General features: G+C 36.9%; 40 protein-coding genes, 3 tRNA genes and 1 pseudogene. 23 read left to right on the top strand and 21 right to left on the bottom strand.

Features of this window, described 5'->3' with window-relative positions:
* Positions 1-1424 precede the first annotated feature (1424 nt).
* From ACFINX_RS04450 to ACFINX_RS04430, 5 genes are all read right to left on the bottom strand, one after another.
* Positions 1425-1501: transfer RNA gene (locus ACFINX_RS04450), tRNA-Arg, on the bottom strand.
* A 39-nt stretch (positions 1502-1540) separates the two neighbouring features.
* Complete coding sequence (locus tag ACFINX_RS04445) at positions 1541-1846, bottom strand: ETC complex I subunit (RefSeq protein WP_273791168.1); 306 nt, start codon at positions 1844-1846, stop codon at positions 1541-1543.
* 89 nt (positions 1847-1935) lie between these two features.
* A tRNA-Pro gene (locus tag ACFINX_RS04440) sits at positions 1936-2012 on the bottom strand.
* Between the two features lie 711 nt (positions 2013-2723).
* Positions 2724-3413: a DnaA regulatory inactivator HdaA gene (gene hdaA / locus ACFINX_RS04435; protein WP_375651267.1), complete on the bottom strand. Its 690-nt coding sequence runs from the start codon at positions 3411-3413 to the stop codon at positions 2724-2726.
* Entirely contained in the window at positions 3410-4621 is a 1212-nt protein-coding gene (locus tag ACFINX_RS04430; RefSeq protein ID WP_375668381.1) for an AI-2E family transporter, read from the bottom strand. Before ACFINX_RS04430 ends, hdaA begins: the two co-directional genes overlap by 4 nt.
* 158 nt (positions 4622-4779) lie before the next feature.
* Here ACFINX_RS04430 and purM point away from each other — a divergent pair, with 158 nt between their 5' ends.
* Both purM and purN read left to right on the top strand, forming a co-directional pair.
* Complete coding sequence (purM, locus tag ACFINX_RS04425) at positions 4780-5889, top strand: phosphoribosylformylglycinamidine cyclo-ligase (RefSeq protein WP_375613081.1); 1110 nt, start codon at positions 4780-4782, stop codon at positions 5887-5889.
* Positions 5886-6497: a phosphoribosylglycinamide formyltransferase gene (purN, locus tag ACFINX_RS04420; protein WP_375613082.1), complete on the top strand. Its 612-nt coding sequence runs from the start codon at positions 5886-5888 to the stop codon at positions 6495-6497. Before purM ends, purN begins: the two co-directional genes overlap by 4 nt.
* Positions 6498-6778: 281 nt before the next feature.
* Here the strand turns inward: purN and ACFINX_RS04415 are convergent, their stop codons facing one another.
* Positions 6779-9313, bottom strand: a complete 2535-nt coding sequence (locus tag ACFINX_RS04415; RefSeq protein ID WP_375668380.1) for a response regulator — start codon at positions 9311-9313, stop codon at positions 6779-6781.
* Between the two features lie 218 nt (positions 9314-9531).
* Between ACFINX_RS04415 and ACFINX_RS04410 the strand changes: the two genes are divergently transcribed.
* Positions 9532-10008, top strand: coding sequence for a hypothetical protein (locus ACFINX_RS04410; RefSeq protein ID WP_375611550.1), 477 nt, complete (start codon positions 9532-9534; stop codon positions 10006-10008).
* A 52-nt stretch (positions 10009-10060) separates the two neighbouring features.
* Here the strand turns inward: ACFINX_RS04410 and dksA are convergent, their stop codons facing one another.
* Together dksA and ACFINX_RS04400 are read right to left on the bottom strand one after the other, a co-directional pair.
* On the bottom strand, positions 10061-10477 hold the full coding sequence (gene dksA, locus ACFINX_RS04405) for an RNA polymerase-binding protein DksA (protein WP_015856486.1): 417 nt from the start codon (positions 10475-10477) through the stop codon (positions 10061-10063).
* Positions 10478-10794: 317 nt separating this feature from the next.
* The gene (locus ACFINX_RS04400) at positions 10795-11334 is read right to left on the bottom strand and encodes a flavin reductase (protein ID WP_273791175.1); all 540 of its coding nucleotides are present in this window, start codon (positions 11332-11334) and stop codon (positions 10795-10797) included.
* A 145-nt stretch (positions 11335-11479) separates the two neighbouring features.
* Here ACFINX_RS04400 and rpe point away from each other — a divergent pair, with 145 nt between their 5' ends.
* The 10 genes from rpe to ACFINX_RS04350 all read left to right on the top strand — a co-directional run bounded on the left by rpe (position 11480) and on the right by ACFINX_RS04350 (position 20584).
* Positions 11480-12166 (top strand): ribulose-phosphate 3-epimerase, encoded by a 687-nt coding sequence (rpe, locus tag ACFINX_RS04395; protein ID WP_273791176.1) that lies wholly within the window; start codon positions 11480-11482, stop codon positions 12164-12166.
* On the top strand, positions 12166-13473 hold the full coding sequence (gene purB, locus ACFINX_RS04390) for an adenylosuccinate lyase (RefSeq protein WP_375606722.1): 1308 nt from the start codon (positions 12166-12168) through the stop codon (positions 13471-13473). The genes rpe and purB overlap by 1 nt, the downstream gene beginning before the upstream one ends.
* Before the next feature lie 68 nt (positions 13474-13541).
* On the top strand, positions 13542-14090 hold the full coding sequence (locus ACFINX_RS04385; protein ID WP_375611547.1) for an RBBP9/YdeN family alpha/beta hydrolase: 549 nt from the start codon (positions 13542-13544) through the stop codon (positions 14088-14090).
* A gap of 173 nt (positions 14091-14263) precedes the next feature.
* A complete protein-coding gene (gene purC / locus ACFINX_RS04380; protein ID WP_375613149.1) occupies positions 14264-15028 on the top strand; it encodes a phosphoribosylaminoimidazolesuccinocarboxamide synthase in 765 nt (254 codons plus the stop codon).
* Positions 15029-15106: 78 nt separating this feature from the next.
* Positions 15107-15346 carry a phosphoribosylformylglycinamidine synthase subunit PurS gene (purS, locus tag ACFINX_RS04375; RefSeq protein ID WP_375613085.1) on the top strand — a complete coding sequence of 80 codons (240 nt, stop codon included), beginning with the start codon at positions 15107-15109 and terminating at the stop codon, positions 15344-15346.
* Positions 15347-15357: 11 nt separating this feature from the next.
* Positions 15358-16029, top strand: a complete 672-nt coding sequence (gene purQ / locus ACFINX_RS04370; protein ID WP_375613086.1) for a phosphoribosylformylglycinamidine synthase subunit PurQ — start codon at positions 15358-15360, stop codon at positions 16027-16029.
* 293 nt (positions 16030-16322) lie between these two features.
* Positions 16323-18533: a phosphoribosylformylglycinamidine synthase subunit PurL gene (gene purL / locus ACFINX_RS04365; protein ID WP_375668379.1), complete on the top strand. Its 2211-nt coding sequence runs from the start codon at positions 16323-16325 to the stop codon at positions 18531-18533.
* Positions 18534-18591: 58 nt separating this feature from the next.
* Entirely contained in the window at positions 18592-18825 is a 234-nt protein-coding gene (locus tag ACFINX_RS04360) for a BolA/IbaG family iron-sulfur metabolism protein (RefSeq protein WP_375651285.1), read from the top strand.
* 98 nt (positions 18826-18923) lie between these two features.
* On the top strand, positions 18924-19256 hold the full coding sequence (grxD, locus tag ACFINX_RS04355; protein WP_375606638.1) for a Grx4 family monothiol glutaredoxin: 333 nt from the start codon (positions 18924-18926) through the stop codon (positions 19254-19256).
* Between the two features lie 71 nt (positions 19257-19327).
* Entirely contained in the window at positions 19328-20584 is a 1257-nt protein-coding gene (locus tag ACFINX_RS04350) for a multidrug effflux MFS transporter (protein WP_375611542.1), read from the top strand.
* A 466-nt stretch (positions 20585-21050) separates the two neighbouring features.
* Here the strand turns inward: ACFINX_RS04350 and parC are convergent, their stop codons facing one another.
* Complete coding sequence (gene parC / locus ACFINX_RS04345; protein ID WP_375611541.1) at positions 21051-23300, bottom strand: DNA topoisomerase IV subunit A; 2250 nt, start codon at positions 23298-23300, stop codon at positions 21051-21053.
* A 776-nt stretch (positions 23301-24076) separates the two neighbouring features.
* Positions 24077-25870 (bottom strand): aspartate--tRNA ligase, encoded by a 1794-nt coding sequence (gene aspS, locus ACFINX_RS04340; RefSeq protein ID WP_375611540.1) that lies wholly within the window; start codon positions 25868-25870, stop codon positions 24077-24079.
* A gap of 132 nt (positions 25871-26002) precedes the next feature.
* On the opposite strand from aspS, the gene rnd reads away from it, so the two are divergent.
* Positions 26003-27157, top strand: coding sequence for a ribonuclease D (gene rnd / locus ACFINX_RS04335; protein WP_375611539.1), 1155 nt, complete (start codon positions 26003-26005; stop codon positions 27155-27157).
* A gap of 643 nt (positions 27158-27800) precedes the next feature.
* Positions 27801-27986: pseudogene (locus tag ACFINX_RS04330) on the top strand (helix-turn-helix transcriptional regulator).
* A 273-nt stretch (positions 27987-28259) separates the two neighbouring features.
* On the opposite strand, the gene ppx reads toward ACFINX_RS04330, so the two are convergent.
* Both ppx and ACFINX_RS04320 read right to left on the bottom strand, forming a co-directional pair.
* Positions 28260-29777, bottom strand: a complete 1518-nt coding sequence (gene ppx, locus ACFINX_RS04325; protein WP_375638213.1) for an exopolyphosphatase — start codon at positions 29775-29777, stop codon at positions 28260-28262.
* Between the two features lie 6 nt (positions 29778-29783).
* Entirely contained in the window at positions 29784-31964 is a 2181-nt protein-coding gene (locus ACFINX_RS04320) for an RNA degradosome polyphosphate kinase (protein ID WP_375668378.1), read from the bottom strand.
* Between the two features lie 325 nt (positions 31965-32289).
* Here ACFINX_RS04320 and ACFINX_RS04315 point away from each other — a divergent pair, with 325 nt between their 5' ends.
* Both ACFINX_RS04315 and ACFINX_RS04310 read left to right on the top strand, forming a co-directional pair.
* Positions 32290-32538 carry a zinc-finger domain-containing protein gene (locus ACFINX_RS04315; RefSeq protein ID WP_375611536.1) on the top strand — a complete coding sequence of 83 codons (249 nt, stop codon included), beginning with the start codon at positions 32290-32292 and terminating at the stop codon, positions 32536-32538.
* Positions 32539-32590: 52 nt separating this feature from the next.
* Positions 32591-33838, top strand: a complete 1248-nt coding sequence (locus tag ACFINX_RS04310; RefSeq protein ID WP_375668377.1) for an FAD-binding protein — start codon at positions 32591-32593, stop codon at positions 33836-33838.
* A gap of 191 nt (positions 33839-34029) precedes the next feature.
* On the opposite strand, the gene dnaE is transcribed toward ACFINX_RS04310, so the two are convergent.
* Positions 34030-37497 (bottom strand): DNA polymerase III subunit alpha, encoded by a 3468-nt coding sequence (gene dnaE, locus ACFINX_RS04305; RefSeq protein WP_375668388.1) that lies wholly within the window; start codon positions 37495-37497, stop codon positions 34030-34032.
* Positions 37498-37918: 421 nt separating this feature from the next.
* Between dnaE and recG the strand changes: the two genes are divergently transcribed.
* The gene (gene recG / locus ACFINX_RS04300; RefSeq protein ID WP_375613094.1) at positions 37919-40027 is read left to right on the top strand and encodes an ATP-dependent DNA helicase RecG; all 2109 of its coding nucleotides are present in this window, start codon (positions 37919-37921) and stop codon (positions 40025-40027) included.
* 356 nt (positions 40028-40383) lie between these two features.
* Here recG and glmS read toward each other — a convergent pair whose 3' ends face one another.
* From glmS to ACFINX_RS04275, 5 genes are all read right to left on the bottom strand, one after another.
* Positions 40384-42207 (bottom strand): glutamine--fructose-6-phosphate transaminase (isomerizing), encoded by a 1824-nt coding sequence (gene glmS / locus ACFINX_RS04295; protein WP_375611533.1) that lies wholly within the window; start codon positions 42205-42207, stop codon positions 40384-40386.
* A gap of 173 nt (positions 42208-42380) precedes the next feature.
* Positions 42381-43733 carry a bifunctional UDP-N-acetylglucosamine diphosphorylase/glucosamine-1-phosphate N-acetyltransferase GlmU gene (glmU, locus tag ACFINX_RS04290; RefSeq protein WP_375668376.1) on the bottom strand — a complete coding sequence of 451 codons (1353 nt, stop codon included), beginning with the start codon at positions 43731-43733 and terminating at the stop codon, positions 42381-42383.
* Positions 43734-43747: 14 nt separating this feature from the next.
* Positions 43748-44536 (bottom strand): cytochrome c biogenesis CcdA family protein, encoded by a 789-nt coding sequence (locus ACFINX_RS04285; RefSeq protein ID WP_375610470.1) that lies wholly within the window; start codon positions 44534-44536, stop codon positions 43748-43750.
* Between the two features lie 45 nt (positions 44537-44581).
* Positions 44582-45571, bottom strand: a complete 990-nt coding sequence (locus ACFINX_RS04280; protein WP_375627806.1) for a carboxypeptidase regulatory-like domain-containing protein — start codon at positions 45569-45571, stop codon at positions 44582-44584.
* A 39-nt stretch (positions 45572-45610) separates the two neighbouring features.
* On the bottom strand, positions 45611-45934 hold the full coding sequence (locus ACFINX_RS04275) for an iron-sulfur cluster assembly accessory protein (protein ID WP_273791197.1): 324 nt from the start codon (positions 45932-45934) through the stop codon (positions 45611-45613).
* Between the two features lie 108 nt (positions 45935-46042).
* Between ACFINX_RS04275 and ACFINX_RS04270 the strand changes: the two genes are divergently transcribed.
* The 3 genes from ACFINX_RS04270 to ACFINX_RS04260 all read left to right on the top strand — a co-directional run bounded on the left by ACFINX_RS04270 (position 46043) and on the right by ACFINX_RS04260 (position 51701).
* Complete coding sequence (locus ACFINX_RS04270) at positions 46043-47245, top strand: deoxyguanosinetriphosphate triphosphohydrolase (RefSeq protein ID WP_375638219.1); 1203 nt, start codon at positions 46043-46045, stop codon at positions 47243-47245.
* Between the two features lie 30 nt (positions 47246-47275).
* A complete protein-coding gene (gene argS, locus ACFINX_RS04265) occupies positions 47276-49033 on the top strand; it encodes an arginine--tRNA ligase (protein WP_375627798.1) in 1758 nt (585 codons plus the stop codon).
* Between the two features lie 151 nt (positions 49034-49184).
* A complete protein-coding gene (locus tag ACFINX_RS04260; RefSeq protein ID WP_375627799.1) occupies positions 49185-51701 on the top strand; it encodes an SPOR domain-containing protein in 2517 nt (838 codons plus the stop codon).
* A gap of 177 nt (positions 51702-51878) precedes the next feature.
* Here ACFINX_RS04260 and ACFINX_RS04255 read toward each other — a convergent pair whose 3' ends face one another.
* Positions 51879-52154, bottom strand: coding sequence for a hypothetical protein (locus ACFINX_RS04255; protein WP_375611528.1), 276 nt, complete (start codon positions 52152-52154; stop codon positions 51879-51881).
* 310 nt (positions 52155-52464) lie between these two features.
* Between ACFINX_RS04255 and ACFINX_RS04250 the strand changes: the two genes are divergently transcribed.
* On the top strand, positions 52465-53571 hold the full coding sequence (locus ACFINX_RS04250) for a branched-chain amino acid aminotransferase (RefSeq protein WP_375638220.1): 1107 nt from the start codon (positions 52465-52467) through the stop codon (positions 53569-53571).
* 105 nt (positions 53572-53676) lie between these two features.
* Here ACFINX_RS04250 and glpX read toward each other — a convergent pair whose 3' ends face one another.
* Complete coding sequence (gene glpX / locus ACFINX_RS04245) at positions 53677-54663, bottom strand: class II fructose-bisphosphatase (RefSeq protein WP_375617770.1); 987 nt, start codon at positions 54661-54663, stop codon at positions 53677-53679.
* Positions 54664-54804: 141 nt separating this feature from the next.
* Positions 54805-56121 (bottom strand): homoserine dehydrogenase, encoded by a 1317-nt coding sequence (locus ACFINX_RS04240; RefSeq protein WP_375627802.1) that lies wholly within the window; start codon positions 56119-56121, stop codon positions 54805-54807.
* Positions 56122-57454: 1333 nt separating this feature from the next.
* Between ACFINX_RS04240 and ACFINX_RS04235 the strand changes: the two genes are divergently transcribed.
* Positions 57455-57529 (top strand) — tRNA-Glu (locus ACFINX_RS04235).
* Positions 57530-57671 lie beyond the last annotated feature (142 nt).

Below are 57671 nucleotides of genomic sequence, written 5' to 3'. Positions count from 1 at the left end.
GAGTAAAAAACACGATAAAAGCAAATTTTTTCATTCTAAAAATACATTTGATTTATAATCATGTTTTATTGTTTGCCATGTTGAATGAGAAATCCGAATATCGCAATGTTTTCTCATTTCAAACCTATTTATATTGAATTAAACAAAGCCGTCTCTCTTACACGTCATAAGAGGAATTAGTATTAAGTAAAAATTGTATAAAAAAGCACAAAAATGCCGATAACTACCTCAAGTGCTAAGATCTATCGCAACATCGGGGGCTGGAAAATAGGCAAAGTGTATGATAATGTCAGTTTGTTTCTTCATAAATGTAAATATGATGGAGCTCAATGGATTTATCATTGTACCATTTATGAGCGCCAGCGTGAAGTGAGCTTTAAGAGATATCTCTTAAAACAAAGCCTGTAAAATGGCATTCTCCTCACACTGTATTCTTATTGAAATAATGATCACCTTGAACCGTATGAGTTTAGATCTTCAGAGCTCATCTGCATAACATTTTAATGTGATTGTTATCCAATATTAAAATACTTTTCACATGATGTACAAACTATAAAGAAATAAGAAAAAACATTTGAAAATGTAAATATGAAATCTAAAAATTTAACTCTAAGATACAATCTATCTTCATTCATATAAATATACAGTATACATTCTTAAACCTATAAGACTAAGAAAACCTAAACATTGATGAAACCTATAACCATACCTGAGAAACAGTGACAATCACGTTAAATCAAATTGTCCGCAAGTGTCTCTCATTGAAAAAACAATATCTTATCTGGACGGCACATATAACATCTTTTTATACGAAAAAACTATAAAGAAGTAATTCGTTATGAATCACAGCTTCCAAGACAAGAAGATATTTTCCACCTCTTGTGCCATCTGTAAATTCTCATCATAAACAGATATCGTTTTTATTCTTCAATGTTTCATAAACTGTTCTAAATCGAATCCATCATGCCTTGTATCTAATCAAAATCGATCTTACCAAAGATCATGCTAAAAAACGTAATAATATTATTCATAAAAAATAAAAAAATCACAATAGATGTTTTTTGGCAATTTCACCAGCACTAGCCGCAATGCTTAAATCTAATCTAAGAAATAAAATATTCATTTTCAGAAAGATGAAAAGAAGCTCATAAAAAAGAGTTTTTGTAATCTGTTTCCTAAAGCATGTGATATAGTAGCAACACGCGGCAAGAATATGCAATGCTAAAGTTTCAGCAATCAAAAGCAATTTTTACTGAAAAAAGAGAAAACAGCATCATTTTATACTAAAACAGTCAACAGAAAACGTTTAGCAACAAAATCAACCAAAAAACATTAAAAAGGTTCGGGAGTATACAGAAAAATAAGCTAATAGAATAAAAGGAAAACTCTCTAACTTTTTATAGCCTATTAATATCATTTAAACATGGTGATCCCGACAGGATTCGAACCTGTGACCCACGGCTTAGAAGGCCGTTGCTCTATCCAGCTGAGCTACGGGACCCAACTGATTATTTTCTCAATTCAAAATAGCATCTTTAATTCAATGTGTCCAAGAATGCTGCCGATCACTGCGAAAATTATCAGAATAAGAAATAGCACGTCGAATCGATGTATGTTTCTTTTCTACACGGTAAGAGATAGCATTCTTACGCGCAAAAGCAATCGCTTCTTCCTTCCTATTAAATCGGATTCTTACCTGATTATTCATATCAGACGTTGCCGTGTACCCCATAAGAGGTTCAAGCATTTTCGCTTTCACCGGCTCATACTCTAGAATCCAAAAACCTGTATTCCCCTTACCTGACTGCATAGCTGTCTTAGCAGGACTATAAATACGTGCGATCATGCCTTTTTCCTTCAGATTACACAACGCTTGAATGATAGTTTCTCACCACACGTACCCAATTGGGTCATTCTCACACACTCAATCAAATATGGTCGGAGCGATAGGATTCGAACCTACGACCCCCTGATCCCAAATCAGGTGCGCTACCAGGCTGCGCTACGCTCCGCCATTTACATTTACTTGATGCACATTTCCTAAAATTTTCACAACAGAAGTGCAAGAGAAAAACACACTTTTTTTTAATTTTGTTGCATTTCTTTACAAAAAAGCACATTTTTAAATTTTTTTCCCTACTCAATAACAGATTTATTAACAAGTAGTAGAAAATAACCTCCGTAGAAAATCCAATCTATATTAAAAAAGAATGAATTTCTCTATAAGGACTTCATAATTTTTGTCCTTTTTTAAGCAAGCTCTCATTGTATCAAAACACATTCCACAGATACAATTTTAGAAAAAAATGACTTAAATATCATAGAAAAACTTTCCCAAAGAGAACATAAGCCAAAAAATTCAGCTGTATTAAGCTTTTTTCCCCTCTTTTTCTATCTTCCCAAGGACTCTTTTATTAAAAATTCTAGAATCTTCTACAATCCAAATCCATAAACAACAAACATTTTTTCAAAGCACAAAGATTTCATTATAAATAAAATAAAGCGCTCTTTTTAGAAAAATTTTCAAATGCGAAGATGGAAAGAATTCAACATCATACAATAAAATCTCAAAGCTATTTAAAATAAACACACGATAAGAGTAAAAAATATTATTTTTTACTCTTATATAGATATCCAAAAAGGAGAAAATTTAAATGACTTGTCTTTCCACGTATTGAAACGATAGTAGAAGGACAGAATAAGTAAGCCATGATAAGGAGTATTTACGAATTTCTTCTATTCAAAACTTCAGCAATAACAGAACGTGTTATTTTTCTTTTTCTTTGTAATGCCAACTGATCAACAGAATCAATAACACGCTTCAATGAAAATAAAGAACGTTCACAACGACTTACAAGATAATAAACCGTATCTGGATGTACAATAAGTTGCCTATCTGAAAAAAGCTTAAATGCAACAGCTGTTAACAATGCATCATCAGGCTGATTAATTTCAACGAACATTACCGAATTAAGACGACTTTTTAGATCATTTAACATTAAATTCCAAGCGGAAGGAAGTGTTCGTGCCGTCATCAATAAAGTAGCTTGTCGTGCATCAAGATTTGCTTGCTTAATACTGTTAATTAAATGAAAAAGTTCTGTCTCATTGATTTCACCTGCATCAATATCCTCTATTAAAAATGATCTGCCTAAAGAAGCCATAGTAATAGCCTGATCAATTTCATTGTGCTGAATCCTGAAAGCATCTGCTTTTTGGAGCCATATATTAGAAAAGTGCGTTTTTCCAGAGCCTTCTTTACCAACCAAAACTGCAATAGGTAAGCTCCAATTGGGCCAGTGATCAATAAGCTGAAAAGCCATACGATTGCTTTCCGTTACCACTAAATCCTCAAATTGAAAAATCGGATCATAAGGAAAATTTAAAGATAATTGCGTTTCACGCCCATTCATTTTAGCGGCTCCGAATTTCCGCTTCGCGAATACATCTGAGAACTCAGATAAGTATGAAGAGCAAAACGAACTAAAACGCCAACAGCCGCTGCCGCAGGAACAGCAACAAGCATACCAGTAAAACCAAAGAGTGAAGAAAAAGCAAAAAGTGAAAACATCAACCATACGGGATGTAATCCCACTGATGAACCTACAAGCTTGGGTTGAAGAATATAACCTTCAATAAATTGACCAATTAAAAAAAGTGCCATCACAACAATGATTCCCCCCCAATTATTGGGATAAAACTGGACCCATGCAATACCAACAGAAAGGACCAAACCACTCATTGTGCCGATATAAGGAACAAAGCTAATAAGACCAATAAACATACCAATCAAAAGACTAAAATTGAGTCCTGTAATCGTTAAACCAATAGCATAATAGCCTCCCAATATGAGACAAACTGTTCCTTGTCCACGAACAAAGCCTGCAATAGCTCTATCCATTTCATGAAAAATACTACGAACGGTTTCCAGATGATCCCGCGGTATTAACGAATCGATTGCTGTTACCATACGTGGCCAATCTAATAACATATAAAATGCCACCACAGGTGCCACAACAAATAGGCTAACGATATTAACGATTGATTTTCCTGACTTTAAAAGTGAATTCAAAAGAGACGTAATAAAATCCGAACCTTCTCCCAAAAATCCTTTAATATTATTCCGTAATTCATTTGGATCACTTCCAAAATAGCGCCTTAACCAATCAAAATCATGCTCAACAAAAAAGGTTTGAATACGATTAATGTAAACAGGTAAACCATCACTCATAAATTGCTGTATTTGCCAACTAATAACAGGAATCAAAATAATTAAAGCAGCAACAAAGGTAATAACAATAAATAGGGTGATAAGGACAGTCCCAAACACACGACGAATACCAAATTTTTCAAGTAATTGAACAATGGGATTGAGAAAATAAGCCAACACAATCCCTGCCACAAAAGGAAGCAAAATTGATCCCAAAACAAACATAAAAAGAATGAAAAAAATCAGCGTACCAAGCCAAAAAAAGATTTGTCTTTTCATATTATTCGGCAAAGGTAATTGAGTATACGCTGGCACATAAGTCTTATAACGATCACGAGATGTATTCTCACTCACTTTCTTTCTCATAAGCTGCCAAGAGGACTGTCCGTGATTATCTGATATCTTGCTCATAAAATATCCTAAAAAATTCTTCACAAAAAATTATAAACAACTTCAAAATAAGGTACAAGAAAAGTTGCTTATTTTCTTATCAATATCTCTTGCAGAGAGAACTCTATCATGGCATTGCATAATATCAAAACCTGATTTTCCATTAAAGGAAGGCTCCAATGAGCAATCAAGATCTTACAAATAATAAATCCAAGGCTGGGGATAAATCCAAAGCTGGTCTTACCTACGCAAAAGCCGGTGTAAACATCGATATGGGTAATGCCATGGTAGAAAAAATTAAACCCTTTATACGCGCAACAAAACGAGCCGGAACAGATGCAGAAATTGGCGGTTTTGGTGGACTTTTTGATTTAAAAGCAGCAGGCTTTACGGATCCTATCCTAGTAGCAGCCAATGATGGTGTGGGAACAAAATTAAAAATTGCCATTGAAGTAGGTCACCATAACACTGTAGGTATTGATCTTGTAGCTATGTGTGTCAATGATTTACTCGTACAAGGGGCTGAACCTCTCTTTTTTCTGGATTATTTTGCAACTGGAAAGCTTGACCCTGAACAAGGAGCTGCGATTGTTTCCGGTATTGCAGAAGGATGTAAACAAGCCGGTGCTGCCCTTATTGGAGGAGAAACTGCAGAAATGCCAGGAATGTATGCAGAGGGAGATTATGATCTAGCTGGTTTTGCTGTTGGAGCATGCGAACGTAGCAAGCTACTCCCTTCAAAAGATTTGACAGAAGGTGATATTATATTAGGTCTAAGCGCCTCTGGAATTCATTCCAATGGCTTTTCGCTTGTTCGACGAATCATCCAGCAAAATTATCTCAAATGGAATGACCCTGCCCCTTTTTCCCCCGAAAGCAGCCTTGGTATAGCACTTCTTACACCAACACGCATTTATGTAAAATCGCTTCTTCCCATCATGCGAAAATATGAAGGGATTAAAGCTCTTGCTCATATTACGGGTGGAGGTTTTCCTGAAAATATTCCACGTGTCCTTCCATCCTCTCTCTGCGCTGAAATTAATCTTTCTAGCATCAATGTTCCAGCAGTATTTTCATGGATTGCCAAACAAGGTAAAATAGAAGAAACAGAAATGTTAAGAACATTTAATTGTGGTATTGGCATGATCATTATCGTAGCACAGCATGCAGCTGAAACAATTACACAAGCTCTTGAAAGAAAAGGAGAGACTGTAACTCCCCTTGGCATTTTAACAAAATGCCAAGATCAAAATAAAGGAATACTTTATAAAGGGGTACTGCATTTATGAAAAAACAAATCGTCGTTTTCATTTCTGGTAATGGATCCAATATGGTCGCCCTTGCTCAAGCTAGCCAACAAACGGCATATCCTGCTGAAATCGTCGCGGTTATTTGCGATAATCCGCGTGCCAACGGTATTGAAAAAGCGCAAAACCATAACTTACCTATTCATATTGTTGATCGTAAAATTTACAAAACAAAAGAAGAGCATGAAGAAAATATTTTTACAATTTTAAATCAATATAAACCGGATTTTCTCTGCTTTGCAGGGTATATGCGCCTTATCTCACCACGTTTTGTAAAACTTTATGAAGGACGAATTCTAAATATTCATCCTTCTCTTTTGCCTTCATTTAAAGGCTTAAACACACATGAAAAAGCTTTACAAGCAGGTGTAAAAATCACGGGTTGCACTGTTCACCTTGTTACAGAAGACATGGATGCAGGAAAAATCCTTGCCCAAGCAGCCGTTCCAGTCTATCCCCATGATACTGCTGAGTGCTTAGCACAAAGAGTTCTTAAAGCAGAGCATAAACTCTATCCCGAAGCCTTAAAAGCATTTATTGAAGGGAAGAGCAAAATGGTCGATACGCAACAACAGCTTTTATCTTTTTGAGTGTATCAACAATCTATTAATCAGCATATTTCAATGCTTTACACATAGTTTTTGCTCAGTATCTACAATTGAAAATCTCTATGAAATATTGACATAATAGAGTCCATCTCTTCATAAATTTTTGCACAAAATATGTAATTTTTTGAATTTTAGTTCATTTTTAAAATTTTTCTTCTTTATTCAATTCTATGACATTATCATAAGCTCTATTTATCAAAATACTCTCGTATTTCGCCTAAAAAATCTTAAAATACGCAATTTTCTATTGCATAAATTTTTGTTTATGACGAAAGTGTTTCTTTAACTGTTACAGCTAACTGTTTGAGTGTAAAAGGCTTAGATAAAAAACCAAAAACAGCATCTTGTGGAAGATTTTTAGCAAAGGCATCTTTTGCATATCCAGAAACGAAAAGAAATTTGATATCAGGATAGTTTTTACGGACTTCCTTCAATAAAGTGGGCCCATCCATTTCTGGCATCACCACATCGGAAACAATAATATCAACTTCTCCTTTTTGTTCCTCAAGAATAGAGAGTGCTTCCACCCCACTTGCTGCCTCTAAAACCGTATATCCTCTCATTTGAAGAGCTCTTACCCCCCCCATTCTGACCGCATCTTCATCTTCAACCAATAAAACAGTCGCAGATCCTGTTAAGTCTATATTTTTATCTTTCTCTTCATCTTTTTCAATCTTTTGAGAAATTTCTCCTTTTATATTGGGGATATAACGGGGAAGAAAAATATGAAATGTTGCTCCTTCACCTTCTTTACTTTCACAATAAATGTACCCACCGCTCTGCTTGATAATTCCATAAACCATTGATAAACCAAGTCCTGTTCCTTTTCCAACTTCTTTTGTTGTAAAAAATGGCTCAAACATTTTTTCTTGTATAGCAGCAGATATACCAGCCCCTGTATCTGAAATAGTCAATTGCACATACTCGCCAATTGCTAATCCAAGATGATTAAATTCAGCACTTTGTTGCTTTGTAATATTATTTGTCGCAATCGTAACAATACCTCCATCTAACATGGCATCACGCGCATTAATAACCAAATTCATAATAACACGCTGAAAAGATGCTTGATCAACTTCAACGCTCCACAAATCTCTTCCATGGATAATTTTTAACTGAATATTATTCCCCAAAAGTGGTAAAATAAGATTGCGGATATCTGATAAAAATTCAGTAAAATCGACTTCTTCAGGTCGAAGTGTTTGCTTTCTAGAAAAAGCTAATAATTGTTGGACAAGAGCAGCTGCACGATTAGCATTGTTTTTAATATTGATCAGATCAGCATGAGCAGGATCAGAACTACGATGCGTATTTAAAAGAAGATCACACGACATTAAAATTGCTGTTAAAACATTATTAAAATCATGAGCAATGCCGCCAGCCAATTGTCCTACAGCTTGCATCTTCTGACTTTGCATCATTTTATCTTCAAGTGTTTTTTGTTCGGTTGTTTCAATGACAGAGATAATAAGCAAATCTTGCAATGCATCACCATGATAGGGCGGTACAGACATAATATGGAGCCGTAAATGGCATTCTTCATTTTTTTCTAAAACAGTTTCTAGAGAAACAAAATAATTTTTATTTGTCGCAATTCTCTGAAAAGAACGCTCTAACTGCACACAATCACGACGAGAAATAACATCATAAAAATTGACAGCTTTGTCCATACATCCCGTGAGTGATGAAAAAGCTTTATTCATATGAACCAATTGCCCTGCATGATCCACCACGGCTATTGCAAAAGGACTCGCATCAAAATATTCTTCTAATATACTGGGTAATTTTAATTGATCATCCTCTTCTTTTTGTATTTGTTGTGGAATGATCACAACACGATAAATGGCTTCCTCTTCTAAGAGAGAAGAAACAGATATAAGACAATGGAATATTTTCTCACAAGTCGTGTGTGAATTTAAACATAACGAAAACCTATAGGGTAAAGAGTAACCTGAACTTTGATATCTGTTGGTTTGTAAACAGATATCACTCCATGAGCTCTTAGCGCCAACGCTATCAAATAACGAATCAAAATTATATTGACCAATTGAGAAATTCGCTAAATCAATTGAAAACCATTCTGCAAAAGTCGCATTGGCATAAAGAATAGTTCCTTGTCTATTAACGGATACAAAACCAATAGAAGCTTGATCCAAGTGATTGATAGCCTCTTGAAGGTTCGAGAAAAAAACTTCTCGCGTTTGTTGTAAGTGCGAAATATCAGCAATACGCCAAAATAAAAGCTTTTTTTTCTGTTTTTTGATAGGTTGAATGGAAATATTATACCAAACAGATTTTTTTGGTGTAGAATCAGTAAAAATTGGCTGTTCTACTCTTAATTCCTCTTGCGCTGCAAGATTATTACAGGCTGCAACCTTTAAGCGGTACGAGAGTGCACCAGCTCCTGGAAGATCCGCAATAACCCTATAACAAGACACTTCAGGCTTATAGGTCAGAATTTTTCGATAGTTTTGATTAGAATAATAAACAAAACCAGAAAGATCAGAGATTACAATTGCATCATCGCTCCTATTAAAGATGCTAAAATCAAAATCTTCATGCGACCACACATGATATCTTAAAATTCCCATTCCACACAAAACGAGTGTTGCAACACCGATCATTGCTAGAATCAAAAAAGATATTGATATCGCCTGTTGCAAATAGTTTTGTGGATAAAAAAAACCTAAAATACCCACAATGAAAAGAAAACCTAATACAAAAACAACACCAAAAATCACAACTCTCCGATGAAACGAAAACGCTGATCTTTCATTATTCTCAAAATCTTTATCCATCTCTCTTTGCCTTAGCTTATAGCTATTTCTTATGTCACAAAACTTCCTTTATATTCGTTGTTATGTTGTTATAAAGTATATACTATGATATTATCTAAGATAAGCTCGCTTAATATTCAAAAGTTTATTTCTTACATTATAAGTGAACCTTTTGAGGGTATGTTTATAAATTTATCTCAATAAAAAATAATATTTCCATCCAAAATGGGAGAAAATCTATGTATATCTGGTTATCAGAGCAGATAGGTGTATCTGCTGCAAACATAACGATAAGCTTTTTGCTTTTTATAATAACAATCGCAGCTATTACCGTAATTATCGTGTTTTTACGTCGCTTAAGTACAGGAAGATACAGCATTAATAGAAAAAAAAGTCTATCACGATTAGCATTATGTGAAGTAATTTCTATAGATCGAGCACGCCGCCTTGTTTTAGTCCGTTGCGATAATAAAGAACATTTGCTCCTTATTGGCGGATTAACAGATGTGGTTGTAGAATCCGATATTACTGGTACATCAAAAATACAAAAAAGAGAAACACACACACATCTAAATTCCGCCCCTCCAGAAAGAAACGATGTATCGGATAAAAGTCCCTCTCCTTTTACGAATCAAGCGGTAAAAGATTCAGCCATCACCGCCGAAATTGAGGGGCGGCAAGAACCATCTTTATTCATTCCTACCCCTCAAAAATAAAAATATACAATTTCATCACCACGAATTTCGTTTGTTTATCATCTCAATAACCTTAATCATCGCGATAAACTCTTTCACGTCGTTCGTGACGTTCTTGCGCTTCCAATGACAAAACGGCTATCGGCCGAGCCTCAAGACGCTTGATACTAATGGGTTCGCCGGTTTCTTCACAAAAACCGTATGTCCCATTATCAATGCGCTCTAAAGCAGCATCTATTTTTGAAATAAGTTTCCTCTGACGATCACGAGCACGTAATTCGATTGTACGATCAGTTTCACAAGAAGCCCGATCAGTCAAATCGGGTTGACCAACATTCTCTTCCTGCAAATTTTCCAAAGTCTCACGAGCTTCTTTTAATATATCATTCTTCCAAGAAACCAGTTTAGCACGAAAATACGCCTTTTGCCGCTCATTCATAAAAGGCTCATCTTCACTAGGGCGATATTGACCATCAATCTCTTCGCTCATGCAATAAAAAACCTCCACATATGCTATGTGCGGTCTATATATTGTGCAATACCCATCAACACAAGAGTAAAATGTCTTTTCATAACAATTGACGAATATGTCTAAATGCACTGTTTAGGTTTAATCGCTTTTTATGTAGATTGGATTCTTGATCAAATCTCATCCAGAATCATTTTTCTCGCTTATTGAAAAACTTTAAAAAGAAGGAAATCTAATATCAGATATCAGAGCCATCGCTCCCCTACTCTCTCATTCATTGTTTAAAGTCTAAATGAAGCAACAATAAATCATTTCATCAATGCAAAAAAATAAAATCTTTATAAAGGCAAAGTGTGATATTCACGTTTCAAATACATCAAAGCATCTTTTTCTTGATTACAGTTAATTGCAACAACCTCACCAATCAAAACACAATGGGTTGCGTGCTCATGCCAACAAATCAAACGACAATCAAACGATGCTAGAGCGTCTGAAAGACTAGGCGCCCCCGTTTGCAAAGCTCCCCATTGAGCAACATCAAAACGCTCATTTTGTGTAGAATTGCAACGCCTCGAAAAAACATCCGCTAATGAACGATGCTTTCCTGCCAAGCTATTAACACAAAAATTTCCATTCTCCATAAACACCTGATTCTTTAAATTATGGCGCATGAGACAAACAAGAAGGGTTGGAGGATCATCAGATAAAGAACAACACGCCGAAACAGTCACCCCGCGTCTTCCCTTAATACCATTTGTTGTCACAATATGCACAGCTCCTGCAAAAAGACTCATGGCATCTCGATATTCTTGGGAAGAAACCGCGATAGTATGTTTATGTTGAAGTTCAGGCATCAAATATGTTTTATGATTCGACATATCTTTCACTTATAAAGCTTTAAAATTTCAAGCGATCTTTCCATAAAAAGATCTATAATACATATTTTTTCTTTTCCGTCATAACACAAAAGATATTTGTGTATACACAGCGATATGATAAAAACTGCCAATCAAGGAGATTTTAATGCCCCATTCTCATCTCATTTCGCCTTCTCTCTTGGCTTCTGATTTTTCTAAACTTGGACAAGAAATGTTAGATGTTGTTGATGCTGGTGCAGATTGGCTTCATCTTGATATTATGGATGGGCACTTTGTTCCTAACATCACCTTTGGTCCTGAAATCGTCAAGGCTCTACGCCCATTAACAAAAGCAATATTTGATGTCCACCTGATGATCGCACCAGTAGACCCTTATTTGGAAGCTTTTGCAAAAGCGGGTTCAGATATTATAACCATTCATGCTGAAGCAAGTCCACATCTTCATCGTTCATTACAAACAATCAAAAAAATGGGAAAAAAAGCAGGAATCGCACTCAATCCAAGCACCCCTGAACATGTACTTGAATATTTGCTTGATCAATTAGATCTCATTCTCATCATGACAGTCAATCCCGGTTTTGGTGGACAAAGTTTTATTCCAGAAATAAAAGATAAAATTAAGCGCGTTAAAAGCATGATTGCAAACCGCCCTATTGATCTTGAAGTTGATGGTGGTATCACCGTTGATACAATTGGGATAGCAGCAAAAGCTGGTGCAAATGTATTTGTCGCAGGCTCTGCAATTTATAAAGATGGAAATAAAGAGCTTTACAGAACACGTATTAATGCATTGCGCCAAGCCGCAATCCTCTCACAACAAGGAAAAAAATGATGATCGCACGTTATTCCCGCCCTGCAATGGTAACAATTTGGTCTCCCGAAACAAAATATCGTATTTGGTTTGAAATTGAAGCCCATGCCTGTGATGCCCTTGCTCACTTAGGGATTATTCCGAAAGAAGCCGCCAAAGTCATTTGGGAAAAAGGGGCAGCAGCTAAATTTGATGTCAATCGCATTGATGAAATTGAAGCAATTACCAAACATGATGTTATCGCATTTCTAACCCACCTAGCTGAATTCATTGGACCAGAGGCACGTTTTATCCACCAAGGCATGACATCATCTGATGTTCTCGATACAACGCTGAACATTCAATTGATGCGTGCGAGTGATATTTTGCTAGAGGATATAGATCAACTTCTTGAAGCATTAAAAAGACGTGCTTTTGAGCATAAAGAGACAATCACCATTGGGCGGAGTCATGGCATTCATGCTGAACCGACAACATTTGGAATCAAGTTTGCTCTTGCATACGCTGAATTTTCCCGTTGTCGCAAACGTCTTCTTGCAGCACGAGAAGAAATTTCTACTTGCGCGATTTCAGGAGCCGTAGGAACTTTTGCAAATATCGATCCACGCGTTGAAGAACATGTAGCAAAAGCCTTGAGGATGCGTGCTGAACCAGTTTCCACCCAAGTAATACCAAGAGATCGTCATGCTATGTTTTTTGCAACACTTGGTGTTATTGCTTCCTCTATTGAAAGGCTAGCGATAGAAATACGCCATTTACAACGAACAGAAGTTCTTGAAGCAGAGGAACATTTCTCACCTGGGCAAAAAGGTTCATCGGCAATGCCTCATAAACGTAATCCAGTTTTAACAGAAAATTTAACTGGATTAGCCCGTATGGTACGTGCATTTGCACTCCCAGCCATGGAAAATGTAGCACTTTGGCATGAACGTGATATTTCCCATTCATCTGTTGAGCGTTATATTGCTCCAGATGCGACTATTACACTTGATTTTGCTCTTTCTCGCCTCACATCTGTCATTGAAAATCTCATTGTCTATCCAGAAAATATGCAAAAAAATCTCAATAAATTCCGCGGTCTTGTTCACTCACAACGGGTTCTTTTAGCCCTCACACAAGCAGGGATTAGTCGTGAAGATTCTTATCGAATTGTACAACGAAATGCGATGAAAGTTTGGGAACAAGGAAAAGATTTTTTAGAAGAACTCCTCAACGACAAAGATGTTACCAAAGCTTTAAGTGAAGAAGAACTTCGCGAAAAATTTGATCTTTCTTACCACACCAAACATATCAATACGATTTTTAAACGTGTTTTTGAAGAACAATAAAGCGACATAGAAAACCAAAATCCATTCAACCTATGATCAAAAATCTGTTGTAACAAAGAAAACAATTCATGAAAGCAAATCAACTCGATATTCTTATTGTTCCTGGCTACAAAGGATCTGGTCCAGATCATTGGCAAACGCGCTGGGAAAAAAAATTGTCGACAGCCAGCCGCATTGAACAACTCCATTGGTCAAAGCCTGTTTGTGAAGAGTGGGTTAACAAAGTTAAAACCGCCATCGCAAAAGCTCAAAGGCCTGTTATGCTTATTGCTCATTCATTAGGAGTTCCCAGTGTTATTCATGCAACTGTACAAAATACAGAAAAAATTTGTGGCGCTTTCTTTGTTGCACCTCCAGATGTCGCCAATGAAAAAATACGTCCCAAACATTTAATGACATTTGGCCCCTATCATCGCCAAAAGCTTCCTTTTCCTTCTATTGTCATAGCCAGTCGCAACGATGAATTTTGTCAATTTTCAGTAGCAGAAAAAATTGCCAATGATTGGGGATCACTCTTTGTTGATGCTGGGTATTCTGGCCATATTAACGCAGAATCCGGACACGGACCTTGGCCTGAAGGGCTTATGGTCCTCTCTCACTTTCTTGCAAAAATTTGATCCAAAAGAGGTGATCTTCTTTCTCATCGCTTATGTATCTTCACCTTTGGGTAAACGTGTAATGATAAAAATTATAAAAGTATCATAGCAATATCATTGAGAAATTCTATCAATTAGGATAGTATCATTTATCAATGTTATTAAAAACCTCTCAAGATAAATAGAGAATCATGATGAATCGTCGCCACCGTATTTATGAAGGCAAGGCTAAAATTTTATATGAAGGACCTGAACCAGGGACTTACATTCAATTTTTTAAAGATGATGCAACTGCCTTTAATGCAAAAAAACATGAAATTATCGACGGAAAGGGGGTTTTAAACAACCGAATTTCGGAACATATTTTTAGCCATCTTGGACGTTTGGGCATCCCAACACATTTTATCAAACGTATAAACATGCGCGAACAGCTTATTAAAGCGGTGGAAATCATTCCGTTGGAAGTTGTTGTTCGCAATGTTGCTGCCGGCTCTCTTGCTAAACGTTTAGGACTGGAAGAAGGAACCCCGCTTCCGCAATCCATCATTGAATTCTACTATAAAAATGATTCTCTCGATGATCCTATGGTAACGGAAGAACATATCACAGCTTTTGGGTGGGCTGTCCCACAAGAGATAGAAGATATGATGCAACTTTCAATTCGTATTAATGATTTTCTTTCTGGGCTTTTTGCCGGTGTTAACATCCAATTAATTGATTTTAAAATGGAATTTGGTCGCCTGTGGGAAGATGAAACAATGCGCATTGTTCTTGCTGATGAAATCTCTCCTGATTCTGCACGACTATGGGATATGCACACACAAGAAAAAATGGATAAAGACCGTTTTCGTCGTGATATGGGAGGGCTTATTAATGCCTATCAAGAAGTTGCCAAACGTCTTGGTATTATGAATGAAAACGAACCAACACGACCAAGTGGTCCCGTTCTCGTAAAGTAAAAACAAGGTAAAAAACATCACCTTATACAAACACCCCTCTTCAAAGGAGAGGTTCTTTTAACAAGCAGGAAGCAAAAAATGAAAGCACGCATTACGGTTACTTTAAGAGAAAGCGTTCTTGATCCACAAGGAGAAGCAATTGTCGGTGCTTTAAAAAGTTTGGCTTTCGAAGGCATTCAATCTATTCGTCAAGGAAAGGTTTTTGATATTGTTCTTGATGAACTACCTTCTGAAACTGCAAAGAAAAAACTTGAACAAATGTGTGAAGAGTTACTCGCAAATACTGTCATTGAAAATTATACAATCGAACTTCTGTAAGTGAAATGCTCATGAAAACTGCCATCATTCAACTTCCTGGATTAAATCGTGATCGAGATATGGTTGCAGCATTACATCATATAACGGGAGTTGAGCCACTAAAAATTTGGCAAACAGAAACAACAATTCCAGATGTAGATGTTATTATTATTCCTGGTGGTTTTTCCTATGGCGACTACTTAAGATGTGGTGCGATTGGAGCGCGAACTCCCGTCTTAAAAGCCATTCGTGAAAAAGCACAAGAAGGTACGACAATTATAGGTATCTGTAATGGATTTCAAATTTTGTTGGAAGCAGGATTATTACCCGGTACTTTAATGCGTAACGCTTCTTTAAAATTTGTTTGTCGTGAAATCAAGCTTGAAGTCGTCAACGCCAAGACAAAATTTTCTCGATATTATTCTAAAGGACAAATTATTCGTTGTCCTGTTGCCCATCATGACGGAAATTATTTTGTTGATAGTGAAACATTGAAACAAATGGAAGACAATGAACAAATTGTTTTTCGCTATGCAGAAAATACAAACCCGAACGGCTCAATGAAAGATATTGCTGGTATTGTTAATAAAGCTGGTAATATTCTTGGTATGATGCCCCATCCTGAAAACTTTATTGAACCCGCCCACGGAGGTACTGACGGTCGTTTACTTTTTCAAAGTGCTTTAGAGTTAGTAAATGGATAATGCTGCAAAAATACTCGCGCTCCATAATTTAAAAAAACAAGGATTTATACCATTTCTCGCATCGTAAATCTATCAACAAAGCTCTTCACAAACAACAATGGATATTATTTTCTAAACACATAATTATTTAAGACCATTTTTAGTCTTAAATCCCACCAAACAAACGGACAAAATCTTCAGCTTACTGTCTATAAATATTTTTATTATTAAACAACATTATTGTTTATAATATAAGCTGCTAGGTTAAAAAAATAAAAATACTAAATTTCGATTAATTTGACGGATAAATACTCATGAAGCCTTGCAATAACATCACTATTACATCAGAACTCATTGCACAACACGGGCTAAAAGAAGATGAATATCAACGTATCCTAACGTTAATTGGTAGAGAACCAACATTTACTGAACTAGGAATTTTTTCTGCAATGTGGAACGAACATTGTTCCTATAAATCATCTAAAAAATGGCTAAAAACTCTTCCGACAGAAGGAAAATGTGTCATCCAAGGACCTGGTGAAAATGCTGGTGTTGTCGATATTGGCGAAGGACAATGTGTTGTTTTCAAAATGGAAAGCCATAACCACCCTTCTTATATTGAACCTTATCAAGGTGCAGCGACAGGTGTTGGTGGTATTTTACGTGATGTCTTTACAATGGGAGCCCGTCCTGTTGCTGCTATGAATGCATTGCGATTTGGTGCTCCTGATCACCCACGAACACGCCATCTTGTTTCTGGTGTTGTTTCTGGAATAGGTGGTTACAGCAATTCTTTTGGTGTTCCAACGGTTGGTGGAGAAGTAAATTTTGATGAGCGTTATAATGGCAATATCCTTGTTAACGCTTTTGTCGCCGGTATTGCAAAGACAGACGCCCTTTTTTATTCTAAAGCACAAGGTATTGGACTCCCTGTTGTTTATCTGGGTGCAAAAACAGGACGTGATGGTGTCGGTGGAGCAACAATGGCTTCTGCTGAATTTGATTCTTCAATCAGTGAAAAACGCCCAACTGTTCAAGTCGGTGATCCTTTTACAGAAAAATGTCTCCTTGAAGCATGTTTAGAGCTCATGGAACTTGGAGCCGTGGTTGCTATTCAAGATATGGGGGCAGCAGGACTCACCTCTTCTGCCGTTGAAATGGGAGCAAAAGGAAATCTGGGGATACAGCTTAATCTTGATACAGTTCCTGTTCGAGAAGAAAACATGACAGCCTATGAAATGATGCTTTCTGAAAGTCAAGAGCGTATGCTCATGGTCCTTAAACCAGAACTAGAAAAGCAAGCAGAAGCAATTTTTCATAAGTGGGGACTACATTTTTCTATCATTGGAAAAACAACCGATGATTTACGTTTTCGTGTATTTCATCAAGGGGAAGAAGTTGTCAATCTTCCCATCAAAGAGCTTGGTGATGAAGCGCCTGTTTATGATCGTCCTTGGAGTGAGCCGGCAAAAAAAACACCCTTGAAAGCAGAAGACGTCAAAAAAGTTGAAAATCTTGGTGATGCGCTTCTGAGCTTATTGAATTCTGCTGATCAAAGTTCTCGGCGATGGGTTTATGAACAATATGATACCCTTATCCAAGGAAATAGCCTTGTTTGTCCAGGAGGTGATGCAGGCGTTATCCGTGTAGGAAACAACAGCAAACGTGCTCTTGCTTTTTCTTCTGATGTAACACCTCGCTATTGTGAAGCAGACCCTTATGAAGGGGGGAAACAAGCTGTCGCAGAATGCTGGCGAAACATTAGTACGACAGGTGCAACACCACTGGCTGCTACAGATAATCTCAATTTTGGTAACCCTGAAAAACCTGAAATTATGGGACAGCTGATTTTTGCTATTAAAGGTATAGGAGAAGCTTGTAGAATCCTTGATTTTCCTATCGTTTCAGGCAATGTTTCTCTTTACAACGAAACAAATGGGGCAGCCATTCTTCCAACCCCCACAATTGCTGGGGTAGGCCTTCTTAATGATTGGTCTAAAATGGTAACAATAAGTGGTATGCAAAATGGAGATATTCTTGTTTTAGTAGGAAATTGCGGCTCCCATTTAGGACAATCAATCTATGCACGTAACATTTTAAATATTGATGCAGCCCCCCCCCCCCCTGTAGATTTACAACTTGAAAAAAAGCATGGTCAATTTGTTCGAGATGTCATACATCGTGGTTTTATTCACGCCGCCCATGACCTTTCTGACGGAGGATTAGCGATAGCACTTGCTGAAATGGTCATTAAAGCAGGTAAAGGAATCAAAGTAAAATTAAGCAATAAATCACCCCATCATGCAGAACTTTTTGGAGAAGACCAAGGACGTTATCTTTTAGCCGTCAAACCTCACTCTCTTAATAGTCTTAAAGAGCTCGCACAAATCAATACAGTTTCTTTAACAAAGCTAGGTCAAGTTGCAGGTGATGCACTTGATATAGATGGAATACTAAAACTTTCTATAGACAAACTCACAAAAGCCTATGAAAACTGGTTTCCACAATTTATGGGTGAAGAATAAAAATTGTTTTTTCTCTTAAACAGCCTTTATAAAAAATGAACAACATAGGAGAATAATGATGGCAATGAGTGCCCATGCAATTGAAACGCTTATTCGTGAAGGCATTCCTGATGCTACTGTAAGAATTCGTGATCTTGCTGGAGATGGGGAACATTATGCTGCAGAAGTTATTTCTGAAAGTTTTCGTGGTAAAACCCGTGTTCAACAACATAAAATGGTCTATGATGCCCTTAAAGGCAATATGGGAAATGACCTTCACGCCTTAATATTGCAAACAAATGTCCCAAAATAATCTAAAATTTCTTCTTGCATTCACACATTTAATACGATTAAAAGCAGTATGAATATAAATTACACACTGATAAAAATCTGAAATATCGAGGGATAAAAATGACCACTGTTCATGATTTTATTGACAACGAAATTAAAACAAACGACGTCATTTTATTCATGAAAGGAACACCTGACGCTCCGCAATGCGGGTTTTCAGGACAAGTTGTTCAAATTCTTGATTATTTAGGATTGAATTATAAAGGGATTAATATCTTAACTTCTAACGAATTGCGTCAAGGGATTAAAGATTACTCAAATTGGCCAACAATTCCACAGCTTTATATCAAAGGTGAATTTATCGGAGGCTGTGATATTGTTAAAGAGATGTTTCAAAACAATGAGTTACAGGAACTTTTGAAAGAAAAAAATATTCCATGTAATCAATCATAGGTATCTTTCATTTTATTCAGACTCTTAAAAAGAGCTGTTTTCAGACGAAATTTTTATTTCAAGGATGCCATATGTCATATTCAGTCGATGAACAAACGCATAGAGATGCGATTAGAAACAAAATTGGCTATAAAGAATTTGTTATTCTTATTGCTTCGCTCATGGCTATTAACGCTATAGCTGTTGATATTATGCTGCCAGCTATGCCCGATATTTTAGACGGCTTAAATGTTCTCAATGAAAATGATCAACATTATATCATTTCGAGTTATCTTATTAGCTATGGTATTGCTCAAATATTTTTCGGTCCAATAAGCGATAGGTATGGACGACGTAAACTTATTCTTCTCGGGCTTGCTTTTTATTCATTTACGGCGATTGGCTGTGCCTTTGTAACTGATTTTTCTCTCTTACTTATTTTACGTATCTTGCAAGGAATTGGAGGGGCTGCTATGCGAGTTCTTACAGTTTCCGTCGTACGTGATCTTTACAGTGGTCGAAAAATGGCAGAAGTTATGTCTATTGTTATGATGGTTTTTCTTGTTGCACCAATGGTTGGTCCCGCAACAGGACAGATCATTTTACTTCTTGGACATTGGCAATATATTTTTATTTTCATGGCAATGATTGGTTTAGGACTGATGATTTGGATTCAACTGCGCTTGCCTGAAACTCTTTATGCGCAACGCTCTCTTTCCTTTTCTTCAGTTAAACACAACTTATGGATTGTAATAACCAATCGCACAACACTTTGCTATACACTTGCAACTTCCATTATTTTAGGCTGTATCTTTACCGCCGTTAATACATCACAACAAACATATGAAGGGATCTATAATCTAGGACTTTGGTTCCCTATTGCTTTTGCAGTTGGTGCTGCATTTCAAGCTCTATCATCATTCTTTAACTCTCAACTCGTTGGACGCCTTGGAATGCGGCGTATTGCTCATACTATGCTTTTGCTCTTTTGTGCCACTTCATGCATTTGGTTTATTGGGTCCATCTTAGCAGGTGGTGTTATCCCTTTTCCTTTTTATATGACGTTATATTGTATATTAATGTTTACCTGCGGTGGTATTATGGCCAATTTCAATACACTCGCTCTTGAACCTGTAGGAGAAATAGCTGGAACAGCTTCTTCTGTATCCGGCTTTCTTCAAACATCTATCGGTGCAGGACTTAGCTTTTTTATTGCCCAACAATTTGATGAAACAACCATCCCAAACTCAGCAGGATTTTTCTTTCTGAGTCTCACTGCCATACTTCTCGTCTTATGGGCTGAACGTGGTCATCTTTTTAGGCAATATCATAGTAATCCTAACGAATAAATATTACTACGAAAGATTAATAACATCTCTCTTGAACAATAAGAAAATAAACCTATCAGACAAAATAAAACATCTCCAAATAGAACACTCTTGTGTTAAACATTCACATTGTTTGTTTAAAGGTACAGCTCTCGAAATATCAAATCATTTCACGACAGCACCCATAAATGGTATAATGTAAAAAAACAAACATACTATTGTTGCAACAACTCTTGTCTGTGAAACGGTTTATTAAAAAATATTTTTATTCTTTTCTTCAATAGTTTTTATGAAGACGGGCTGGTCTCTCATCTCATGATAGGAAAACAAACAGTTTTGATTGATTTAACCTGAACAAGATCGAAATAAGAGAAAAACTTACGCTTTAGGTCTTTCGTTCAATATAAAAAATAATAAATTATCTTTATAAATTAATATCTTACATAATCATAAAACCATAGGGAATTTTCCCATTTATAAAATACATTTAATTGATAAATTTTCCTGATTTTGGAAATCCTCTTGGAACCAAACGCCCGACGCCCGCACGCATTCCCATCCATTCAATGAGATCATCAGCTTGACGGTTAAAGATTCGTTCAGCTGTATCTTGCCAACTTAAGCCTTCTGATAAATTAAAAGTCTTGGCATCAACAACACCACCTTCTTTATAACGCTGTAAACGAACACCTTTACCGCGATTCATTTCTGGTATTTGTTCAATAGAAAAAATAAGCATTTTACGGTTTTCACCGACTACAGCAACATGATCACCATTTACCGGAACACAAAGCTTTACCTTATCAGGAGCTTTCACATTCATCACTTGCTTTCCTTTTCGTGTATTGGCGATCACTTCTGCAGAAGAAACAATAAAACCATTACCGTGAGATGAAACCAAGAGAAATTTTTCCTCGGCGTGATGCACAAAAGCTGTGAGAACATCGTGCTCATCATCCATATCAACTAAGAGACGAATAGGTTCACCATGTCCCCGCCCTCCAGGTAAATTATTTGCACCAATAGCAAAAAACTTCCCCCCCGTACTGATCAGCACAATCTTGTCGGTCGTAAATGCTGGAAAGGCTAACTTTAAACTGTCTCCTTCTTTAAAAGAAAGTGCTTTATAATCGTTCAAGTGTCCCTTCAAAGCACGCATCCACCCCTTTTCAGAAATAACAATAGTAATCGGTTCTTTTTCGATCATTGCTTGTTGAATATCATCAAGATCATGTCTTGGTGCTTCTTCAAACGTCGTACGTCTTTTCCCCAAAAGTGTTTCAGGACCAAAAGTGTTTCGAACTTTTTTGATTTCTTCTGAAATTATTTTCCACTGTTTTATAGGAGAAGCTAATAAATTCTGTAGTTTTTCTTTTTCAGCTTTCAAACTTTCAAATTCTTTACGAATTTCAAATTCCTCAAGTTTACGCAAAGAACGCAAGCGCATATTAAGAATAGCTTCAGCTTGATTTTCTGTTAATTCAAACCGATTAATCAGCTTCTTTTTCGGTTCATCCTCTTCACGAATAATCTGAATGACCTCATCGAGATTTAAATAGGCAATAAGATATCCATGAAGAATTTCCAATCGGCTATCAATTTGATCAAGCCGATAATAAGAGCGACGAATAAGCACTTCTTGACGATGTTCAAGCCATTGCTGCAAACTTTCTCGCAAAGAAAGAACATTGGGTATTTTTCCCAAAGACAAAACATTCAGATTAAGGGGAAATCTTACTTCAAAGTCAGTCAATTTAAAAAGAGACTCCATAAGGAGCTCCGGATCAACCGACCGATTTTTAGGAACAAGCACGATTCTGATATCTTCTGCTGATTCATCTTGGATATCCTCAAGCATTGGCAATCGGCGTGCAAGCAACAATTCCGCAGTTTTTTCAATAAGACGTGACTTTTGAATCTGATAGGGAATTTCAGTCACAACAATCACATAAGAACCACGGCTACCAGGTTCCTGATGCCAACGTGAACGCAAGCGAAAGAATCCACGCCCAACACGATAGGATTCCTCAATACTTTTTTTAGGTTCAACTAAAATTCCCCCCGTCGGAAAATCAGGACCAAGAACGAATTGATTTAATTCCTCATCATTTACATCGGGATGCGCAATCAAATGGAGTGCTGCATCACAAAGCTCAGCAACATTATGGGGTGGAATAGATGTTGCCATACCAACAGCAATACCAGAAGAACCATTTGCTAAAAGATTAGGGAAAGCTCCTGGTAAAACAACCGGCTCTTCATCTTCCTCATTATAGGTTAAACGAAAATCAATAGCATTCTCATTAATTCCTTCAAGTAACAATGCAGCCACTTCAGTCATACGTGCTTCCGTATAACGCATGGCAGCAGCATTATCACCATCAATATTACCAAAATTGCCTTGCCCATCAACCAACGGATAACGAACAGCAAAACTTTGAGCCAAGCGCACCAAGGCATCATAAATAGACGCATCCCCATGAGGATGAAATTTTCCCATGACATCACCAACAATCCGCGCACATTTCGCATAAGACTGTCCAGGATTTAGTTTGAGAAGACGCATCGCATGAACAATCCGCCGGTGGACCGGCTTCAATCCATCACGTACATCAGGCAATGCACGGTGTGTAATCGTAGAAAGTGCATAAGCCAAATAACGTTCCTGTAAAGCAGAACGTAATTCTATTGGTTCAATATGTTCTTTATCAAAAGGTAAATTCATTTTATCAGACATAGTATTAAAACAACAATTCCCACAATAATAAGAAATTATTTTATAGGATTTATTTAATGAAATCTTCTATGAGTCGACTTTTTTATTAAAAGTCAATTACATAAAAACAAACGCTGCAATTAGAACATGAACAGAAAATTATATCAATTTGAAAAATTTATACATGTCCTTCCCCCTTGTCCTAAGTAATTTATTGAAAGCTTTGTCAAATTCGACGATAATTTAACTGCCCACAAAGAGTTATTTCATCTTTTCTGAAATGACAAAAGCACCTTTCAAACATCATCTTTTATTATAAAGATAAATTGTATAACAACCCCATTCAGTTTTTCTACGAAAAACCAAAAAAATGTTCAAAGCTTATGAAATTTAAACTTTTCAGAGTAAGTCCATAGAATGGAAAACCACATTATTCTCATAAAAACGAAGAGACACAATTCTCTGCTACAACGTTGTAAAAACTTCAATAAAAAATAAATAATATATTGACATATAAAGATAATTAATTTTTTTCAACTAAAATGAGGCTCCCGAATATTATAGAATTCTTTTATTTCTAATTTATTCATGATCAAGCAATTATAATTATTTCCTCACCTATCACAAGGGGAAAAGCCACTATAGAAACAAGGAATAAAAATGCCTCGTAAAGAATCAACACAATAGCGTTTTGCCTATCTAAATTTCACAAACAGTACACGCACACACCGTTGACTCTTGAAAGGCATCAAAACTTCACTCTACGTAGAAAAGATGAAACCAATCCATTATCAACTTTATGAGCTATTTTTGTGAGTAGGAGCCATGCGGATTCCTAAATCACGTAATTGTGTAGGAGAAACATCAGACGGAGCGCTCATTAAAAGATCAAGCGCCTGTTGGTTCATAGGGAATAAAGCAACTTCACGCAAATTTTTAACACCTTGTAACAGCATAATAATGCGGTCAATTCCCGCAGCCATGCCACCATGTGGCGGAGCCCCATAATGGAATGCACGATAAAGACCACCGAAACGATCTTTCACAACTTCCTTAGAAAGTCCTACAAGTTCAAAAACTTTAAGCATCATTTCTGGTAAATGATTACGAATTCCACCTGATGCAATTTCATAACCATTGCAAACAAGATCATATTGAAAAGCTTTAATAGTAAGAGGATCTTGGCAGGCAAGGGCATTTTCTCCCCCTTGAGGCATGGAAAAAGGATTATGTCCAAAATCAATCTTTTTTTCATCTTCATTCCATTCAAAAAATGGAAAATCAACAATCCACGCCATAGAGAAACTATCTCTATCAAGAAGATCTAATTCTTCCCCTACCCTTGTGCGTGCTGCTCCGGCAAAAGATGAAAACTTTTTTGGATCGCCAGCTACAAAAAAACAGGCATCCCCACTTTCAAGACCAAGCTGTATACGGATTGCTTCAGTCCTCTGTTCACCAATATTTTTGGCGATAGGCCCTGCTCCTTCAAATTTTCCTTCTTCTTCACGCCAGAAAATATAGCCGAGCCCTGGTTGCCCCTCGCCTTGTGCCCATACATTCATACGATCACAAAAAGCACGACTTCCACCCGTTTTAGCTGGAATAGCCCACACTTGTGCATTCTCATCATTCGCTAAAATTTGAGCAAAGACTTTGAAACCAGAATTATAAAAATGCTGAGAAACATCTTCCATAATGATCGGATTACGCAGATCAGGCTTATCAGAACCATATTTTCGCATTGCTTCATCATAGGAAATGCGAGGAAAGCTTTGTGTCACAGTCTTTCCATCTGCAAATTCTTCAAAAATAGAACGCATAATAGGTTCCATAGTTGCTAAAACATCTTCTTGCTCAACAAAACTCATTTCAACATCTAATTGATAAAATTCACCAGGAAGACGGTCGGCCCTTGGATCTTCATCTCTAAAACATGGAGCAATCTGAAAATAACGATCAAAACCTGACATCATCAACAACTGTTTATATTGCTGTGGCGCTTGCGGTAACGCATAAAATTTTCCCTGATGAACACGACTTGGAACCAAAAAATCACGTGCGCCTTCCGGCGATGAAGCTGTCAAAAGTGGCGTCGTAAATTCCGTAAAACCATTATTTTGCATAGCTCGTCTCATAGCCGCAATAATTTCAGTCCGACGCATGATATTTTTGTGCATAGTCTCCCGACGCAAATCAAGAAAACGATATTTTAATCGAATATCTTCTGGATAATCAGGCTCACCAAAAACCGGTAAAGGAAGCTCATCAGATTTTGAAAGAATTTCTACCTCTTGTGCAAAAATTTCAATCTCACCTGTTGGAAGCGTTGCATTAATAACCTCATCAGAACGAGCACATACCTCCCCATCCACACGAATAACCCATTCAGAACGCACTTTTTCAATAACTTTAAAAGCTGGTGAAGCAGGGTCAGCAACAATTTGTGTGATTCCAAAATGATCACGTAAATCCACAAAAAGAATCCCTCCATGATCACGAACACGATGAACCCACCCCGAAAGACGAACTTGTGTTCCTACATCACATCTACGGAGAGCCGCACAATGATGACTGCGATAACGATGCATGTTTTTTGCCTTTGATTATAATATTCACATGCGCTACAAACGCTTTTTAATAACCATTTGTCAAGATATGAGAATAAAAACTCAAAAATAAAGTCAACAAAGGACAAATTTAATTTATCGAATTATAATAAAATGATGAATCTTATTACACAAACAACAGATCTTGAAATTGCACTTAACGCTCTACGTACCTCTGATTTTGTAACAGTCGATACTGAGTTTATCCGCGAAACAACTTTTTGGCCTCAACTGTGTTTAATACAGCTCGCCTCACCAGATGTTACAGTTTTGATTGATCCCATAGCACCAGATATTGATTTACAACCATTTTTTGACCTTATGGTCGATAAAAAAGTTGTAAAAGTTTTTCATGCTGCGCGCCAAGATATTGAAACAATTTATCACCTTGGAGGTGTTATTCCTTCCCCTCTCTTTGATACGCAAATAGCAGGATCCATTTGTGGATTTGGTGATTCTATCTCCTATGATCAAATTGTACAACGCTGTACAGGGCATCATCTTGATAAATCCTCCCGCTTTACAGACTGGAGTTACCGCCCTTTGTCTGAAAAACAACTGCTCTATGCACTTTCCGATGTAACTTACTTAAGAGATGTTTACTTGTTATTGAAAAAAAGGTTAGAGAAAAATCAACGAGCTCACTGGATGGATGATGAAATAACAATCCTTTTAAATCCTAAAACCTATGATATGCCAGAAGATGAAGCATGGAAAAAAGTGAAAGGAAAAATTAAAAAGCCACGTGAACTTGCTGTATTACAAAAGATAGCAGCTTGGCGGGAACGTGAAGCACGAAAATACAATATGCCACGTCGTCATATCATAAAAGATGAATGTCTTATAGAAATAGCAACCCAACAACCAAAAGATGAATCTGCATTAAAACGGTTGCGCAGTCTTAATAAGAACTGGGATAAACTCTCAATTGCTCAATCATTAATCAAAGCTGTCCACGAAGGATTAGAGGTGGATCTTTCTACTTTACCCCCCATTCCTAAACATAATCCACTCAATGATACGACAGCCGCTGTTATCGATCTGCTCAAAGTGTTATTAAAAATTGTTGCAAATGAAAACAGCATTGCCCCTAAAATTATTGCAACATCTAATGATTTAGAAAAAATTGCCAATGGAGGAATAAAGAAAAATATTCCCGCTATGAATGGCTGGCGCTATGAAATATTTGGTAAAAAAGCCGAACAACTGCTAAAGGGCCAGATAGGGTTTTACTTTAACGATGGAAAAATAAGCACAAAACAGCTTTAATTTACATTTTCATTTTGAAAAATCCATTACGCTACTCATTATCTACATCAATTGGTATGCCCTATAGGCCAACGCAAACAGGATAAATAAAGCCTACTTCTGACAAAGTTAAAAAATTAAATAGTAAACTCTTATTAAAATGATAGCTAAATCTTTATCAGGTCAATTAAATAGAAATCCCATTAAAAATAATCTAAAAAAACAGACAGTTCCTTATTTAAAAGTTTTGAAAAAAAAAGTTCTGATAATAAAAGCGCATTCATTACAAAAATAGCAGCCTAGAAATAGGAACAAACAAAGATATAATGCCTCACGTCACCATATCGTATTAAAAACTACCAAGATTGCAATCTAACAATCAAAAACGAGCCAGCATAACAACTAAAATACCTAACAAAAGCAATATATTGATTTCTAACGATAATCTAGCGTTATTTATATTGAATTAGACCTCCGAATATCGTAAGATTCTCTCATTCCATCTCAATAAGACTCATAAAGTTTCACATAAGAAATTATATGATAAAGCGCTGTTTTTTATAAATTAAACACCTTTCAAAGGATTCGAAAATCATGGTTAATAAATAGTTGTGATTTATTTCTATTTTTTATAGTGAAAGGATTTTATAATGACTGAAATGATATTCTTTTGACAGACCGTGAAAGTGCAAAACTGTTTCATATGAGTATTTCAACATTCCAGCGTCATGTAACCAATGGATCTCTCCCAAAATCTTTAAAACTTGTTTTTTATCGCGTTGGTTACAATCGTAATCTTATCAAGATAATCGAGCAAGCTAAACAGAAACGTTATAACGACGCAGCATAAAAAGAAAACCTTTTCACGTAAAAATGGACAAAACTTTTCATTTTCACATGAAGCTTATGAAGTGAAAAATCCATCCTGTGATGCAAGTAACAGAATAAAAAATTATGTTTTCTTTTATGAATGCTCAGGCATTACAAATGCTTTGCGTGGTGTCTAGCATGGGCGTTATGGAACAAGTCCTATTGTCCAGCTCATGATGATAGGCTACCTAGTTTATCCCTCGTCAATGGCCCTATTATTAAGACATAAAACACGAATAGATTAGGAAAAAAATCAAAAAATTTCAAAAGCGAGAGGTTGTTTTATTATTTTTGATAACTTCTGTAATCGTCCAAGAGGACGTTCTCCTAATAACCCAGCGTAATTCTTTGGGATCTGCAGGATAATATGATCTGCTTTTTTATGCCACAATAAATGAGGTAAAATTCCTGCAACAGAAGCACTAAAAAGATGAGCAATACGCATAGTTTCGCCAAGAATACGTGCTTTTTCAATTATATTTTGAGTTGCTAATTGAAAAATGGGAAGAGATTCTTTATCAACCAATAAACTCGTATTGCGAAAAAAAACAGCAAGTGCCGCATAAAGGCGCCCTTCATGAGAAATTCCTGGATAAGATCCTAAAGCTATTTGATTTGCTGCTTCATTGCCTCGATAATCTGGATGTATACGCCAACCAATATCCGCAAGAAGACAAGCGGCTTGACGATAACGGCATTCATTTTCGGTTTCTGAAATTCCAAAAACTTCAAAAGCATTCGTCGTAAAATCAATGAGTTCTTCTGCTTGTTTTGGTGAACGTGCCCGTAAAATAGCCATTTCTGTGCATGCTGCAATGAGAGGATCTGAAAGCCGAATCGCCTGCGGCAAACGTGAATAAAGAAAACCTTCACGAACGCCAGCACCAGAAAAGATTATCTTTTCAAACTCCATACACTGAATGAGTTCAATAAGAACTATTGCCCCATAAGATAAAAGTTTTCGACGATTCTGAGAAACCGCTGCAATCCCTCTCATATTATCAATATTGCCACGTGCTACAAGACGTAAAAAGTTCTCCATTTCAACGGCATCAACTTCATAGCCATGCATAACAGGGAGCCGATAGTGTTTCATTGCCATATGGAGTTTTGCCAAATTACGCCATGTCCCCCCTACTGCATAAAAATAACGTGCTATACCTTTACGAGTACGAACAACAGACGATTTATAAAATTGCTCATGTACAATTTTTGTAGCTACAGCACTATCATTATTTGACATATACTGTAGCCTTAAACCACCCAATGGGAGCGTTATCCCTTCACCAACATCAGAATGATCAATATCAATCAGCTCAAGACTTCCACCACCAAGATCCCCAGAAATACCTTTTGGTTGATAAAAAGTAGACACAACTCCATATGCTGAATACATAGCTTCTTCACTTCCTGAAAGAAGATATATTTTATTTTGCAAAATATCTTCAGCATGCTGAATAAATGCTACGCCATTCTGTGCATCTCGTGCTGCTGCTGTTGCTAAAGTATAGACCTCATCTGCCCCAATCTGTCGACAAAGCGTACGAAACCGTTTCAGTGTTTGCAACGCCATTTTCATCGATTTTTCTTCTAAAAATCCTGTTTTCGCCACACCATGACCGAGACCACAAAGAATCTTTTCATTAAATAAAACTGTTGGTGATCGAACAAGCCCCTCATAAATAACCAACCGAACAGAATTTGAGCCAATGTCAATAACAGCAACAGGCTTACGCCCTTTTAACCGACCTTGAGCATCTCTATATGTCATTGGATTTTAGTCTTTATGTATTTCGGCTTGTTGCCGATGCAACGCAACCAAGCGCGAAACAGAAGACTCAAAAGACTCATTTTCCCCCGCAAAACTTGTATTGGCCATAAAATACTCCTGCGCATTAAATAGACTTTCACCTATCTGCGGTGTAATACGTTTTGATGTTCCATCCTTAAGTATATCAAAGCTTTGTTGATTATCAATGATATTAGCTAACATAATCTGTAAAAGAATTTTTTGACGCACTATTTTATTAAAAACCGGAACCAATATTTCAATACGATAGTCCAAATTACGAGGCATCATATCAGCAGAGCCTAAGTAAACGAGTGCATTTTCATTAGGCAAATCTTGACCATTCCCAAAACAAAAAATGCGACTATGTTCAAGAAAACGCCCGACAATTGATTTTACACGAATATTATCCGAAATTCCTAGAATACCAGGACGTAAACAACATATCCCCCGCACAACCAAATCAATTTGCACCCCTGCTTGACTGGCACGATATAAAGCATCAATAATTTCAGGATCAACCAATGCATTAACTTTCATCCAAATAGCAGCAAACCTTCCCTGTTGTGCATGAACAATTTCTCCCTCAATATGCTCTAAGATACGACCACGCAGTGTTAAGGGTGAAAAAGCAATCTTCATTGTTTCATTTGGACGCTCATATTGCGCAATATAATTGAATAATAACGCAACATCATGAGCGATATCATCATCCGTGGAAAAAAAAGAAAGATCGGTATAAGTTTTAGCATTAATGGGATGATAATTTCCTGTTCCAAGATGAACATAAGAGCGAAGACGTTTTCCCTCACGTCTCACAACTAATGACATCTTAGCATGCGTTTTTAATGCAATAAAACCAAAAATAACTTGAACCCCAGCACATTCAAGATCCCTGGCCCAACGAATATTTGCTTCCTCATCAAAACGTGCTTTAAGTTCTACCAAAGCAGTCACAGACTTTCCCTGTTCAGCTGCTTTAATCAAAGCGCCAACAATTGGACTATCATTTGATGTACGATAAAGTGTTTGTTTTATTTCTACAACATCAGGATCGCAAGCAGCTTGACGTAAAAATTGGACAACAACATCAAATGTCTCATAGGGGTGATGAATCACAATATCATTTTCACGAATAGCCGCAAAACAATCCCCTTTATGTTTACGAATACATTCTGGAACACGAGAAATATAAGGAATAAATTTAAGATCATCGCGGGGAATAGAAACAATTTCTGATACCGTATTAAGCGCTAAAAATCCGTCAAGGACATTAATACAATTATCAGGAACAGCGAGACTATTCGCTATAAATTGGCGTAAACTCTCTGGCATTTTTGCGTCAAACTCAACTCGAATAACCTGCCCACGGCGCCGCCTTTTAAGAGCAGTTTCAAAAAAATGAACAAGATCCTCAGCTTCTTCTTCTACTTCAATATCGCTATCTCGGATTATTCTAAATGTACCAATTCCTTTAACCTCATAGTTAGGAAATACATGTTTAATAAAAAGGCAAATAACATCTTCAGATGCGATAAAACGAAAATGATTACCTTCTTGAGGAAGAAGAACGAAACGCCTTAAAAGCATTGAAATAGACAACAACACTGTGTGTGAATTCTGATCAGTTTCTCCAGACAATTGAAGCCCAATAGAAAGCCCTAAATTAGGAATAAATGGAAAAGGATGAGTAGAATCAACAGGTAAAGGTTTTAAAACAGGAAAAATTGTCTCAAGAAAATATTTTTCAAGCCATGATTTTTCAATTTCTGAAAGATCATCAGAACAAATAATTTCAATATCATTCTTTTTTAATTCATCACGTAAAACATTCAATTCTCGTAGTTGGTGAGCCTGCAGCTTTGAAATCTCAGCTAATACAATATCAAGTTGTTCCTGTGGAGTGTGCCCATCTGCACTGCACGCTGTAACGCGAGCACGAATTTGAGCTGCTAGTCCTGCAACACGAACCATAAAAAACTCATCAAGATTTGCAGCTGAAATAGAAAGAAATTGTAGACGTTCTAATAAAGGATGTTTCGAATTAGCCGCTTCCATCAAAACACGATTATTAAATTGTAGCCATGAAAACTCTCGATTAATAAATCGTACCGGATTTTTCATTGTTATATTCGATATAGAAATTTTATCTACCACCCTCTGTTCCATATATCCTAAATAATTTTCTTTTATATTTTCTAAAATCCTTGACGAAATATCTCACATAACATTTGATAATATGTTATCATCATAATAATATATCAATGCCTAACTTCCCTCATCATTTTTCCATTTAATATTTAAAAGTACTTGGAATTATTGCTATGCGCAAAGCACTAAAAGTAAGACAACTATTCTAATATAGCATAAAAGAAGAGAAATTTGTCTTAAAAAGCAGCTTGCATTATTATACGCTTTATTACAAACTCACGCCTATAAAATAGAAGAGCCCAATCATAGCTGATGAGAAAATTTATTCTGGAGTTTGTATGCCATGGCTGATCACAATATTCCTCATTTCCAAAATGACCTTGGATATAAAACAATCGAAATTGGTGTGAAAGAATTTATGTGTGTAGGCGCTACACACCCATTCGATCATCCTCATATCTTTATCGATATGGGAGCAGCAGATGAGAAAATTTGCCCTTACTGCTCAACCCTTTATCGTTATGTTCCCTCGCTATCATACGATCAAACAAACCCAACAGGATGCTTATATCATCCAGAAAAGCTATTATAATTGCGTTTTTTGGCTTTCTTAATAACCCCTCTTTTAATTCTGCTTGTTTAATATGAAATCATTTGTGGAACAATCACCCATCATCGTTGGAGGAGGAATTGCTGGTTTAAGCACTGCTTTAGCACTCGCTCATAAAGGAATTGCAAGCACCATTATCGAAAAGTGTAAGCAACTTGAAACGATAGGCGCTGGTATTCAACTGACACCAAATGCAACATCTATTCTTGCTCGCTGGAAACTTCTTAACAAACTCACTAAAGTCGCGACAATCCCATATTTTCTTGAGTTAAAAGATGGATTATCTTTAAAAATACATCTACGGGCTCATCTTATTAATCTAACAGAAAAATATTGGAAAGCCCCTTATATGACGATTCACCGCGCGGCTTTACAAAAAATTTTATATAATGCAGTGATTGAAAATCCTTTGATCAAATACAAAGCAGGCGAAACGATTGTATCTTCTACCCAATCGGCAACCAACATTAAAATCACGACAATAAAAACAGATACGGCAATAGAACAGCTTTATTCAACGCCCCTCTTGATCGGATGTGATGGCATTTGGTCAACATTACGGCAACAATCTCCTTTTCATGAAAAAGCAAATTTTAGTGGCTTTATTGCTTGGCGTGCAACAACAACATCTGATAATCTTCCTCAAAACTTTCGTTCTTCATTGCAAAATATGAAGACAATTACGGCTTGGATGGGACCAAAAAATCATCTTGTTGTCTACCCCATTCAATCGTCAGAAAAAATTTTTAATTTTGTCGCCATTACGCATGGAGAAAGTTCAAAAGAAGGATGGGCCCATAAAGGAGATAAAGAAAAACTCAAATCTCTTTTTAAAGATTGGAATTCAAAAATCTTACAAATCTTCGATCATATTGATGAATGGAGTTATTGGCCACTTTTTCAAATGAAACAAAATCGTTTTATCGGTTTAGAGAGACAAGTATTTGTTGGCGATTGCGCACATGCTGCCTTACCTTTTGCAGCACAAGGTGCCGCTATGGCAATCGAAGATGCCGCCACATTAGCAAAAGCACTTTCATTGAAAGATTTTTCATTAACGAAAGCACTTTCGCTTTACGAAACAACACGCACCCCGCGTATTGCAGCAGTAAAAAAACGCGGAGATTTCAATAGATTAGCCTATCACGCAACCGGTCCCATAGCAATTGCACGCAATCTCATGATGAAAATTCGTACACCAGAGAGCATTATGTCAGATCTCAATTGGCTTTACATGTATGATGCGATGAATTCTATAAAAAATAATGATAAAAACTTATAAAATTCTTCCGGCACTTTGAATATTACGAAAGAACGAGATTTTTTTAATTTTATGACACTAAAAAATATCATAATTTACTCTAATAAAAGCAATATTTTTCGAAACCTACAATCCGATTTTAAAAGCTCCATTTTTAGCTCTCCTAAAAGCAAAAACACCACTCAAAATCAGCTCCCATCTTTAATCTTTCTTTAACTCAATTCTACATCAACAACACCCTGAATTAATTTCATAGCATTTGCGACATGTGAATTTACCTTATATCGCTTAGGAAGTGCAATTTCGACTTCTCGCAATCCATCCTCTTGAATTAAAATAAGCCCAACCTCTCCATTCCCCCCAAGATTTAAATTTTGTTCAATTTGTGGAAGCATATCAACTGTTTTTATAAAGAGACGCATCATTTTATGCTGTTGTAATGATTCATTTTCCAAAGACTGAATTGTTTCAATTCGCAAACTAACTCCTTCAGAACGATTTTCTGCGCTCACCGTAATAATAAAAGATTTTCCGGGTTCTAGCATCTCTTCATAATCCGAGAGTGCCTCAGAAAAGAGAACTGCTTCATATTGTCCACTTGTATCAGAAAAATGAATAATTCCCATTTTTTTACCAGATTTTGTTTTGCGCACGTTTTTTGCCACAACAGTTCCAGCAAGCCGTGCAGCCGTTGCTCCCCCTTTAACGGCATTGGCAAAATTACCCCAAGTCTGAATGCGTTTTTTGTTCAGAATAGCTTGATACTCCTCCAAAGGATGCGCAGAAAAGTAAAAACCTATAGCTTGAAATTCTCGATAAAGTTTCTCAGCCGGCAACCAAGGGGTTGTTTGCGATAAAATCAATGGTTCTTTTAATCCGCCTGCCATTCCAAATATATCAACCTGCCCGCTAGAATTGTCATCGAGAATACGAAGTGCACGCGCATGAAGGGTTCCAAGATTGGCTAATAAAACCTCACGTGCAATGTTAAAACAATCAAAAGCACCAGCACAAACTAAACTTTCCATCGCACGCTTATTAACAATACGAGGATCAACACGCGCACAAAAATCTTCCAAATCCTTAAAAATCTTACTCCCACGACAAGAAACAATATGATCTACAACAGTTTCTCCCACACCTTTAATGGCAGCAAGAGAATAATAAATACAATTATCACCAACCTCAAAAACACGATGAGATGTTTGTATAGAAGGTGCAATAACTTCAATACCCAACCTTAATGCTTCACGCCGAAAATCATTGAGCTTATCTGTATTCGTCATATCATATGTCATTGAAGCAGCTAAAAACTCAACGGGATAGTTTGCTTTCATATAAGCCGTTTGGTAAGAAACAATTGCATAAGCAGCAGCGTGCGATTTATTAAAACCATAATCGGCAAATTTTGCTAAAAGATCAAAGATAATATCAGCTTGATCTTTATCCACGCCACCTGCAACAGCTCCATTGACAAAACGCGTACGCTGTTTTTGCATTTCAGCATGAATTTTTTTCCCCATAGCACGACGTAGTAAATCAGCTTCTCCAAGCGAATAGCCAGCAAGAACCTGAGCAATCTGCATCACCTGTTCTTGATAGACAATAACACCTTGTGTTTCTTTGATCAGATGATCTATCTTAGGATGAATAGAAGCAATTTCCTCTTCCCCATGTTTGCGTGCATTATAGGTTGGAATATTCTCCATTGGACCTGGACGATAAAGTGCAACCAGCGCAATAATATCTTCAATACGGTCTGGCTTCATTCCAATCAACGCCTTGCGCATACCAGAACTTTCCACCTGAAACACGCCAACCGTTTCACCACGTGCCATCATAGCGTAGGTTGCTTCATCATTCAGAGGAATATTTGATAAATCTATTTTAATCCCCTTTCTGGCAACAAAATCGACTGCCATTTTCAAAACAGTAAGCGTTTTTAATCCAAGAAAATCAAATTTTACCAGCCCCGCTTGTTCAACATATTTCATGTTAAATTGTGTAACAGGCATATCAGAACGAGGATCACGATACATCGGGACAAGCTCCCAAAGTGGACGATCTCCGATAACAATCCCAGCAGCATGAGTTGAAGCATGACGATAAAGTCCCTCCAACTGAAGCGCTATATCTAATGCGCGTCCAACAACGGGATCTTTTTTCTTTTCTTCTTCAAATTTAGGTTCATCCTTAATAGCATCTGCTAATTCTACCTGACTTCCTGGGGTGGCAGGAATTAATTTTGTAAGATAATCCACCTGACGATAAGGAACTTCTAAAACACGCCCCACATCACGCAAAACTGCACGTGCCTGTAACTTACCAAAAGTAATAATTTGAGCAACTTGATCACGTCCATATTTTTTTTGAACATATTGAATAACTTCTTCGCGCCGCTCTTGACAAAAGTCGATATCAAAATCTGGCATCGAAACACGATCTGGATTCAGAAAACGTTCAAAGAGAAGAGAAAACCGCAAGGGATCCACATCAGTAATCGTCAATGCATAAGCAACAAGTGAACCAGCACCAGAACCCCGGCCTGGTCCAACGGGAATGTCATGAACCTTTGCCCATTTTATGAAATCTGAAACGATAAGAAAATATCCAGAAAATTGCATACGCGTAATAACTGAAATTTCATAATCAAGCCGCTGTTCATAATCTGCAATCGTATACCCTTCAGCCAACCCTATTGTTTCAAGCCGAATCTTCAAACCATCTTTAGCCTGATTTAATAACTCACTATCTTCTATTTCTAAAGTAGTTTCTGAATTAACAGATTGTTCTATAAAACGAGGCAATATCGGTTTTCGAAGAGGCGAGGCAATATGACAACGCAATGCAATTTCAACACTATTTTCCAAAGCTTCTGGAAGATCAGAAAACAGTGTAACCATTTCATCTTGTGACTTCAAATAATGATCTGGTGTCACACGTTTGCGATCTGGATTAGAGACAATTTGTCCTTCTGAAACAGCCATCAGCGCATCATGCGCTTCATACCCTTCTCTTTGCAGAAAAAAAGCTTCATTCGTTGCTACAAGAGGAATTTCATGCGCATAAGCCAATTCAATAAGATCAGCTTCTACTCTCCGGTCATAAGAGCCATGCCGTTGTAACTCCACATAAAGACGATCAGCAAAAGATTTTTTCAAATAAATTAAGCGCTCAACAGCATGTTCTTTTTTCTCTTCTGCCAAAGAAAGATTAATAGGTCCTCCCTTTCCACCCGTTAAAGCGATTATGCCTTCACTGTGTTCTGACAACCAATCAGCTTTAATATGAGGAGGATCAGTATCACACTTATCAAGATAAGCACGGCTCACAAGACGAACCAAATGAGCATAACCGGTTTCGCTAGCAGCCAAAAGAACAATAGAGCAAAAATCAGAAGGATTACGCCATTTAGCCAAACGTGAATGATCATTTTCATCACAAAAATCAACAGTAAGCTGACAACCAATAATAGGTTGGACCCCATGAGAAAGACAATGCTGTGAAAATTCCAAAGCACCAAATAAATTATTGGTATCGGTAATAGCAACCGCTGGTGCATGATCTGAAATTGTCTGTTGAATAATTTGGGGGATTTTTAAAGCCCCTTCGAGCAAGGAATAAGCTGAATGCACTCTCAAATGAATAAAGCGAGGAAGAGAATTTTTGTTCTCTTGCATTTGCATTTTATTTTTTACCACTCTCACAATTTCCCACTACAAAATAAATGCTAAACAGCACCCCTTATAAAAGAAAAAACTTCTGTTCATCATCAAACTTTAAAGCTATAAATTCATCATCCTACATAGGAGCAATATCCCAATTTTATTAATATTTATAAGAGAGTTCTATCAAGAAAATGCTTCTATTCACAGCAAATAAACACCTAAAATAAAAAGAAAAACAATATACCTCATCTAAGTACTTTAATTTTTGACCATTTATTTAATTTTTGACCATTTAATTGTATTTTTCTTTAAATATTAATTTCTCTTCCTAAAGTTCAATGTGTAAATAAAGCAACCTTGTCTTTATGACTTTATCCCCAAAAAGCTCTTCTAAAGGTCTAGAAAAAACAAAAAGGGCAGGTTAAATTTGCTCATGCCTCCAAGTCTTCTTACCCCACTTTTTAATTCTATCCGAACTCTTTCTGGTATTACACCTAAAGTCTATGGTTTATTGACCAAACTCTTAGATGTTAATCCCACACAACGCGAAGCAACCCTTATTGACCTTCTTCAATTAATGCCCCATTCCGTTATAGACCGCAGAATGCGTCCCAACATTACTTGTGCAAAAGAAGGAGATACTGTTACGCTCGAAATTATCATCGATCAACATCAACCACCACCCCGTGGTCACAACCGAATTCCCTATCGTGTTATTGCCCATGATCACACAGGAAAAATAAATTTAGTCTTTTTTCATGCTCAACCTCTTTGGCTAAAAAAACAACTCCCCGAAGGAAAAAAAGTCATTATATCAGGAAAAGTTGAATGGTTTAATGGACAGCTTTCAATGGCGCATCCAGACTATATTGCCCCAAGCGAACAATCAAATCAGATACCTCTGATCGAACCTGTCTATCCCTCTACTGCAGGACTAACTGTAAAGACACTAAGACGCGCCATACAAAACACTCTTGATTTTATTCCTCTCCTCCCAGAATGGATAGATGAAAATGTAAAAAAGCAGCAAAATTTTCCTTCTTTTTCTGTTGCTTTACGCCGTATCCATGCGCCCATTAACCCCAATGATCTATCCTTAGAAAGTACAGCACGCAAACGTCTTGCCTATGATGAATTGCTCGCTTGTCAATTGGCACTAGGACTCGTGCGTTTGAAAACTAAATCTCTTGTTGGCACTTCTCGACCATCAACAGGAATTTATACTAAAAAATTGCTTAATATCCTCCCCTTTCAACTCACAACCGGACAAAAAAAAGCAGTAGAAGATATCGCAAATGATCTTGCTTCACCAGAACCGATGCTAAGACTACTTCAAGGTGATGTAGGCGCAGGAAAAACTGTTGTTGCATTGATGGCAATGGCACAAATTGCTGAAAATTCAGGACAATCAGCTTTAATGGCACCAACTGAAGTGCTTGCTAGGCAACATTTTGCCACCATCGCTCCTCTTGCCGAAAAGGTCGGATTACAAACAACGCTTTTAACAGGACGAGAAAAAGGGAAATTGCGGACAAATATCGTGAATGATATTCTGTCAGGTCAAGTTTCTATTGTCATCGGAACCCATGCTCTCATACAAAACAGTGTTACTTATAATAATCTCGCTTTAACCATTATCGATGAACAACACCGTTTTGGTGTCCATCAACGTATCGCTCTTACAGAAAAAGGCAATAAAGCTGATATGCTGGTTATGACCGCCACGCCCATTCCGCGCACACTTGTCTTAACAGCTTTTGGTGATATGGATGTCTCTAAAATTACCGAAAAACCAATGGGACGACAACCCATTACAACAGCAACGCTTTCTTTGAAACGTCTTCATGAGCTTATAGCGAGAATCGCAATTGCATTAGAAAAAGGAGAAAAGCTCTATTGGATTTGTCCTTTAGTAGAGGAATCGACAGCTCTTGATCTCACTTCAATTGAAAACCGCTTTGCATTTCTCCATGAGCGCTTTGGAGCACACGTTGGTATGATCCATGGAAAAATGTCTACAGCAGAAAAAGAAGCCGCTATGGCATCTTTTAAATGTGGAAATACACGTATTTTAGTTGCAACCACCGTCATTGAAGTGGGAGTAGATATTCCAGATGCTTCGATCATTATCATCGAACACGCGGAACATTTTGGCCTTTCACAATTGCACCAATTACGTGGACGTGTAGGACGAGGCGATAAAAAATCTTCCTGCATTTTGCTCTATAAAGATCCACTGACTAAAACAGCAGCAACACGCCTTAATATTATCCGCAATACAGAAGATGGTTTTGAAATTGCTGAAGAAGATTGGCGCCTACGAGGCGAAGGAGAACTTTTAGGTACAAAACAATCCGGAGTCCCTGAATTTCATATAGCAAACCTTGCAGTTCATAGCGATCTTTTGTCAATGGCAAGAAAAGATGCTCGTTTATTTTTACAACGCGATCCTCATCTTTCTTCTGAGCAAGGACAAGCTTTACGGTTGCTCCTTTATCTTTTCGGACACAACGATGCTGCACGCCTCTTACGAGCAGGATAACAAAAACCCTCTAATAAAAAACTTAAATACCTCTCTGTTCAAATATGATTTTCTCTTAGAATTACCCATAAATGATCTACGCAGTCTCTTACCATCTTTATGCTTCATGAACGAATAACAAATCAACTGCATTAAAACAGTAGAAGCAATATTGCGTCTTTTTTTACCATTATATTCACATAACTGATCTATTTTTTGATAGGTAAGAAAATATTTTTCGTTTTATCGTAAAGGATTTAGGAATAAAAAACCTTTCTTCAGTATTCTCGTTCAACAGAGAAAAATGAAAAAATAAGTTTCATTATAAATCAATTTCTTACACTTGATTATTCTCCAAAAGATTCAGAAATATACTTTTATTCAACCGTGACTGATTTTGCTAAATTACGGGGTTGATCAACATCTGTTCCTAATAAAACAGCCGTATGATAAGCGATTAACTGAACAGGGAGTGCATAAATAATAGGAGAAATAAATTCTGGAACATCTGGCAAAGTGATCGTTGATAAAGTCTTAAGACAAGCTACTTCTGCTCCCTTTTTATCGGTTATTAAAATAATACGACCATTACGCGCTACCACTTCTTGCATATTAGAAAAAGTTTTTTCAAACCACCGATCATAAGGTGCAACAACAATAACGGGTATTGTCTCATCCACCAGAGCAATTGGTCCATGCTTTAATTCACCTGCCGCATAACCTTCAGCATGAATATAAGAAAGCTCTTTCAGTTTAAGAGCTCCCTCCAAAGCAATCGGATAAGAAGTTCCACGTCCCAGATAAAGAACACTTTTTGCATTCACCAAATCACGACAAATACATTCAATTTTTCTCTCTAATTTTAAGACCTCATTTAAAATACGTGGAACTTCTGCCAACTGTTGAACCAGTTGCTTTTCTATTTGAGCCGAAAGATAGCCACGTTGTTTAGCCGCACTAAGAGCGAGTGAAGCAAGCGTTGCCAATTGACAGGTAAAAGCTTTTGTTGAAGCAACACCTATTTCCGGTCCGGCAAGTGTTGGGAGAATAAAATCAGCCTCCCTTGCCATTGTTGATTGCTCTACATTCACAATTGTTGCTGTTTTTACACCCCGCTCACGACAATAACGCAAAGAAGCCAATGTATCAGCTGTCTCACCAGATTGAGAAACAAACAGCGATAACACATCAGACGTTATAGGAGGTTCACGATAACGAAACTCGGAAGCAACATCATTATCAACACTTAAAGCGGCAAATTTCTCAAACCAATAGCGCGCAACTAAGGTTGAATAATATGCCGTTCCACAACTCGCAAAAAGAAGCCGATGAATATTTTTCCAATCAATCAAATTCTCAAGCGGTCGAACCGCATAATTTCCAAGGTCAAGATAATGCGCCAAATTATGAGAAATCACTTCAGGTTGTTCAAACATTTCCTTGTGCATAAAATGACGATGATTACCCTTAGAAATCAATAAAGCCCCTTCAAGTAATGTCGTCACAGGACGTTTTACCGGTTGGTTGTTAGCATCATAAATTGTAACACCTTCCCGTGTGAGAACAGCCCAATCCCCATCTTCCATATAGCTAATATAATCAACGAATGGTGCCAAAGCAATCGCATCTGACCCCACAAAAAATTCATCTTTTCCATAACCAATTGCCAGAGGTGGACCAGAACAAGCCGCAATCATAAGGTTATCTTCACCTTCGAAAATAAGAGCAATAGCAAAAGCCCCCTGCAGCCTTTTCCAACTGGTACGTATGGCTTCTTGCGGAGAAAGACCATCTTTTAATGCACGCGTTATTAAATGTGCAATAACTTCCGTATCCGTCTCTGTTTCAAAGATACAACCATCCTCTATGAGTTCCTTTTGCAGTTCTACAAAATTTTCAATAATACCATTATGAACAATCGCAAGCTTTTCAGTCACATGGGGATGCGCATTGCGTTCAACAGCAATTCCATGCGTAGCCCAACGGGTATGACCAATCCCTAAACTTCCCTCCAGAGGTGTTTTTTTTAATTTTTCTTCTAAATGAACAAGCTTCCCCTCAGCACGTACACGATAAAGATGCCCATTATGGACCGTTGCCACCCCAGATGAATCATACCCTCTATATTCAAGACGTTTTAACCCCTCAACCAAAGAGGACGTAACACACCTCTTTCCAAGAACTCCAATAATTCCACACATTAAAAAGCTCCAACCCACATCTTAAGATTCAAATTTTACAAAACAATCCAACAGCCTTTATTTAAAACTATAAATAATAAAAATAATTCAAACATGGAATACGGCAATCTTTAAGAATAAATCTTCCATCCATCGTTAGATTAACACGAAACAAAAGAATAAGCTGAAAATAATCATTTTTTCTGTTTGTTTTCTAACAAACGCTCTCGAAATTTTGTCGCATAGCCCTCTTTTATAACCTGTCGTGCACGCCCAAAAGCCATACTGTTCATAGGAATATTTTCAGTAATAACACTTCCTGAAGCAACATAAGAGCCATCCCCTATTACCAATGGGGAAACAAGTGCCGTATTAGACCCAACAAAAGCATGATCACCAATCATGGTTTTATATTTGTTAAATCCATCATAATTGCAAGTAATCGTACCGGCTCCAATATTGGTATGTGCACCAATTTCGGCATCACCAATATAACTTAAATGATTGATTTTAGAAGATTCTCCTACCTTAGCTTGTTTGACTTCACAAAAATTTCCAATCTTTACGGACTTAGCCAACTCTGTTCCAGGACGCAAACGTGCATAGGGACCAATCTGTGCATCTCTACCAACCACAGCACCTTCGAGATAACTAAATGCATGAATAACCGCACCAGATTGTACTTTTACGTTTAACCCAAAATAAACATTTGGTTCTATCACCACCCCTGGTGCAATTTCTGTATCATAAGAAAAATAGAGTGTTTCTGGCTTTAAGAGTGTAACACCCGATAACATTAAATCGCGCGCTTTACGTTTTTGCCACAAAGAATCAGCCTCAGAAAGCTCAAGACCGTTGTTAATTCCTACAATATCTTCAAAAGGAACTTCAACAACACGCACATCTAATCCTTCGCGTGTTGCAAGAGAAGCAATATCTGTTAAGTAATATTCTTTTTTCACATTATTATTACCAACTTTCTCTAAAAGAGAAAGTGCATGTTTTCCACGCATAGCGAGTATTCCACCGTTACAAAAAGAAATCTTTTTTTCTTCATCGCTAGCGTCTTTTTCTTCTACAATTGCAATCAATTGACCATTTTTCTCGAGAAGACGCCCATAACCTGTTGGATGTTTGGTATGAAAACCTGCAAAAACAACATCTGCTCCTCCATCAGCAAGCTGTGCACGCATTTGGTGCAATGAATCTTGCTGAATGAGAGGAGTATCCCCAAAAACAATGAGCACATCATCCACCTCCTTTTGCAAAGCTAAACGAGCAGACAAAACAGCATGGGCAGTTCCTAAACGCTCTTTTTGTTCAAAAATCATTACATCTTTTACAAATGACTGAACAACGTGCATAACCTCCTTAGCACCATATCCCACAACAACCGCTAATTGTGAAGAGCCTGCCAATTCTATTTGTTTTAGAACATGGCATATAAGAGGCAATCCAGCAATTTTATGAAGTACCTTAGGCAGAGACGATTTCATGCGCGTCCCCTCACCTGCGGCAAGAACAATAGAAAGACAACTTCTAACCATAAAAACACATAAGACTAACGAGAAAATCCAAAAAAATTCATAATACTGTGCCAACGAATATCTTCAATATAACTCAACGAAGGATAATGTTCTAAAAGCCAAAATGAAAGATCCTGCATAGAACCTGTTAAAAACAAAATCCCTGTAAGAATAAGAAAAACACCAATGATTTTTTCAACTTTTCCTAAATGAATACGAAAAGCGCCTAAAAATCGCATAAAACTGCTCGAAAATAAAGCTGCTAACATAAAAGGAATAGCAAGACCTAATGCATAAACCGCTAAGAGAACAGCTCCCTCTCCCACAGTTTCTTTTGTTCCAGCAAGCGTTATAATAGGACCTAAAATAGGGCCAATACACGGTGTCCAACCAAAGGCAAAAGCTAAACCGATAATATACGCGCCTAAAGGACCAGCAGGTGTTTTTTTGGTCTGAAAACGCGCCTCACGAAATAAAAAAGCGATCTTGAAAATCCCCAAAAAATTTAAACCAAAAATAATAATGACAATTCCAGCAGCAAGAGCAAACCAATCACGATAATAACCGATGAATTTCCCAATTGTACTAGCACTGGCACCTAAAGCAACAAAAACAGTCGTAAACCCAAGAACAAAAGCAATAACAGAAGATAATAAAGCCCACCGGATAAAGACTTTCTCATCAGGCTTTTCTGAACGAAAATCATCAATACCAACCCCTGCCATATAGCACAAATAAGGAGGAACTAACGGCAAAACGCATGGTGACAAAAAAGAGAGTGCCCCAGCAAAAAACACACCAACTGTTGAAATTTCAATCAAAATTCATACCCCGTCTTTCATCGTAGTTTACCCCCCCATGAACAACAATCAATCCACATCTTCATCAACTCGCTGCATATTTTCTTCATTCGCTATCACACTTATATCTTCATCATGACCAGAAACGACTGAAAAAACTTTTTGATAGATTTTATCTTTATTTTTAGCAATTGCAATATACTCTCCCTCCGCTAACACGAGTGAAACATACGCACCTACTGTTTCATAAACGATATCACCAGAATCATTGGCAAGAGACCAACTTGTATCTGCAAGCGCTTCTCCTCTTTCTTGTCGCACCAGCTTTAAGACAATCTGAGCGGCCTGATGTTCAAGAGTAACTTCTGTTATTTTACCCGCATCCACTTGAATATCCGAACGAGCCGTCGCATTAATAGAACCATAATGGGAAGCAACATGGTAGCGGCCAGCTTTTAAACGCACAACTGATTGGGGTTTAACATTTGATATAATTACTCCCGTATCATCATTTTCTTTTTCATCCTCATAAATGGTAAAACGGAGTTCCTTTTCATTCATTACGCCATTGAGCAGTGTTGCATTTAAAATGACACCACCAGCCTCAAGATTAAAGTTTTTTACAAGACTCTGCCCATTTTCTAAACGAATATGGCGCACAGCACTCATATGACCAAATGAGACATGAACAAGATAATTTCCTGGTTCGAGATCAAAACGTGCACTTCCCCCCTTATAGGTTGCCACTAATGGTAACTTATTATCAATCCCTAGAATAGGAGCATAAACCCGCCAGACAAGCCCTTTTTCAATATCCGGATGACTATTTGTTAATCGAGCATTCAAAATGAGTTGTGTTTGAGATGCTAAGTTTTCGTTCTCCTGCTCTTGAGTCTTTACAATAAAACTCCTTGATTGTCTCTGCTGCTGATCTTGCCCTTCTCCTGCTTCAGAAAAAGCACAGTGGCTCCAAGTCAATAAAGAAAGCGCCACGCACAACCATACACATCGGTGCACTATTTTTATAAGAATACCCATTTTTGCATTGTTGACCAACATGATCTTTTTTTCAAGAAACAATATCACACAGCCATCATTTTAAATTGAGAAACTTACACCACAACCACATGATGAAACAGCATTGGGATTGTGGATTTGAAAAGACTGCCCCATAAGATCATCAACAAAATCAATCTCAGCTCCTTCCATAAAAGGAAGTGATAGTAAATCAATAAACACAACTGCCCCGTCTTTTTTGAGAACGAGGTCATCTTCACACATTTCAGAAACCAAGTCATATTTATAAGAAAAACCAGAACACCCACCACCTTCAACAGAAATACGTAATGCTATTTTATCGGGTTCACGCAAAAGTATCTGTGCAATTTTTTTGGCAGCAACATCTGAAATTTTCACATTCATTTTATATATCCTTGCATTAAACCATCAAGAAAGAGTATCCTACACTCAAAGAGCAGTTTATTTCTCATAAACCACTCTCAATTTTAAGATGATAATAGACAGCTTGCAATGGATATAGGCAATATCAACTTCAATTACCAATCTCGAGCAGTATACAGTGCTCATCCACAAACAAGCCGTGGTCGATTATACCATGAAACGATGAGCACCACACGCTCACCTTTTCAACGAGATAGAGATCGTATTATCCATTCTAATGCATTTCGACGTCTTAAACATAAAACGCAAGTGTTTATTGCTGATGAAAGCGATCATTACCGTACTCGCCTAACCCATTCCATAGAGGTTTCTCAAATTGCAAGAACATTAGCCCGTGCCCTGTGTCTTGATGAAGACCTTGCCGAAGCCATTGCCCTTGTTCACGACTTTGGACACACACCCTTTGGCCATGCAGGAGAAGATGCTCTTAATGAAGCCATGGTACTTTATGGCGGCTTTGATCATAATGCACAAGCATTACGCATTGTAACAAAACTAGAACAGCGCTATGCAAATTTTGATGGACTTAACCTTACATGGGAAACCCTCGAAGGACTTGTAAAGCATAATGGTCCCCTTTTAGGTCCTCACGCAAAGAATAAGGAGGTTCCTATCGATATTTTACAATACAATGCAAAGCAAGACCTTGCACTCGATTGTTTTGCAGGGCTAGAAGCGCAATGTGCTGCTATTGCAGATGATATCGCATACAATGCGCATGATATTGATGATGGTCTACGTTCGCAATTTTTAACACTCGATCAATTTGAACATGTTCCACTAACAGCAGCAATATTAAAAGATATAACAGATGAGCATCCCCACCTCGACCAAGCGCGTCGCGGTTACACACTTGTACGAAGACAAATAACAACCATGGTTGAAGATGTTATCAAACAATCACAAGAAAATTTAGCACGCATCAAACCAACAAGCATAAACGATATTCACCAAGCAAAACAAACCATTGTCACCTTTTCACCGACAATGACCGTTTATGAAAAAGAACTAAAAAACTTTTTATTTAAAAATCTTTACTACCATGAACAAGTTCTTAGTCGTCGCAATGCAGCAAAATGCATTGTACAAAAATTATTCAATTGTTATTATGAAAATCCAAATACAATGCCTGAAAGTTGGCAGAGCAAAACAGTGCACTTAAAAAATCAAGAGTTAGCACGTTTGATTGCTGACTTTCTTTCAGGCATGACGGATCACTACGCTCTACGTGAATATCAGCGTTTATTTGACCATACAGATAATTTCGTTTAATGGCTTTTGGCATCATCATGGAAGCTAAATATGAATATCTTTAAAAACTTCGAAAAAAAAATTAAGAGATCAATTGAATTATCTGATATAAAAGGAAAAAATGGAGAAGATCTAGATTTATCAAAAATCACTGTTGATCCTCCGCGTGATTCCTCCCACGGTCATTTATCAACCAATGCTGCTATGGTGCTTGCAAAATCTATTGGAATCAATCCACGTGCACTTGCAGATAAAATCATAGAACTTCTTAAAAATGATTCCTCTATCGAAAATATAGATGTTGCCGGTCCTGGTTTTATAAACATAAAGCTTACAAAATTATTTTGGCAAGATGCTATAAAATCTATGCTTGAATTAGGCACTTCTTATGGTCGTATTCCAATGGGACAAGGAAAATGCGTCAATGTTGAATATGTCTCAGCAAATCCCACTGGACCAATGCATGTAGGACACTGCCGCGGAGCAGTTGTTGGGGATGTTCTCTCCAATTTGCTACAATTTACGGGCTATAACATTACAAAAGAGTATTATATCAATGATGCGGGTCAACAAATCGAAGTCCTCGCCCATTCGGTACTATTGCGCTATCGTGAAGCTCTTGGGCAAGAAATTAATGAAATTCCAGAAGGACTCTATCCTGGAGAATACTTGATACCATTGGGTCAATCGCTTGCTCAAGAGTTTGGTGACCAACTCCTCACGATGGATAAAGATGAAGCCTTATCTCTTGTGAAAGAACGTGCAATTCATGCAATGATGTCCATGATTCGCGAAGATTTGGCTGCTCTTAATATTTATCATGATATCTTTTTCTCTGAGCGAATGCTTTATGCAGATAATGCACGCGCCATTCGTAACACCATCAACGACCTCACTTTAAATGGTTATATCTACAAAGGAAAACTCCCCCCTCCCAAAGGACAAAATACAGAAGACTGGGAACCAAGCGAACAAACTTTGTTCCGTTCAACAAATGTCGGTGATGACCAAGACCGTGTTTTAGTCAAATCTGACGGTTCTTACACTTATTTTGCTGCTGATGTTGCTTATTTTCGGGATAAATTTAATCGTCATTTTGATGAAATGATTTATATTCTAGGCGCAGACCATGCGGGCTATGTAAAGCGGCTAGAGGCAATGGCAAAAGCAATTTCTGGGGATAAAGCTAAATTAAGTGTCTTCTTGTGTCAATTGGTAAAACTTTTTCGCAACGGTCATCCTGTACGCATGTCAAAAAGAGCAGGATCTTTTGTCACTTTACGGGATGTTGTCGAAGAGGTTGGGCGTGATCCTGTGCGTTTTATGATGCTATACCGTAAGTGTGAAGCACCTCTTGATTTTGATTTTGCAAAAGTAACAGAACAATCAAAAGATAACCCCATCTTTTACGTACAATATGCAAGTGCACGTTGTCACTCAGTCTTTCGTCAAGCACAAGAAGCGCTTCATATTAAAAGCTTTTCAAATAATACATTGATTGCCCATCTTCATCGATTAACAGATGACCATGAAATATTGTTAATACGCAAACTTTCTGAATATCCACGTATCATTGAACAGGCCGTAATTCATAAAGAACCGCATCGATTAGCGTTTTACCTTTATGACCTTGCCTCCAGCTTTCACACCCATTGGAATAAAGGGAGTGAAAATCTCAATTTACGCTTTATTCAACCTGATGATAAAGAGTTATCCTTTGCAAGATTAGGATTGATACAAGCTGTTATCAATATTTTATCATCAGGGCTTACCATCATAGGAGTCGAAGCACCCATAGAAATGCGTTGAAAAAGTTCTATAAATACATACAATAGGTACTCTATTGATAAACTTTTTCATGTATCCTTGCATGAGAGGGGGAAAATTTATAATTTTAATATAACAAATCAAAATCAACCATTGATTGCACGTAAGTGCAAACCATCATGTGAGAAAAGCTATGAGCGATAACGATCGCAAAAATCTACACGAAACAAAACACGATCATGAACACCATGATCCTTTAGAAAGGCTTACGCGCATTTTTAATCCGCACAAACAAAGCGGAAACCAAAATGAGCAATCGTCTTTAAAAACAGAACGATCAACATCTCACCCCGAAACATCATCCCATGATGATGATTTTGATTTCTCCTTTCTAGAAGAGGAACTTGAAAAAAATTTAGCACATGACTTACCGTTTGATGATCAAAAAAAACAATGGGACTTGCATGCAACCAGCAACGCAACAGCCTCAGATATTGCACAATCTTCTTCTTTCAACCATTCAAAACAAAATAATTTATCTGAAGAGAAATATTCTTCACCTAGCAGTCATGATGAAGAACAAATTTTAGATGAGCTTTCTCCATTACCAATCCCAAAGAATCAATCACATCAACAGAAAAAAACAGCAACCAATGCTGATCCTTTTCTTGAAAAAAGTAATCTTATGTCACAATCAGAATCAGAAAATTTCTTTTTTGATAAATCTGAAAGGCACGAAAATAAGAGAGAGACGCCAGAAGATGTTGAACAAACCAATCGTTTTTCACAAATAAATTCACAACAACCTGAGACTACGAATATACAAAAAACTTATGAGGACAATCAAAACCTCTATGACACTCCTATAAACCATCCCTATAAAATTTCAGCTGATCAAGAAAATTGGATTAAAAAAGATTATCCTGATGTCTCCTCTTCTACAGAGGAAAATGAGTTTTTCTCATCTTCTAATCTTGTGTCAGAAAGACAAAACACTGCAAGAAATCAAACAACAAGTACCTTCTCCTCACCTTTAGATTCTCCACCAGTTGATAGACAATCTTATTTAAAGGGAGCTTCACAAGAAGATCATACAACCAATTATCCCCATTTTTTTGCAGCCCCCCCCTCACAACAAGAAACTTATGGCGAAAAAGTTCCGATATATGATGAGGCTCGAGCCCAATACATCAATAACGCCGAAGGTGCCTCTAACCCAAATAGAGAAATTTCATATAATGAAAATAATTTAGATGAGTTTCTTTCCTCATCCCCCTCTTTAAATACAAAACAAACGGATGGCTTTTTTGCCCATAACTATACGCACAGAGATACTCCCCCTCCCAATGTTGATACTTATAAATTTTCAGAGGAAATCGTAGAAAAAACTGGTCCTATTATGGTTCCAGAAGTCCCGTATGAAGCGCCAGAATATGATGTGCCAACTAATGGTGGTTTAGAAGAAGAATTTGCTGATGTACTCAATGTAGGGAATGTCCCAACGGATAATTTTTCTCAAAAAAAACAGAAAAACGAGGTTTTTAGTGAAGTTTTTCATCAGTCTATGCAAAATTCAAAAGAAGGTGTTTATATAAACTCTAAAGAACAAAATTCCGACTATTTTTCTTCTGCCAATATGGAATATAATTTTCCCTCTTTTAGCGAGAATTCATCATACACAAACTCAGATGAGGTTCCCACACCTCCATCAGCTCCTCCTCCCTTAAAAAGTTTTATTTTTGGTAAAACTTTCATTAAAGGTTTTTTTATACTTATTTTAATAGGACTTGGGTTTGCTGGTTATTCTCATTTTTTTATGCCATCACAAAAAAATGAAGAAACGGTCATTATCCACGCTGATAATACGCCTTTTAAATTCAAACCAGAAACAACTGAAACGAAAAATGATGTTGCACATAATTTAGATATTTATAAACAAACAACTGAACAAAATGAGAAACAAGAAAATACACAACAATTTCTTATTGATAACTCTGAACAACCTGAAAATTTAAAAGAATTAAACCCTGAAGAATCTTCAAGCGTTTCCTCATCGTCTTTAAATGAATCTGATGTTGAAGATGCAGTCACAGAAGCCATAAATCATACTATTCCAATGCGAGAAGTACAAACTGTTATTGTCAATCAAGATGGTACAGTTACACTAGCCCCCGCGCATCAAACAAACAGCAAAACTGCTGCTCAATCTGAAGAAAGCATTGATCAAACTTCTAATGAACTTCAAGATTCGTCCCTTGTTTCGTCGCATGATTCTGATATAAACGACCAAGAAAGAGATCATGATCTCAAAAATAATATTGATAAAATAATCGCAGAAAATAATTCTAGCTCAAATATTGAAGAAAAATTTATCCCTATCCCTTCCCATGCAGAAAGAAATACACAAGTTGAAACACCAGCCGCGTCTCGCCCCATATCACCAAACAGAGTCGCAGCACAAAATTCAGAAAGTTATTACGTACAACTTGCATCTCAACCAACGTATGAGCTCGCTAGAAATTCTTTAAAAAATATGAAATCTAAATTTGGATTCCTTATCGGTGCCCGTTCTTTAAATATTCAATCCGCTTTTATACCAGGAAAAGGTACTTATTACCGTGTTCGGATTCAAGCGCAAGACCGTAATGAAGCCATAATCCTTTGTGAATCCATTAAAAGTTCTGGTGGAAGCTGCTTCATCACACGCTAAACCAATAATGCAACGGTTTTAACAACCGTTGCATTATTTATTTCCATACCATTTAATTACTTATCAAAAACTTCAGAAATTAAAATCATTCCTCTCTTTTTTATGTCTTTGTGCTGACTTTATTCCTTAATCTACGTCGATTTTCGCCCTATCTAAAAGATTATATTTACGAAAAAATTACTCCGTACCCTTATAGGTATAAGGTACAGGAGGAAGCGAATTTAAATCTTTTTTGGGCGTTGTTACACTTTGGCTTGTTTCTGGGGTATTATAACGCGAACTATGTTCAGGAGATTTTGCAAAAAAAGATCCTAAAAAACCAAAAATAAACCAGATAATAACCATCGCAAGAAGAATAGCAAAAATACCCTTAGCGATTGAAACAGGTTGTTCACGACCTCTTCTTTCTGCGGCCATACGTTCTTCATATGTGTGATAATTTTTATCAATCATAGTGGATTCCTTTTCTCAATTCCCTTACCTTTAAATTTCTAGAAAATATGCATATATGCAATTATTCAGATACTTATTGTGAGAAAACGATAATTATAAACAAAAGTTCCAGTTTACTTCATAAAGTTGAGAAAAAGAAGCGAGGATAGAATTAAAATATCTACCCTACTCTAGCCTTTGAATTCTATAATAAACCCCTTTGTATTCTATAATAAAACATTGACACAAAGGTTTTGTTAATAATAGAGTTATAATCAAAATATTTCATTATTTTTATTAATAAAAATGAAACATACTCAAAAGGTTTTTTATGAAATCTCCCATATCATCGCTTCCCTTTAAAATAGAAAAACACCCATCTCCTCTGTCAGAAGAAAAATATGAAGAAATTTTAAAAAGTCCCGGTTTTGGTCAATTTTTTACAGACCACATGTGTACTATTCAATGGACTGAAGACAAAGGCTGGCACAATGCCGTCATTTCTCAATACAAAGCTTTAGAAATTAACCCTGCAAGTACCGTTTTACATTACGGACAGGAAATTTTTGAGGGTTTAAAAGCATATCGTGCAAAAGATGGACGCATCTTGCTCTTCCGTCCTGATGCCAATGCACAACGCTTTATAGAATCAGCGAGGCGTTTAGCTATGCCAGAATTGCCAAAAGATATTTTTCTGGATGCCGTTCATCAATTAGTAAAGATTGATCAAAAATGGGTTTCTGATCAGCCCAACGCTAGCCTCTATATCCGTCCATTTATGTTTGGCAATGAAAACTTTTTGGGAGTCCGCCCTTCTCAAGAATATCTTTTTTGTGTCATAGCCTCTCCAGTTGAATCCTATTTCAAAGGAGAAGAAAAATCTGTCAGCGTCTGGATTGAAACAGATTATAGTCGTGCCGGTCCAAGAGGAACAGGGGCTGCCAAATGTGGTGGAAACTATGCAGCAAGCTTACTGGCACAAAAAACTGCAACTGAAAATAATTGTAGCCAAGTACTCTTCCTTGATATGATTGAACATAAATGGATTGAAGAACTTGGTGGTATGAATGTCTGCTTTATTATGGACAATAATACACTTGTAACCCCCCCACTTAATGGAACTATCCTTCCAGGGATAACCCGTGATTCAATCTTAAGGTTAGCTCAACAAATGGGATTAAAAATAGAAGAGCGTCCTTATTCTTTTACAGCGCTTCAAGAAGATGCAAAGAGTGGACACCTTAAAGAAGCCTTTGCTTGTGGTACAGCTGCCGTTATCACATCAATTGGTCGTTTTAGATATAAAGGGGGAGAATTTATTATTGGAAATGAAACAGTTGGAGAAGTTACAAAGCAGCTTCGTACACAATTGGTTGGCATTCAAAAAGGGAACATAGAAGATAAAAATGGCTGGGTACATTCTGTCCAGATCTCATAATATTTAAGGTATTCTCATATCTATAAACGCTTCCATGAAAGTAGATTCATGGAAGCGTTTTTCCTAGAAAAACTCCCTCTATTTTTAGTGACAAAAAAGAAAGCATTAATCAAATTTCGAATGATTTCTATGCTTTGCTTTAATATTACGGACTGTACCCGTATGGGAGCGCATTACGAGAGTTTCCGTTTGAATGTAACGAGATGTAAATTTAACACCAGAAAGCATATTGCCATCTGTCACCCCTGTTGCTGAAAACAAAACATCACCCTTTGCCATTTCTTCCATTGTATAAACCTTATTGGGATCACTAATCCCCATTTTAGCTGCACGAGCAATTTTCTCTTCTGTATCAAGCAGCAAACGACCTTGCATCTGTCCTCCAATGCAGCGCAAAGCAGCAGAAGCTAAGACACCTTCAGGTGCTCCACCAATCCCCATATAGATATCAATACCTGTTTCTTCTGGATCAGTTGTATCAATAACAGCAGCCACATCTCCATCCCCAATCAAGCGAATCGACGCCCCTGTCGCTCGTACTTCATTAACCAATTTTTCATGACGAGGTCTATCCATAATACAAACAACAATCTGATTAACAGTCACTCCTTTAGCCTTCGCAAGAGCATGTATATTATCGGTAGGACAAGCATCTATATCGACTACTCCCTTTGGATAACCAGGACCAATAGCAATTTTGTTCATATAAACATCAGGGGCATAAAGGAGATTACCCTTTTCAGCAATTGCAACTACTGCCAAAGAATTGGCAATATTTTTAGCACAAAGTGTTGTACCCTCTAGTGGATCAAGTGCAATATCGATCGCCAATCCACTTTGAAGACCTACTTTTTCTCCAATATAAAGCATAGGCGCTTCATCCCGCTCACCTTCACCAATCACCACTGTACCATCAATAGGCAATCGATTAAGTTCCTGCCGCATTGCATCTACAGCAGCTTGATCCGCTGCCTTTTCATCGCCACGTCCGCGCCAGCGTGCAGCAGCAACAGCAGCACGTTCAGTAACACGTACCAATTCAAGCGTCAAAATACGATCAAGTCCATTTAAAATCTTCTGAGTTGTGGGCATATGAAAAAATCCTACCGAATGAATACCAGAAAAAATATGAGTCCTTATTAAATACTAAGAATAAAGTTTTTTGGCAAAGATGAAAATTTTCCACAAGAGATAAAAGAACTCAAGCGTGCTTTTTTATTATCAAGAAAGTTATCAATTCTTTGCCATAGGTTCAATACGAATAAATTGAGATTTTGCAACAAGATGTCCATCTTTTTCAATTTCTGCAAGTGCCTGTCGTACATTCACCTCTGTTGTTTCGTGCGTAATTAAAATAATTGTTTTTTCAATTTGATCTTCTACAAAAGATCTTTGAACAATCGACTCCAATGAGATGTGATTATCAGCCATATGCCTTGCGACCTCGGCAAAAACGCCAGTACGATCATGAACATTTAAACGAATAAAATAACCACCTGCATGATGCGAAATACGTGCTTTTTTATGAGGAGCAAGTTCTAATGCTGGACGTCTTAAAACAGGTGCATACTGAAAACCAGAACGTGCTTTTGCTATATCAGCCAAATCACCAATAACGGCTGATGCTGTTGCCTTTCCTCCGGCGCCAGGACCAGAAAACAGTAATTCACCTAATAAATCACTTTGAATAGAAAGAGCATTGGTTACACCATTTATCTGTGCAATCATTGAGGATGTTGGTACCATTGTTGGATGAACGCGTTGCTCTATTCCAGAATCCGTTTTTAATGCAACCCCTAAAAGCTTAATCCGATACCCCAATTCATCAGCTGCTCGAATATCAATTTGCGAAATATTATGAATTCCTTCAACATAAACATCATCTAACGAAACAGCAGTTCCAAATGCCAAGCTTGTCAACAAAGCTAATTTATGAGCAGTATCATTTCCCTCAATATCAAAACTTGGATCTGCTTCAGCATACCCAAGTCTCTGTGCATCTGCTAAACAATCTTTAAATGAAAGACCTTCCGTAAACATACGTGTTAATATATAATTACAGGTTCCATTGAGAATACCATAAATTCGCGATATGCGATTACTAACAAGTGATTCTCTCATCGCTTTGATAACAGGAATCCCCCCTGCAACAGCTGCTTCAAAATGAAGAAAAACACCTTTTTTTTCTGCAATTATAGCCAGCTCTACTCCATGTCGAGCAAGAAGAGCTTTATTGGCTGTTACAACATGATGTCCCGCCTCAAGCGCTCTCTTAACAGCGGTATACACCACATCCAATTCACCACCAATTAACTCTACAAAAACATCAATCTCATCAGAAGCAGCCAACTCCACAGGTGAATCAAACCATTTTATACCACTAAGATCAATTCCACGATTGCGACCTTTATCACGCGCACTAACAGCAACAACTTTGATGAATCGCCCACATTGACAAGCTAAACTATTCGCTTTTTCACATAGAGTTCGAACAACTGAAGTACCAACTGTACCAAGTCCCGCAACACCAACCTTTAAAGCTTCTGCCATTATTAACCACTGATCCCTATCTTCATTGAAAAATCGTTTAAATGATGTGCCAATCAACACAAAAAGTACTTATGTTCATAAGAACAAAAGAAATACCCTGCTCTATTTATTTCATTTTCTCTAATAGAATTATCCCCGCTTGTTCAATCAACATTCCTAAAAATATAATATTTATTGTCTTCAAAGATTTCAGAATCTTTATAAAATATCTAATTCAGAATGAAAATCTGTAAAACAGATAAATGCAAGTTTCCATAAAAAAAGTTCTAAAAAATAATCAATAACAAGTTAAAGAATATTGAAGACTTGGTAAGAAAGAATAAAAACATCTCTTCTAAATCAACAAGTATGGAACAAAAAACATTCTTTCATATGATAACTTAGGGAATGGATAAAATGAAAGTAGATCAGTAAATGATAACACATTCCTTCCTACCATTCCATAGCTTTAACTATAAATCTTTAATGCAAAAATCTTAACGCACTCATATATCAAAATAGAACCTTACATTAAAGTAAAAAACAAGACTTAATATGCGCACACCCTAATTCTGAAATATTATAAATATGGAGAATAAATTTGCAAAATTCGAATATTTTATCTCAACTTATTGCACCTCTTTAAAAAACTAGCGAATTGAAATGAGAAAAAACTCAATCTACCCTTTATCCACACTAATTCATTTTCAAATCAAGAACCTTCTCAATATGTAAAAGAGCAAATGAATGGTTTTTAATTTTAAAAATTTTACAGACATGTAAAAGTAAATATAAAAAAATATTTTCTTCATATATTCTATAAAAATTGATTTAATATTTTCATTTTTAGCATACAGATATCTATTTATATTTTGTTAAACTGCAAATAATCTATGGATTGTTCATAGAAAAACTTTTGTATTATTTGTTAATTTGGTAATAAATATTTTCTTTCTACTTCATAAATTATACAGTTTTTGCTTTATGATAAACTCAAATGAGAAATCTTCTGTATAAAGGCTCTTTCAAGCAAGTTAAATAATATTCTCATGTGGTGAGCAAAGATAACAAGCGATAAAATATGCAAAAAATAAATACATTAAAAATGCTGTTTTTGATCATTTTTGCCTACTCCTCAAAACTGAAAATATCATTCCCTGAGATGATACCCACATCAAAATTTTCTATCAATCATGATAACTTTATATTTTTTCTACAAAAAATCTTAGAAAATAAAATGATCTAAACAGGAATCGCTCAAAAATTATTCAATAAAACACACTTTTTTCAAAAAAAATGACACAGAGGGCTTGCGAAGTAAAAAGATCCTCTCTATAAGCCTCATCATTGGTTTGCGCCCATCGTCTAGCGGTTAGGACATCGCCCTTTCACGGCGGAAACAGGGGTTCGATTCCCCTTGGGCGTACCATGTTTCTTTTTTCTGTACATAATCTATTGATTTTATATATCTTTTTTAAAGTACGGGATACGTGGATAAAAGTTAGGGAATAGGATTTTCTAACATTTGTCTACAACAGTAGCATTTTCTTTTCTTTGCGCTTCGCTAATCA

The organism is Bartonella sp. AP36NXGY (assembly GCF_042195865.1).
In the GTDB taxonomy this organism is placed as follows: Bacteria; Pseudomonadota; Alphaproteobacteria; order Rhizobiales; family Rhizobiaceae; genus Bartonella.
Note: the sequence above shows the minus strand (reverse complement) of the source record. Positions and strands in the feature narration are given on the sequence as shown.

Excerpts from the sequence above, each read along its gene's own strand:
- ACFINX_RS04400 (WP_273791175.1), bottom strand. The coding sequence starts at position 11,334 with ATGTCGAATCATAAAACATATTTGATGCCTGAACTTCAACATAAACAT.
- ACFINX_RS04360 (WP_375651285.1), top strand. The coding sequence starts at position 18,592 with ATGGCAATGAGTGCCCATGCAATTGAAACGCTTATTCGTGAAGGCATT.
- dnaE (WP_375668388.1), bottom strand. The coding sequence starts at position 37,497 with ATGCAAGAGAACAAAAATTCTCTTCCTCGCTTTATTCATTTGAGAGTG.
- ACFINX_RS04410 (WP_375611550.1), top strand. The coding sequence starts at position 9,532 with ATGTATATCTGGTTATCAGAGCAGATAGGTGTATCTGCTGCAAACATA.
- glmS (WP_375611533.1), bottom strand. The coding sequence starts at position 42,207 with ATGTGTGGAATTATTGGAGTTCTTGGAAAGAGGTGTGTTACGTCCTCT.
- glmU (WP_375668376.1), bottom strand. The coding sequence starts at position 43,733 with ATGGTTAGAAGTTGTCTTTCTATTGTTCTTGCCGCAGGTGAGGGGACG.
- ACFINX_RS04430 (WP_375668381.1), bottom strand. The coding sequence starts at position 4,621 with ATGAGCAAGATATCAGATAATCACGGACAGTCCTCTTGGCAGCTTATG.
- ACFINX_RS04385 (WP_375611547.1), top strand. The coding sequence starts at position 13,542 with ATGAAAGCAAATCAACTCGATATTCTTATTGTTCCTGGCTACAAAGGA.
- ACFINX_RS04255 (WP_375611528.1), bottom strand. The coding sequence starts at position 52,154 with ATGATTGATAAAAATTATCACACATATGAAGAACGTATGGCCGCAGAA.
- ACFINX_RS04280 (WP_375627806.1), bottom strand. The coding sequence starts at position 45,571 with ATGTTGGTCAACAATGCAAAAATGGGTATTCTTATAAAAATAGTGCAC.
- dksA (WP_015856486.1), bottom strand. The coding sequence starts at position 10,477 with ATGAGCGAAGAGATTGATGGTCAATATCGCCCTAGTGAAGATGAGCCT.
- grxD (WP_375606638.1), top strand. The coding sequence starts at position 18,924 with ATGACCACTGTTCATGATTTTATTGACAACGAAATTAAAACAAACGAC.
- ACFINX_RS04315 (WP_375611536.1), top strand. The coding sequence starts at position 32,290 with ATGGCTGATCACAATATTCCTCATTTCCAAAATGACCTTGGATATAAA.
- ACFINX_RS04350 (WP_375611542.1), top strand. The coding sequence starts at position 19,328 with ATGTCATATTCAGTCGATGAACAAACGCATAGAGATGCGATTAGAAAC.
- argS (WP_375627798.1), top strand. The coding sequence starts at position 47,276 with ATGAATATCTTTAAAAACTTCGAAAAAAAAATTAAGAGATCAATTGAA.
- ppx (WP_375638213.1), bottom strand. The coding sequence starts at position 29,777 with ATGACATATAGAGATGCTCAAGGTCGGTTAAAAGGGCGTAAGCCTGTT.
- ACFINX_RS04250 (WP_375638220.1), top strand. The coding sequence starts at position 52,465 with ATGAAATCTCCCATATCATCGCTTCCCTTTAAAATAGAAAAACACCCA.
- ACFINX_RS04415 (WP_375668380.1), bottom strand. The coding sequence starts at position 9,313 with ATGGATAAAGATTTTGAGAATAATGAAAGATCAGCGTTTTCGTTTCAT.
- ACFINX_RS04240 (WP_375627802.1), bottom strand. The coding sequence starts at position 56,121 with ATGGCAGAAGCTTTAAAGGTTGGTGTTGCGGGACTTGGTACAGTTGGT.
- purQ (WP_375613086.1), top strand. The coding sequence starts at position 15,358 with ATGAAAACTGCCATCATTCAACTTCCTGGATTAAATCGTGATCGAGAT.
- aspS (WP_375611540.1), bottom strand. The coding sequence starts at position 25,870 with ATGCATCGTTATCGCAGTCATCATTGTGCGGCTCTCCGTAGATGTGAT.
- ACFINX_RS04260 (WP_375627799.1), top strand. The coding sequence starts at position 49,185 with ATGAGCGATAACGATCGCAAAAATCTACACGAAACAAAACACGATCAT.
- purS (WP_375613085.1), top strand. The coding sequence starts at position 15,107 with ATGAAAGCACGCATTACGGTTACTTTAAGAGAAAGCGTTCTTGATCCA.
- ACFINX_RS04320 (WP_375668378.1), bottom strand. The coding sequence starts at position 31,964 with ATGGAACAGAGGGTGGTAGATAAAATTTCTATATCGAATATAACAATG.
- purB (WP_375606722.1), top strand. The coding sequence starts at position 12,166 with ATGATCGCACGTTATTCCCGCCCTGCAATGGTAACAATTTGGTCTCCC.
- purN (WP_375613082.1), top strand. The coding sequence starts at position 5,886 with ATGAAAAAACAAATCGTCGTTTTCATTTCTGGTAATGGATCCAATATG.
- rnd (WP_375611539.1), top strand. The coding sequence starts at position 26,003 with ATGATGAATCTTATTACACAAACAACAGATCTTGAAATTGCACTTAAC.
- ACFINX_RS04270 (WP_375638219.1), top strand. The coding sequence starts at position 46,043 with ATGGATATAGGCAATATCAACTTCAATTACCAATCTCGAGCAGTATAC.
- recG (WP_375613094.1), top strand. The coding sequence starts at position 37,919 with ATGCCTCCAAGTCTTCTTACCCCACTTTTTAATTCTATCCGAACTCTT.
- hdaA (WP_375651267.1), bottom strand. The coding sequence starts at position 3,413 with ATGAATGGGCGTGAAACGCAATTATCTTTAAATTTTCCTTATGATCCG.
- purL (WP_375668379.1), top strand. The coding sequence starts at position 16,323 with ATGAAGCCTTGCAATAACATCACTATTACATCAGAACTCATTGCACAA.
- ACFINX_RS04445 (WP_273791168.1), bottom strand. The coding sequence starts at position 1,846 with ATGATCGCACGTATTTATAGTCCTGCTAAGACAGCTATGCAGTCAGGT.
- ACFINX_RS04310 (WP_375668377.1), top strand. The coding sequence starts at position 32,591 with ATGAAATCATTTGTGGAACAATCACCCATCATCGTTGGAGGAGGAATT.
- purM (WP_375613081.1), top strand. The coding sequence starts at position 4,780 with ATGAGCAATCAAGATCTTACAAATAATAAATCCAAGGCTGGGGATAAA.
- rpe (WP_273791176.1), top strand. The coding sequence starts at position 11,480 with ATGCCCCATTCTCATCTCATTTCGCCTTCTCTCTTGGCTTCTGATTTT.
- ACFINX_RS04275 (WP_273791197.1), bottom strand. The coding sequence starts at position 45,934 with ATGAATGTGAAAATTTCAGATGTTGCTGCCAAAAAAATTGCACAGATA.
- parC (WP_375611541.1), bottom strand. The coding sequence starts at position 23,300 with ATGTCTGATAAAATGAATTTACCTTTTGATAAAGAACATATTGAACCA.
- glpX (WP_375617770.1), bottom strand. The coding sequence starts at position 54,663 with ATGCCCACAACTCAGAAGATTTTAAATGGACTTGATCGTATTTTGACG.
- purC (WP_375613149.1), top strand. The coding sequence starts at position 14,264 with ATGAATCGTCGCCACCGTATTTATGAAGGCAAGGCTAAAATTTTATAT.